44 protein-coding genes and 1 pseudogene (1 of these 45 running past the window's edge) are annotated in these 51136 nt (G+C 64.9%); 12 read left to right on the plus strand and 33 right to left on the minus strand.

Annotation, left to right across the window (positions count from 1 at the left end):
- From RF641_RS15215 to dinB, 7 genes are all read right to left on the minus strand, one after another.
- Positions 1-947, minus strand: partial view of a UDP-N-acetylmuramoyl-L-alanyl-D-glutamate--2,6-diaminopimelate ligase gene (locus RF641_RS15215; RefSeq protein WP_424573533.1) — the 5' portion only. It extends 646 nt beyond the left edge of the window; only the first 947 of its 1593 coding nucleotides appear in the window; its start codon is at positions 945-947; its stop codon lies off the left edge, out of view.
- Entirely contained in the window at positions 941-2755 is a 1815-nt protein-coding gene (locus tag RF641_RS15220) for a peptidoglycan D,D-transpeptidase FtsI family protein (RefSeq protein WP_047119493.1), read from the minus strand. Before RF641_RS15220 ends, RF641_RS15215 begins: the two co-directional genes overlap by 7 nt.
- A gap of 77 nt (positions 2756-2832) precedes the next feature.
- On the minus strand, positions 2833-3453 hold the full coding sequence (locus RF641_RS15225; protein ID WP_146955833.1) for a hypothetical protein: 621 nt from the start codon (positions 3451-3453) through the stop codon (positions 2833-2835).
- 142 nt (positions 3454-3595) lie between these two features.
- Positions 3596-4588, minus strand: coding sequence for a 16S rRNA (cytosine(1402)-N(4))-methyltransferase RsmH (gene rsmH / locus RF641_RS15230; RefSeq protein WP_424573534.1), 993 nt, complete (start codon positions 4586-4588; stop codon positions 3596-3598).
- Positions 4589-4759: 171 nt separating this feature from the next.
- Positions 4760-5173: a division/cell wall cluster transcriptional repressor MraZ gene (gene mraZ, locus RF641_RS15235; RefSeq protein WP_047119495.1), complete on the minus strand. Its 414-nt coding sequence runs from the start codon at positions 5171-5173 to the stop codon at positions 4760-4762.
- A 492-nt stretch (positions 5174-5665) separates the two neighbouring features.
- The gene (locus RF641_RS15240; RefSeq protein WP_047119496.1) at positions 5666-6049 is read right to left on the minus strand and encodes a DUF3040 domain-containing protein; all 384 of its coding nucleotides are present in this window, start codon (positions 6047-6049) and stop codon (positions 5666-5668) included.
- Positions 6050-6230: 181 nt separating this feature from the next.
- Positions 6231-7406 carry a DNA polymerase IV gene (gene dinB / locus RF641_RS15245; protein ID WP_113606463.1) on the minus strand — a complete coding sequence of 392 codons (1176 nt, stop codon included), beginning with the start codon at positions 7404-7406 and terminating at the stop codon, positions 6231-6233.
- A 157-nt stretch (positions 7407-7563) separates the two neighbouring features.
- Between dinB and RF641_RS15250 the strand changes: the two genes are divergently transcribed.
- Entirely contained in the window at positions 7564-8670 is a 1107-nt protein-coding gene (locus RF641_RS15250; RefSeq protein WP_113606464.1) for a polyprenyl synthetase family protein, read from the plus strand.
- Between the two features lie 96 nt (positions 8671-8766).
- On the opposite strand, the gene RF641_RS15255 is transcribed toward RF641_RS15250, so the two are convergent.
- Positions 8767-9120 (minus strand): Rv2175c family DNA-binding protein, encoded by a 354-nt coding sequence (locus RF641_RS15255; RefSeq protein ID WP_047119498.1) that lies wholly within the window; start codon positions 9118-9120, stop codon positions 8767-8769.
- 205 nt (positions 9121-9325) lie between these two features.
- Here RF641_RS15255 and RF641_RS15260 point away from each other — a divergent pair, with 205 nt between their 5' ends.
- On the plus strand, positions 9326-11050 hold the full coding sequence (locus RF641_RS15260) for a LysM peptidoglycan-binding domain-containing protein (protein ID WP_424573535.1): 1725 nt from the start codon (positions 9326-9328) through the stop codon (positions 11048-11050).
- A 105-nt stretch (positions 11051-11155) separates the two neighbouring features.
- Here RF641_RS15260 and RF641_RS15265 read toward each other — a convergent pair whose 3' ends face one another.
- The 5 genes from RF641_RS15265 to RF641_RS15285 all read right to left on the minus strand — a co-directional run bounded on the left by RF641_RS15265 (position 11156) and on the right by RF641_RS15285 (position 20130).
- Entirely contained in the window at positions 11156-12640 is a 1485-nt protein-coding gene (locus RF641_RS15265) for a sensor histidine kinase (RefSeq protein ID WP_047119499.1), read from the minus strand.
- A gap of 9 nt (positions 12641-12649) precedes the next feature.
- Positions 12650-17464, minus strand: coding sequence for an NAD-glutamate dehydrogenase (locus RF641_RS15270; protein ID WP_244910787.1), 4815 nt, complete (start codon positions 17462-17464; stop codon positions 12650-12652).
- Positions 17465-17572: 108 nt separating this feature from the next.
- The gene (locus RF641_RS15275; RefSeq protein ID WP_047119500.1) at positions 17573-18820 is read right to left on the minus strand and encodes an AAA family ATPase; all 1248 of its coding nucleotides are present in this window, start codon (positions 18818-18820) and stop codon (positions 17573-17575) included.
- Positions 18817-19482, minus strand: a complete 666-nt coding sequence (locus RF641_RS15280; protein WP_424573536.1) for a hypothetical protein — start codon at positions 19480-19482, stop codon at positions 18817-18819. The genes RF641_RS15275 and RF641_RS15280 overlap by 4 nt, the downstream gene beginning before the upstream one ends.
- A gap of 87 nt (positions 19483-19569) precedes the next feature.
- Positions 19570-20130 carry a hypothetical protein gene (locus RF641_RS15285; RefSeq protein ID WP_152666857.1) on the minus strand — a complete coding sequence of 187 codons (561 nt, stop codon included), beginning with the start codon at positions 20128-20130 and terminating at the stop codon, positions 19570-19572.
- Between the two features lie 139 nt (positions 20131-20269).
- Here RF641_RS15285 and RF641_RS15290 point away from each other — a divergent pair, with 139 nt between their 5' ends.
- The gene (locus RF641_RS15290; protein ID WP_052772407.1) at positions 20270-20992 is read left to right on the plus strand and encodes a LysM peptidoglycan-binding domain-containing protein; all 723 of its coding nucleotides are present in this window, start codon (positions 20270-20272) and stop codon (positions 20990-20992) included.
- Positions 20993-21048: 56 nt separating this feature from the next.
- Complete coding sequence (locus tag RF641_RS15295) at positions 21049-21582, plus strand: Rv3235 family protein (RefSeq protein ID WP_047119503.1); 534 nt, start codon at positions 21049-21051, stop codon at positions 21580-21582.
- On the opposite strand, the gene secA is transcribed toward RF641_RS15295, so the two are convergent.
- The 13 genes from secA to RF641_RS15360 all read right to left on the minus strand — a co-directional run bounded on the left by secA (position 21579) and on the right by RF641_RS15360 (position 38816).
- Positions 21579-24248, minus strand: a complete 2670-nt coding sequence (secA, locus tag RF641_RS15300) for a preprotein translocase subunit SecA (protein WP_424573537.1) — start codon at positions 24246-24248, stop codon at positions 21579-21581. The two genes, RF641_RS15295 and secA, sit on opposite strands and share 4 nt — an antisense overlap.
- A 138-nt stretch (positions 24249-24386) precedes the next feature.
- Complete coding sequence (locus tag RF641_RS15305; RefSeq protein WP_424573538.1) at positions 24387-25448, minus strand: winged helix-turn-helix domain-containing protein; 1062 nt, start codon at positions 25446-25448, stop codon at positions 24387-24389.
- A 125-nt stretch (positions 25449-25573) separates the two neighbouring features.
- A complete protein-coding gene (gene hpf, locus RF641_RS15310; protein WP_047119506.1) occupies positions 25574-26272 on the minus strand; it encodes a ribosome hibernation-promoting factor, HPF/YfiA family in 699 nt (232 codons plus the stop codon).
- Positions 26273-26432: 160 nt separating this feature from the next.
- Positions 26433-27233 (minus strand): ComF family protein, encoded by an 801-nt coding sequence (locus RF641_RS15315; protein WP_424573539.1) that lies wholly within the window; start codon positions 27231-27233, stop codon positions 26433-26435.
- 74 nt (positions 27234-27307) lie between these two features.
- Positions 27308-29011 carry an LpqB family beta-propeller domain-containing protein gene (locus RF641_RS15320; RefSeq protein WP_047119508.1) on the minus strand — a complete coding sequence of 568 codons (1704 nt, stop codon included), beginning with the start codon at positions 29009-29011 and terminating at the stop codon, positions 27308-27310.
- A complete protein-coding gene (mtrB, locus tag RF641_RS15325; protein WP_424573540.1) occupies positions 29011-30816 on the minus strand; it encodes an MtrAB system histidine kinase MtrB in 1806 nt (601 codons plus the stop codon). Before mtrB ends, RF641_RS15320 begins: the two co-directional genes overlap by 1 nt.
- On the minus strand, positions 30813-31493 hold the full coding sequence (gene mtrA / locus RF641_RS15330) for an MtrAB system response regulator MtrA (protein WP_047119509.1): 681 nt from the start codon (positions 31491-31493) through the stop codon (positions 30813-30815). The genes mtrB and mtrA overlap by 4 nt, the downstream gene beginning before the upstream one ends.
- Before the next feature lie 192 nt (positions 31494-31685).
- Positions 31686-32759, minus strand: a complete 1074-nt coding sequence (locus RF641_RS15335) for a hypothetical protein (protein WP_424573541.1) — start codon at positions 32757-32759, stop codon at positions 31686-31688.
- Positions 32752-33135 carry a chorismate mutase gene (locus RF641_RS15340; RefSeq protein ID WP_047119511.1) on the minus strand — a complete coding sequence of 128 codons (384 nt, stop codon included), beginning with the start codon at positions 33133-33135 and terminating at the stop codon, positions 32752-32754. The genes RF641_RS15335 and RF641_RS15340 overlap by 8 nt, the downstream gene beginning before the upstream one ends.
- 141 nt (positions 33136-33276) lie before the next feature.
- On the minus strand, positions 33277-34965 hold the full coding sequence (locus RF641_RS15345; protein ID WP_424573542.1) for a dipeptide ABC transporter ATP-binding protein: 1689 nt from the start codon (positions 34963-34965) through the stop codon (positions 33277-33279).
- On the minus strand, positions 34962-35939 hold the full coding sequence (locus tag RF641_RS15350) for an ABC transporter permease (RefSeq protein ID WP_047119513.1): 978 nt from the start codon (positions 35937-35939) through the stop codon (positions 34962-34964). The genes RF641_RS15345 and RF641_RS15350 overlap by 4 nt, the downstream gene beginning before the upstream one ends.
- A 2-nt stretch (positions 35940-35941) precedes the next feature.
- Positions 35942-37039 (minus strand): ABC transporter permease, encoded by a 1098-nt coding sequence (locus RF641_RS15355; protein ID WP_053798413.1) that lies wholly within the window; start codon positions 37037-37039, stop codon positions 35942-35944.
- Between the two features lie 136 nt (positions 37040-37175).
- A complete protein-coding gene (locus RF641_RS15360) occupies positions 37176-38816 on the minus strand; it encodes an ABC transporter substrate-binding protein (RefSeq protein WP_053798414.1) in 1641 nt (546 codons plus the stop codon).
- 225 nt (positions 38817-39041) lie between these two features.
- Between RF641_RS15360 and RF641_RS15365 the strand changes: the two genes are divergently transcribed.
- A complete protein-coding gene (locus RF641_RS15365) occupies positions 39042-39401 on the plus strand; it encodes a hypothetical protein (protein WP_047119516.1) in 360 nt (119 codons plus the stop codon).
- Between the two features lie 139 nt (positions 39402-39540).
- Here the strand turns inward: RF641_RS15365 and RF641_RS15370 are convergent, their stop codons facing one another.
- Positions 39541-40188 (minus strand): hypothetical protein, encoded by a 648-nt coding sequence (locus tag RF641_RS15370; protein ID WP_047119517.1) that lies wholly within the window; start codon positions 40186-40188, stop codon positions 39541-39543.
- A gap of 308 nt (positions 40189-40496) precedes the next feature.
- Here RF641_RS15370 and RF641_RS15375 point away from each other — a divergent pair, with 308 nt between their 5' ends.
- The 3 genes and pseudogenes from RF641_RS15375 (at position 40497) to RF641_RS15385 (ending at position 42752) form a co-directional block, all read left to right on the plus strand.
- Positions 40497-40994, plus strand: coding sequence for a hypothetical protein (locus RF641_RS15375; RefSeq protein ID WP_439822638.1), 498 nt, complete (start codon positions 40497-40499; stop codon positions 40992-40994).
- Between the two features lie 95 nt (positions 40995-41089).
- Positions 41090-41452, plus strand: a pseudogene (locus RF641_RS15380) (relaxase/mobilization nuclease domain-containing protein); the annotation flags it as partial.
- 412 nt (positions 41453-41864) lie between these two features.
- Positions 41865-42752, plus strand: a complete 888-nt coding sequence (locus RF641_RS15385) for a hypothetical protein (RefSeq protein ID WP_424573543.1) — start codon at positions 41865-41867, stop codon at positions 42750-42752.
- Between the two features lie 18 nt (positions 42753-42770).
- On the opposite strand, the gene RF641_RS15390 is transcribed toward RF641_RS15385, so the two are convergent.
- Both RF641_RS15390 and merA read right to left on the minus strand, forming a co-directional pair.
- Entirely contained in the window at positions 42771-43073 is a 303-nt protein-coding gene (locus tag RF641_RS15390) for a hypothetical protein (RefSeq protein WP_202605321.1), read from the minus strand.
- Positions 43074-43122: 49 nt separating this feature from the next.
- On the minus strand, positions 43123-44547 hold the full coding sequence (merA, locus tag RF641_RS15395; protein ID WP_424573544.1) for a mercury(II) reductase: 1425 nt from the start codon (positions 44545-44547) through the stop codon (positions 43123-43125).
- Positions 44548-44653: 106 nt separating this feature from the next.
- Here merA and RF641_RS15400 point away from each other — a divergent pair, with 106 nt between their 5' ends.
- Positions 44654-45043 (plus strand): heavy metal-responsive transcriptional regulator, encoded by a 390-nt coding sequence (locus tag RF641_RS15400; RefSeq protein ID WP_042529932.1) that lies wholly within the window; start codon positions 44654-44656, stop codon positions 45041-45043.
- 44 nt (positions 45044-45087) lie between these two features.
- Here the strand turns inward: RF641_RS15400 and RF641_RS15405 are convergent, their stop codons facing one another.
- Positions 45088-45342, minus strand: coding sequence for an LLM class flavin-dependent oxidoreductase (locus RF641_RS15405; RefSeq protein WP_424573545.1), 255 nt, complete (start codon positions 45340-45342; stop codon positions 45088-45090).
- Positions 45343-45539: 197 nt separating this feature from the next.
- On the opposite strand from RF641_RS15405, the gene RF641_RS15410 reads away from it, so the two are divergent.
- Complete coding sequence (locus tag RF641_RS15410) at positions 45540-45785, plus strand: hypothetical protein (protein WP_424573546.1); 246 nt, start codon at positions 45540-45542, stop codon at positions 45783-45785.
- Positions 45767-46048, plus strand: a complete 282-nt coding sequence (locus RF641_RS15415; RefSeq protein WP_424573547.1) for a hypothetical protein — start codon at positions 45767-45769, stop codon at positions 46046-46048. The genes RF641_RS15410 and RF641_RS15415 overlap by 19 nt, the downstream gene beginning before the upstream one ends.
- On the opposite strand, the gene RF641_RS15420 is transcribed toward RF641_RS15415, so the two are convergent.
- From RF641_RS15420 to RF641_RS15430, 3 genes are read right to left on the minus strand one after another with little or no spacing between them, the layout of a single operon-like run.
- Positions 46045-48750 (minus strand): multicopper oxidase domain-containing protein, encoded by a 2706-nt coding sequence (locus tag RF641_RS15420; protein WP_424573548.1) that lies wholly within the window; start codon positions 48748-48750, stop codon positions 46045-46047. The genes RF641_RS15415 and RF641_RS15420 overlap by 4 nt on opposite strands.
- Positions 48747-49880: a hypothetical protein gene (locus RF641_RS15425; protein ID WP_424573549.1), complete on the minus strand. Its 1134-nt coding sequence runs from the start codon at positions 49878-49880 to the stop codon at positions 48747-48749. The genes RF641_RS15420 and RF641_RS15425 overlap by 4 nt, the downstream gene beginning before the upstream one ends.
- On the minus strand, positions 49877-50542 hold the full coding sequence (locus RF641_RS15430; RefSeq protein WP_424573550.1) for a helix-turn-helix transcriptional regulator: 666 nt from the start codon (positions 50540-50542) through the stop codon (positions 49877-49879). The genes RF641_RS15425 and RF641_RS15430 overlap by 4 nt, the downstream gene beginning before the upstream one ends.
- Before the next feature lie 142 nt (positions 50543-50684).
- Here RF641_RS15430 and RF641_RS15435 point away from each other — a divergent pair, with 142 nt between their 5' ends.
- On the plus strand, positions 50685-50999 hold the full coding sequence (locus RF641_RS15435; protein ID WP_120989216.1) for a DUF2249 domain-containing protein: 315 nt from the start codon (positions 50685-50687) through the stop codon (positions 50997-50999).
- Positions 51000-51136 lie beyond the last annotated feature (137 nt).

Below are 51136 nucleotides of genomic sequence, written 5' to 3' on the forward strand. Positions count from 1 at the left end.
CGTCCGTCGCGGTGGGTGATGTTGAAGCTGTGGCCCAGGCCCGAGTGCTGCAGGTTCTCCACACGCCAGTCGGCGCCCGGGTGACCGGCATCCAGGCTCAGCGCTTCCGTGGGGACCAGCGCGCGGTCGGCCAGCTGCTGGCCGTACGCGTCGTCGACCATCACCACGGCGCGTTGGCTTCGCTCGGGGGTGAACAGCTGGGCCTTGGTCTCGAAGTACTCCTGCATGGTCCCGTGCAGGTCCAGGTGGTCCTGGGTGAGGTTGGTGTAGCCGGCGACCGCGAAGGACAGGGCATCCACCCGACCGTAGCTCAGCGAGTGGCTGGAGACCTCCATGGCCACCGCGTCGACCTGCTGCTCGGCCATGCTGGCCAGCACCCCGTGCAGCTGGGTGGATTCCGGGGTGGTGAGCACGCTGGGAATGATCTGCCCGCGCGCGGACATCTCGATGGTGCCGACCAGACCGGTCTCCGTGCCCAGGGCCTCCAGGATGGAGCGGATCATGAAGGTGGTGGTGGTCTTGCCGTTGGTGCCGGTTACGCCGAACAGCTGCGGGCAGCGGGTGGCGGTGCCGTAGATGCACTGGGCCGCGGCGGCGGCGACGGCCCGCACGTTCTCCACGGTCGCCACCGGCAGCTGGAAGTCCGCCGGCAGATGGGCCAGGCCCTGGGCGTCGGTGATCAGTGCAAGTGCCCCGTTGGCCACCGCGGTGGCGGCGAACTCCGCCCCATGGCGGCGCGCTCCGGAGATCGCCAGGAAGACATCCCCGGGCTGCACCACCTGCGGGTTCAGGCTGACCCCGCGAACCAAGGGGTTCGCCGCCGGGTTCAGCGAACCGCGCACGGCGCCGAGCGCCGCGCACAGTCCCTCGAAGCTGGTTTCCGCAACTGACTGCGGACGCAAATGACGTTCCAGCGCGCGCGGCGTGCCGGGTTCCTGGACTACCAAGGTTTCTTTTGTTCCTCACCTACAAAGACGTCGTACGCCTCTGAATCGCTTGTGCTCGGTGGCACGTTGTACGTATTCAACGTATGGCTCATCACTTCGGTGAACGTGTCCGCCACCGTGAAGTTGCGCCAATTGCCCTGCGGCCGGTACATCGTGGCTACGACCACGTACTGCGGGTCGTCCAGCGGGGCGACGCCGGCGAAGGAGTACGTGTAACCGTCATAGCCCTTCGCGCTGGCGGCCTGGCCGGTTCCGGACTTACCGCCAACGCGGTAGCCCGGTATCTTCATTTTAGTACCGGTTCCCGACTCAACGACCGATTCCATGAGTTTGAGCATCTCGGATGATGTTGATTCCTTCACAACCCGGGTTTCCTTGCGCTCGGCCGGTTCGGAGATCGAGCCGTCCTCGTTGCGGTAGCCGTCGATCAGGCTGGGCTGGATGCGCACGCCGCCGTTGGCCAACGTCTGGAAGATGGATGCGGTGTGCAGAGCGGTCTGCGAGTAGCCCTGCCCGAACATCGTGGTGTACTGCTGGCGGCGGTCCCAGGTTTCCGGGGCGGCCAGCTGTCCGGCGCTAGCGCCGTTCAGTCCGACGTCGATCGGGGTTCCCAGGCCGAAGGCACGCATGTAGTCGTAGCGGGTCTGCTTGCTGACCTGATTGCCCACCATCACCGTGCCGGTGTTGTAGGAGCGGGCGAAGATGCCAGCCGCCGTCATGTCGTAGGTGGCGTGCGGCAGCGAGTCGTTGATGGTCTCCTTGGTGAACGTCTTCTTGTTCGGGACCTTGAACTCGTCCAGGGGCTTGACCTTGCCCTGGTCGATGGCCGCGGCGAAGATCGCCGCCTTGCCCGTGGAGCCCGGCTCGAAGGCGCGGGTGATGGAGACCGAGCGGCGGAATTCAGGTTCGGTGGCGCCCGGGTTGTTGGGGTCCAGCTCTGCCGAGTCGCCGATGGCCAGCAGCTTGCCGGTCTTGACCTCCTGCACGATGACGGTGGCCCACTCGGCGTTGAACTGCTTCTGCTTGGCTTCCGCCGCGCGCTGGGCCACGTACTGGATGTCGTTGTCGATGCTCAGCAGCACGTCCTGGCCGTTCACTGCGGGGGTCTCTTCCAGTTCGGTGGTCGGGATGCGCACGCCGTCGGCGCTGACCTCGAACTTGCGTTTGCCGGCGGTGCCGGCGAGATGGTCTTCCTGGCTCAGTTCAAGGCCTTCGGCGCCGACGACGCCCTTCTGGTCCTCGGAGTTCCGTACGAAGCCCAGCAGCGGGCCGGCGATGACGCCCTGCGGGTACTGGCGTTCGCTGCGCAGCACCGAGTTCAGTCGCGGAATGCCGATTTCCATGACCTCGTTGCGAACCTCGGGGGTGACGCTCTTGGCGATCATGACGTAGCCCTTGGGCTTTGCGCCGTCCTGCGGGCGGATGGCCTTGGTCAGCTCGTCGACATCCTGGTCGAGCACCTCGGCCAGTTCCTTGATTGCTTGTTCCCAGGAAATCCGCTCGCGGGAGTTGGAGCCGTCGCGCGCCTTGCGCCGGATGGTGTCCTTCTGGTCCCGCTGGTCGACAACCAGGTCGTAGCGGTCCACCGACACGGCGAGGACGTTGCCGTTCTTGTCCAGGATGGATCCGCGGGTGGGGGCGATGGTCTCCACGCGGTTGCGCGTATCGGCCGCTTCCTTGGCCGCCGCCGCGGGGTTGATGCCCTGCACCCAGAAGAGTCGACCGGCGATGATGACCAGCAGCAGGATGGACAGCAGCAAGACGAAGCGCATGCGTTTCTTCGCGGTATCAGCGACAGTCGAACTCACGGTGAACCCAACTTTCCTTCATCGTGGATTGGTGACAGCCAAGTTGCCGCCCTGTGTTCAAGCTTAGGAAGCGAACCTTAGTCCGTCGGGGATTTCATGGTCGGCGCCGGAATCGTGCCGCCGTTGAGCTCGCCTTCGGTGAATACGGGGCGTCCGTCGTCCCCGACCTTGCGTTCGACCGTCTCCGGCTTGGTCTCTGCTGCCGCGGCCTTCTCAGGCTTTTCGGAAGTCTGCTTGCCAACCGTGGTTTCGGGCGTCGTGGACTTCGCTTTCTCTTCAGCGGCCTTGGCCTTCTTGCTGCCGTTGATGATTTCGCCCGGTAGCGGCAGAGTGTCGTAATTCGTCGCGTTCTTGTCGCCCTTGACCGCTTCTTCAGCTGGCTGGGTGATCTTTCCCTCAGAGAGGTCAATCAGTCCGGGCGCACCCGGGGCGACGAGTCCGAGGTCGGAAGCCTTGCGAGCCAGTGCCTGCGGTGCCGAGAGCGACTGGGCATCCTTGAGCAACGCCTGGTTCTCCTGGGAGAGGGCGCGTTCCTGATTGCGCAGGGAAACGATGTCGTACTGGCGCTGGGCCACCGAGGTGTTCATCAGGACCAGGGCCACGATGACCGCGACGAATAACATGACCATGACCACCGAGGTGACGACCATGGATCGCTTGTTCGTCTCGTTGATCCGTGGGACCAACGAAAGAGTCACGCGCTGAGGCGTGTCAGCAAACTTGAGATCGCTAGCGGAAACGGGCTCGGGGCGCACGGCGCGGGCAGCACTGCCGTCAACAACTGGTTGGGCAGTCATGGCTGCGTTCTTTTGCACTCGGCGCTGGGCTCGTTGGCTCATACTAGCTCCTCTTCAGAACTCGTTCCACGGCCCGCAGGCGGGCTGAGGCGGCACGTGAATTTTCTGCAATTTCAGCTTCGCTGGGCTTTTCGGTTCCCTTGGTGAGAACCTTGAACTCAGCTTTGTGTTCCTCCAGCTCAACCGGGAATCCCGGAGGGGCCGAGGAGGTCGATCCCTGGACGAAGTGTCGTTTGGTGATCTTGTCTTCCAGCGAGTGGTAGCTCATGACCACCACTCGGCCTCCGATGTTCAGTGCGCCCATGGCGGCCGGGATGGCTCGCTCCAGGACGTCCAGTTCTTCGTTCACGGCGATGCGCAGTGCCTGGAAGGTTCGCTTGGCCGGATGCCCGTGGTTGCGGGCCGCCGCGGCGGGAACAACGGATCGAATGACGTCCACCAGCTGGGCGGTGGTGGTGATCCGTGCCTTGGCCCGGGCTTCGACAATCGCAGTGGAGATCCTGCCGGCGAATTTCTCTTCGCCCCATTGGCGGATGATCCGCAGCAGTTCCTCGCGTTCAAGTTCGTTGACCAGATCTTCAGCGGTAGGTCCGGCCGAGGTATCCATACGCATGTCCAGCGGAGCATCATAGGAGTAGGCGAACCCCCGTTCACGCTCATCTAGCTGGAGGGAGGAGACGCCGAGGTCGAACAGCACGCCGTCGACGCCGGGGAAACCGAGATCGGCTACAACGTCGGCGATCTCGTCGTAGACCGCGTGGACGAGGTCGATGCGGTCCTCGAAGGGACGCAGACGGGCCCCGGCAAGCTCGTGGGCTTGCTCGTCGCGGTCCAGGCCGATCAGGTGGAGATTCTCGAACCGCTGGAGGATGGCCTCCGAATGGCCGCCCATGCCCAGGGTGCAGTCGACGACGATTGCCCGACGTTCCTCTGCGTTGGCTCGTTCAATACCCGGAGCCAGCAGATTGACGCAACGATCCAGAAGTACCGGAACATGTCGTTCTGATGCTGGTCGCTGGGAATCCTGATTCGTCACTGCGCCCCCTTTCGCGTTCAAATCGGTGCTGAGATCAGATCCCCCTCCAACCGTTGACGGCGAGACATTCTGGCTCCGGGGAAGTGAAGCCAGAAGATTTCGCCTTCAAGGTGGCTGGAGATCTCATCCCAGCTGCTTGGTTGACCTGAGTGGCCGCCCCTGATCGGACGACTAATCCTCGTCGGTCTCGGAAAACACTTCTTCCTGTTCCTGCAGGTACTGCTGCCACGCTGCGGAATCCCAGATCTCGATGCGGTTACCCGCACCAATCACCGTTACCTCGCGGTCGAGACCGCCATAGGTGCGAAGCACCTGCGGGATTGTGACTCGCCCCTGCTTGTCGGGAACTTCATCAGACGCACCGGAAAGGAACACGCGGGCATAGTCCCTGGCCTTGCGGGACGTCAGCGAAGCCTGAGCAAGTTGCTCATGTTGCTTCTCGAACTCTCGTTGGCTGAAGACGTAGATGCAGCGTTCCTGTCCCCGGGTCAAGACCAGCCCATAAGCTAACTCGTCACGGTATTTGGCAGGCAGAATCAGGCGCCCCTTTTCGTCGAGTCGCGGCGTGTAAGTTCCAAGGAACATGCACACCGCCTTTCTCCGCGAAGTGGTCAGAATCCCCGATTCCCTCTACTGCACTCCACTTTACTCCACAACCCTCCACTGTCAACGCACCTACCTGGGTTTGCCGAAGGTTTAGACATAAAAAATAGCGTATTTCCGCGTGTTTAAAGGAGAAAATGCAGTGGAGGCTCCAGGGGCAGCTGTGGACCGAAAAGTGCGGAAGAATCCCTATAAGGCGCGAAAATGCACGTGTTTTCGGGATTTGGGCCCTCAGTGGTGGAAGGTGGAGGGGCTTGGGGAGGGAAGTGGAGTCGGTGGTTCGACAACCAGAAATGGTTCCCTAGGAAATTGCCGAGAATCGCAATCCCGGCCATGTCGGCGGCGAGGCACCGCGCAGGACCTTCCGGCCGCCCAAAGCGCCATCATGCCGCACGGCCTGTGGAATGGCCCAAAAGACAATTTAAAAAACAAAGAGGTGCAACCCTCGGGTTACACCTCTAAATGCGATCAGCTCTAGCCGTCAGACTGGTCCCGCTTGCGCTGGTTCCACTTTTCTTCGAGTCCACTCATGAACTGAGAATTGTTCTTGGCATTGGATCCTGCGCGGGGCTTGGCGCCCTGGCCGATTTTTCCTGCTGCCGACTTCTTCAACGCCAACATGACTCCACCGAACATCACCGCGAATCCGATGACACCAACAACGATGATCTGCTGGGAGATACCGAAAATCAAACCGGCCAGCCCGAGAATGACCAAGAGGATACCCAGCGCGATGTTGCGGGTTGAAAGCCGCCCCGTGCTTGATGGGGCTTTCATGTTGGAGGCAAAGCGACGGTCTTCGTGCAGCTGCTTTTCCAACTGCTCCAACAGACGCTGCTCGTGTTCCGATAGCGGCATCGCCTTCTCCTTCCAATGACTTTCAGACGATCATGCACCGTCTACAGGTTCAACGCCTCATGCTCGGGAAAAGTTCCCAGTCATAATTCGAACCCACTTCTAGGATAGTCTCTTTTGACGTCGCCCTGCTAGTTGATCTTAACCACTGTTAACTTAGGCATTGGTAGGCAAAACATGCTCTTTACTCCTTGGGTCGCAGAAAACGCGCCGGACCGGTGGAGGACGTCGGGAATTTCTGGCTGATCAGGTCGGCGATCCGCTCGGCCTCCCGTGTTTTTTCGTCTCTGGGATCCAGGCTCAGCTGAATCCCCTGTGCCGAGTCTTCAAGCCGTTCGGCTCTGACCCCAAGCAGCCTGATGGGCTGGGCCAGCGGCCACAGGTTGCGGAACAGGCTAATCGCTTCGGAACTGATCATCGAAGATGAATCTGTTGCGGCGGCGAGGGTCTTGGACCTGTTGATCCCACTGAAATCCTGGTACTTCAACTTGATTCCCACGCCGCGAGCCACTTTGTCTTGGGCGCGCAACCGCTGGCCGACCCGGTGCCCGAGCCTCAGCAGTTCGCGCTCCAGTACGTCCTTGTCCCGGATATCCGTGGAAAATGTATGTTCGGCGGAAAGGCTCTTCTCCTCCCGCACGGGTTGCACCGGGCGGTTATCTATGCCCTGGGACAGCAAATACAGAGCCCGGCCATGCTCCCCGAATTTCTGTACGAGCCGAGATTCAGGTTCGGCCGCGAGCTGGGCCACGGTGTCGATGCCCAGCGAGTGGAGCTGGTCTGCCGTTCGTTTGCCCACTCCCCACATCTTGGTGACCGGAAGCTGATGCAGGAATTCCAGGGTGCGTTCCGGCGCGACGACCGTCATCCCGTTCGGCTTGGCATACGTCGAAGCCAACTTGGCCACGAACTTGTTGCGGGCGATGCCAACGCTGGAAGGCAGGCCGAATTCGCTCTGGATGTGCTCTCGAATCCGCCGGCCGATGGCAACCGGCCCTCCGAGCATCCTCATGCTCCCGGTAACGTCGAGGAATGCCTCATCGACGCTGACCTGTTCCACCACCGGGGTCACGGTGTGCAGGTAAGCCATGATCCGTTCGGAAATGGCGTTGTACTTGCCGTGGACCGGCTCGACAATGTTTGCTTCGGGCATCAGCGCAATCGCCTGGCTCATCGGCATGGCCGAATGAACTCCCCTGGCCCGGCAGTCGTAGGAGGCCGACAGGACCACACTGCGCCCACCCGGGAATCCGACGATCACTGGCTCGCCGAGAAGTTCGGGATGGTCGATAAGTTCCACCGAGACGAAAAAGGCATCCATGTCCACGTGCAGGATCGCGCGATGCTCTTTGTCATTCATGACAGCTATATTAGTGCGCGCTTCCGACAGTGCGCTGGCGGCCGAACACCCCGGAACTGCATTTGCACTTGCCCATGGCATCCGGGAAATATCCTCCCGGATTCCCGGTAGAGTTGATCCTAGCCATCTGCCCCTTCACGCGGAGAATTGATTTTGCATGTCGTTGCCTGAAACCGTCTCGGCCTTTGAGCCTGAAGTCCAGGAGCTGAGCCGGAGCTATACGGACGCCGTTGCCGCAAAGCTTGAGGACTTCCTTTCCGACAAGAATGATGAAGTCTCGTCAATTACCACCAGCGCAACTGAAATCGTCAACGCGATTCGGGATCTGACACGGGGCGGCAAGCGGCTCCGTCCGCTATTCGCCTACTGGGGATTCCTGGGCGCAGGCGGCGCCAGGGATTCTGCAGAGGTCATCCAGCTGGGCGCCGCGCTGGAGCTTTTCCAAGCCGCGGCGTTGATCCACGACGACATCATCGACAATTCGGATACCCGCCGCGGGCGTCCGAGTGTGCACAAGCACTTTGAAGCGCAGCACAAGTCGCTGGGCTTGTCCGGCAGCGCCGCGAACTACGGCATGGCCAGCGCCATCCTGACCGGCGATTTGTGCCTTTCGTTGAGTGAAGAGCTTTTCGCGGCGATTCCAAGCGTTGACGCCGCTACGCGCACCATCTTCAATCGCATGCGGACCCAGGTCATGGCCGGGCAGTATCTCGACGTACTCGAAGAGTCGGCCGGCCCCGCCTACGATCCGGCCGAAGCCGTGAAGCGCGCCCGGACCATCGTCCGCTACAAGTCGGCCAAGTACTCCACCGAGAATCCGATTCTGCTCGGCGGTGCGCTCGCCCGCGCGAACGTTGAGCTGCTCGATAGCTACAGCGCGTTCGCACTGCCCTTGGGCGAGGCGTTCCAGCTTCGAGACGACGTGCTGGGAGTCTTCGGCGATCCCGAGATCACCGGCAAGCCGGCCGGGGACGACCTGCGTGAAGGCAAGCGGACCGAACTCATCGCCCACGCACTGCTGCTGACGTCCCCTGAGGAACAGGACTTCATCCAGAACAGACTCGGCGCCCTGGACTTGTCCGACGCTGAAGTGCAGAAGCTCAGCACTATCCTGCAGGGCAGCGGTGCGTTGCAGGAGACCGAACGCAGCATCAGCGAACTAACTGTCCAGTCCTTGCAGGCTCTGGGAGAAATCCAGACCCACGACCTCGCGCTGGCCGGCATGAAGTTCCTCAGCGATGCAGTCACCAAACGCAGTAGCTAGCCCTGCGGAACATCACCGATAGATAACAATAGGTCTCGACTTTCCTTCCAAATAAAGGAATGTCGAGACCTATTCTTTATACAAAGCTTCGTGTATCTACCAAGCCAATGCTTGCGCGCGACGGCGAATCTCGGTCTTGCGGCCCGAGCGCAGCGCGTTCATCGGGGTGCCCGGAAGCGACTCGTCCTCGGTGAAGAGCCACTTGACGCTCTCTTCATCGGAGTAGCCCGAGTCCTTCAACACCGACAAGGTACCCTTGAGGCTCTCGACAACCGCGCCATCCTGAACGAATTCCGCAGGAACCGAACGAACCTTGCGCTCGCCGATGCGTAGAGCCACGATCGTACGCTCATCAAGCATGCGATGCACGCGGCGAATATCAATGTCTAGTTCTTCGGCCAGATCGGGCAGGGTCAGCCACTGGCCAACAAGTTCTTGAATGTCATTCACCCCTTAAGGTTCCCATAAATTGCGATTCACCGCAGAAACTTTGTTCAAACCAGTCACAGCTGTTTCCATGCGTCACATAAGTAGTGTAAATTTTCATGTATCACTTTGATAACAATTGCAACACAAACAACTCCTGAAGCAGCCGGTTCAGGTGCACTTGTGACTGTTCGCGATTATCGCAACCGTACAAATGAGGAATGACTCTATGCCCCACAAAGCGACCCATGTCTCCACGCATGCGCTAGGTGTTGTCGCAGGTGCAGCGATCCCCGCTGCTGTCATCGGCAGCCTCGCCTTGGCCCCGGCTGCGTACGCAGCGCCAGCAGTATCGGTAAACACCCCAGGCTCGGCCGCGAAGTCGGTAACACCCGAAAACATCAAGATCGCTGAAGATCAGATCAAGGCACACCTGATTGCTTCCCGCGTGCCTTCCCTGGGCCTGCCTGCCAAGGCCAGCACCAAGGAAATCAAGATCCCGGCAGGCGCCAGCTTGTCCAGCTTGGCGGTGGAGTACAAGACCACCGTTTCCAAGCTGAAAGACCTGAACGACCTCAAGAGCGACTTCATCGTCGCTGGCAAGACCTTGAAGGTGCCAGGCCACGGTTCCTCGTCGTCGAAGTCCTCGAAGTCTTCGAACACATCCGCAACCAGCAGCTACACCGTAAAGTCCGGCGACACGCTCAGCGCGATCGCGGCCAAGCACAAGATGAGCCTGTCCGACCTGCTGAAGAAAAACGACATCTCCTCCAGCACGAGGATCTTCCCGGGCGACAAGGTCAAGGTCGATGGCGGATCAGCCGAAAGCTCCAGCAAGCGGTCATCGTCGAGCAAGTCCTCGTCGACCAGTTCCGGCTCGGCCAGCTACACTGTGAAGGCCGGAGACACCCTCGGCGGCATTGCCATCAAGCACAACATGAGCCTCTCGGCTCTGCTGAGCAAGAACGGCATCTCGGCCAGCAAGCCGATCTTCCCGGGCGACAAGCTCACCATCAACGGCTCGGCCAACTCCTCCAGCTCCTCGGGCAAGTCCTCGTCTTCCTCGAAGCCTTCCGGCGAAGCGAGCTACACCGTGAAGTCGGGCGACACCCTCAGCGGCATCGCGTCCAAGAACGGCATGAAGCTGGGCACCCTGTTGAGCCTGAACGGCATTTCGGCTTCCAAGCCGATCTTCCCGGGCGACAAGATCAAGGTCTCGGGCAGCGCTTCGTCGTCCTCTTCGTCCTCCTCGTCGTCCAAGCCTTCGGGCGGATCGTCCAAGGCTTCGAGCTACGCGGTGAAGTCCGGCGACACCCTCGGCGGCATTGCGGCCAAGCACGGAATGAAGCTGTCAGACCTGCTGGACAAGAACCCGCAGCTGAGCACCTCGACCCCGCTGCAGATCGGGACCAAGGTCAAGGTCAGCGGCTCCTCGGTGTCCTCGACCTCCACCGGTGGATCCAAGAAGAAGATTGGCAACACCTTCCTCGGCCGCACCTATGCCGACCACGTGGTCAGCAGCGCGAACGAGAACAAGGACTACCTGGACTCGATCTCGGTGCCGAGCCGCAGCGAGATGCAACGCATTATCGTGTCCACCGCCAACCGCATGGGCGTTGACCCGGCGCTGGCGCTGGCGCACTCCATGCAGGAGTCGGGATTCAACATGCGTGCGGTCTCCCCCGCCAACGCCCTGGGCGCCATGCAGGTGATCCCGAGCACCGGCGAGTGGATGTCCTCCCGCCTGGGCAAGAAGCTGAACCTGCTCAACCCGCAGGACAACGTGACCGCAGGTGTTGCAGTCATCCGCTACAACCTCGACAACACCGACAACCTGGACGATGCCATCGCCGCGTACTACCAGGGCCTTGGCGGCGTGAAGAAGTACGGCATGTACGACGACACCAAGCGCTACGTGGCCAGCGTAAAGTCGTTGATGAAGCAGTACCGCTAAATACTGCGCAAGGGGCGGCCCGGAGAAGTTTCCACTTCTCCGGGCCGCCCCTTGCATTGCGCCCGGCGTGCGCGCACCAGCTGGCCGTTTCGCGGTCTTGCGACGCTAGGCCCGCCGATCCAGGGTCAGCGGCATTTCGATGACTACCCGCGTTCCCCCCTCGTCACCGGGCAGCCAGCGGATTTCCCCAGACAGCTCGCTGGTCACCAGGGTGCGCACGATCTGCAGGCCGAGACCTTCACGGCGCTCCCCTTCCGGCAGCCCGTGGCCGTCGTCCTCGATGGTCACCCTGAGCCAGTCCTTGGAGTCGGTGCCGAGATAGCGTTCGGCGATCAGTGCCACCTGTCCGTCGCGGTTGGCCAAGCCGTGCTCCACGGCATTGGTCACCAGTTCATTAATCACCAACGACAGCGGGGTGGCCAAGTCGGCGTCGAGCATGCCGAACTCCCCTTCGCGGCACGTGGAGATCTTCTGCCCCGGCGAAGCGATTTCAACGATCAGGCGGAACTGGCGGTCCATCAGGTCGTCAAACTTCACGGTTTCGTTCAGTCCCTTGGACAGGAAGTCGTGGACCGAAGCAATCGTGGATACCCGGCGCATGGCCTGTTCCAGACCCTGCTTGCCTTCGTCCGAGCTCATGCGCCGCGACTGCATGCGCAACAGCGCCGCCACGGTCTGCAGGTTGTTCTTCACCCGGTGGTGGATCTCGCGAATGGTCGCGTCCTTGGTCACCAGCTCCTTTTCACGCCGGCGCAGTTCCGAGACGTCCCGGCACAGGACCAGTGCGCCCCAGCGCTTGGATTCATCGCGCAGCGGGATAGCGCGCAGGGAGAGGGTGACGCCGCGGTACTCGACTTCAGTGCGCCACGGCATCTTGCCCTGGAGGACCAATGGGAGGGTTTCATCGACCACACGGCGGTCGCGAACCAGCGCCATGGTCAGGTCGGCCAGCGGCTGGCCCTGCAGCACGTCGGCGGCGCCGAGGCGGCGGAAAGCCGAGACCGCGTTGGGGCTGGCGAATTCCACCGTCCCTTCCACACTCAAGCGGATGAAGCCGTCGCCCACGCGGGGCGCACCGCGGCGCGAGCCGGTGGGGCTGGCGAAGTCGGGCCACAGCCCCTTGGTGCCCATGGCCAGCAAGTCGTCTGCGCTTTGCCGGTAGACGAGCTCCAAGTTCGAGGGGGTGCGCGACTGGTTGCGGTCGAAGTGCGAGGTGATCACCGCGACGGTCCGGTTCTGGCGAACCAGCGGGACAGCCTGAACGGTGGTCAGTCCAGGAATCAAATCGGCGCCGGGATGCTCGGCCGAACGCTGGATGGTTCGGCTGTCCCAGGCGCGGTCCACCATGATGCGCAGATCCTTGCGGATGCGCTCACCGACGAAGTCGGTGTGGAAGGTCGTGTGCGAGGTGGACGGGCGCACATGCGCCAAGGCGACATAGGATCCATCGCCGGTGGGGAACCAGAGCACCAGGTCTGCGAACGCGAGGTCCGCGACCAGCTGCCAATCCCCCACCAGCAGGTGGAGCCAGTCCTCATCACCGGGGCCGAGGTCGGCTTTTCGACGTAGATCTTCGGTGATGAGGGCCATTAGGGGTGATTACCTCCGGACGATGGAACGCAGCAGGCGAAGGGCCACGGACAGCGATGCCATGTCATCGCGTTCCAGGCTGTTCACTTCAGCGAACATTGCCTTCGCACGATCCAGATTAGCCGCGTTTGCCTCTTCCCACGCCGCAACACGCTCTGCCACGTCGGTGATCTGGCCCGAGGATTCCAGAACGTCGTTGGTCAGGTCGATGATCGTGCTGTACAGGTCGTCTCGCATGGCCGCGCGGGCCAGCGCCTGCCAGCGGTCGGATCGCGGCAGGTTGGTGATGCGGTTCAGCAGCGTGTCGACATTGAACAGGTTGTAGAGCATGAAGTAGGTCTGCGAGACCTTCTCCACGTCCTCCTGGGTGCGGTGCACCAGATCCGCCACGTCCAGCAGCGCGAAGGATTCGAACTGCGAGGCCCACATGCTGGCGCGGCGTTCGCCGATGCCGTTGGCCAACGCATCCGCATGCCACTGCTGGAAACGTTCCTGGTCGTCGCCGCGCAGCAGCTGCGGCAGCTCTTCGCGCAGCTGGGTCACGATCGACTCGTAGCGCTCCACCGCCTGGCCGACCAGCAGTTCCTGGTCGACGCGGTTGATGAACCAGCGGGTGGCCCGGTCCAGCAGGCGGCGCATGTCGTGGTGCTGGCGTCCCCAGTAGTCCACGTCGGTGCCGGCAGGCTGGGAGTTGATCGCGTCGAATTGAGCGTCGAAGCGGTAGACCTCGCGCAGGGCGCAGAAGACCTTGGCGATGTGCACTTCGCTGGCGCTGGTTTCCTCCATCGCGCGGAACACATAGGTGATGCCGCCGATGTTCACCATGTCGTTGGCGATCACCGTGGCGATGATCTCCTTGCGCAGCGGATGGGACTGCAGCTGGTCTCCGAATCGCTCCACCAGGTGCTCCGGGAAGTACCGGCGCATGGTCTGCGCGAAGTATGGGTCATCGGCCAGGTCGGATTCGGACAAGGCGTGGGCCAGCTGGATCTTCGCGTAGGCGGCCAGCACCGACAGCTCCGGTGCGGTCATGACGCCGCCGGCGGCACGGCGCGCTTCCAGCTCCTCGGAGCTGGGCAGGAACTCCAGTTCCCGGTTCAGGTCCGCGTGCACCTCGAGCCACTGCATCAGACGCTCGTAGGCCGGAGCCCAGGTCTGCGCGGCATGCTTTTCGTTCAGCAGCAGCACGTTCTGGTTGAAGTTGGTCTGCAACACCAGGTCGCCCACGTTGTCGGTCATCGACAGCAGGAATTCCTTGCGCTCGGCTGGATCGATGTTGCCGGCCTTGATCTGGCGGTCAACGAAGATCTTGATGTTCACCTCGCGGTCGGAGGTGTCCACGCCGGCCGAGTTGTCAATGGCGTCGGTGTTCAGGATGACCCCGTTCAGCGCCGCCTCGATGCGACCCAGCTGGGTCATGCCCAAGTTGCCGCCTTCGCCGACGACCTTCACCCGCAGATCCGCACCGTCCACGCGGATCGAGTCGTTGGCCCGGTCGCCGACCTGGCCGTGGCTCTCCGCGGAGGACTTCACGTAGGTGCCGATGCCGCCGTTGTACAGCAGGTCGACCGGGGCCGAAAGGATGGCCTTAAGCAGCTCGTTCGGCGACATGGCCGTGACCGAGGCGTCCAGACCCAGGACCTCGCGGACCTCCGGGCTGACCGGCACCGACTTCAAGCTGCGCGAGTAGACGCCGCCGCCGGCGGAGATCAGCTCGCGGTTGTAGTCCGCCCAGCTGGAACGCGGCAGGTGGTAGAGGCGCTCGCGCTCCTCGAAGGCTGCTTCCGGGTTCGGGGTCGGGTCCAGAAAGATGTCTCGGTGGTCGAATGCGGCGACCAGCTTGATCGTCTTGGTGCGTCGCAGGCCGTTGCCGAACACGTCACCGGACATGTCGCCCACGCCCACCGCGGTGAACTCCTGGGTCTGGGTGTCGATGCCCAGCTCGAAGAAGTGGCGCTTGACCGATTCCCAGGCGCCGCGGGCGGTGATGCCCATGCCCTTGTGGTCGTAGCCTACCGAGCCGCCGGACGCGAAGGCGTCGCCCAGCCAGTGGCCCTTTTCCTCGGAGATCTCGTTCGCGGTGTCGGAGAAGCTCGCGGTTCCCTTGTCGGCGGCGACCACCAGGTAGGTATCGTCCCCGTCTCGGCGCACCACGTTCGGCGGGGCCACGACGTGCTCGCCGTTCTCGTCGGACACCAGGTTGTCGGTCAGCTCCAGCAGGGTGCGGATGAAAACGCGGTACGCGCCCTTGCCTTCCTCCATCCAGGCGCCGCGGTCAACGGCCGGGTTGGGCAGCTGCTTGGCGTAGAAGCCGCCCTTCGCGCCGGTCGGCACGATCACGGAGTTCTTCACCATCTGCGCCTTGACCAGCCCCAGCACCTCGGTGCGGAAATCCTCTCGGCGATCCGACCAGCGCAGGCCGCCGCGGGCGACGGCGCCGAAGCGGAAGTGGGTTCCTTCAACACGCGGCGAGTAGACCCACAGCTCGTGCTTCGGACGCGGGAACGGAGCGAAGTCGATTTCCTCCGGAGCCAGCTTGAAGGCCAGCGCCTGCTGGTTCTCGGCGTAGTAATTGGTGCGCTTGGTGGCCTCGATGACCTTGACGAAACGGCGCAGCAGGGTGTCGGCGTCCAGCGTCGGCACGGCCTCTAGGGCTTCGGTGATCTTCTCATGGGCGGAGGCGCGCAGCGCCTGCGACTGCTCGGCGCTCAGCTTCGGGTCGAAGGTGGCGTGGAACAGTTCCACGATGCCGTGGGTGACTGCGGCGTTGCTGACCAAGGCGTTGGCGATGAAGCCGGTCGAGTTCGGCACACCCAGCTGCAGCAGGTAGTGGGCGTAGCCGCGCAGCATCGCGACTTCCTGCCAGTCCAGGCCTTCGCGCAGCACCAGGGCGTTGAGGCTGTCGGATTCGGCGTCGTTGCGGACCACCGCGGCGTAGGCGGCGGCCAGCTTGTCCTGGATGGCGGAGAAGTCGACGGACTCGTCGACCTTCAGGCCCATGTCGTAGATGAAGCGCTGGCCGATGCCCTCCGGGTTCAGCTCGTACGGGCGCTCGTCAACGACGTCCAGGCCGAGGTCCTGCAGCACCGGCAGGATGCGCGAAAGCAGCAGCGGGCGGTCGACGTAGATCTTCATGCGCTTGGTGACCAGCGCGTCTTCGTCGTCGGTCTTCGGGTCGTAGAAGGAGACGACCGGGCCGGCGGCGGCCGCAGGCTCCTGCAGCTCGGCGAGCAGCTCGATGTCGTTCAGCGCGTCGTCGATTTCGAACTGGACCTTGTAGGAGGCGGGGAAGGCCTCGGCCCAGGTGTTGGACAGCTGGTTGGCCACGCCGGCTTCCAGGCTGTCGCGGGCGGCGTCGACGATGGCGTCGGACCAGGAGCGCACTGCCATGGCGATGCGGTTCTCCAGGGCCTTGCGGTCGACGACCGGGGCCAGGCCGTGGCGCTGCAGGCGCAGGCGGTAGAACAGGCGCACCAGCGCGCCGGAACCCAGCTGGGCCTCGTATTCCACGGAGTCGGCGTTGAAGGAGGTCTGCAGTTCATGCTCCACGCGGTGGCGGACCATGGTGGAGAAGCGGTCGCGCGGAATGTAGACCATGGCGGTGACGAAGCGGCCGTAGTCGTCGGTGCGGATGAATACCGAGGTGCGGCGGCGCTCCTGCAGGCGCAGGATGCCCAGGGCGGTGGAGGTCAGGTCTTCCACGGAGATTTGGAACATCTCATCGCGCGGGTAGGTCTCCAGGATGGTGGTGATGTCCTTGCCCGAATGCGAGTTGCGGGCGAATCCGGTATTCTTCAGCACGGCCTTGACCTTTTCGCGCACGACCGGGACGGACTTCACGCTGGAGGTGTACATGCTGGAGGAGAACAGGCCGATAAAGCGGCGTTCGCCGTTGACCTCGCCGTTGGCGTCGAAGCTCTTGACGCCCACGTAGTCCAGGTAGACGCCGCGGTGCACGGTCGAGCGGGCATTGGCCTTGGTGACGATCAGCGCGCGCTTGTCGCGGGCGGTGATGCGGCCTCGCTTGGTCAGGTGCTGCGGGCCCTGGTTTTCCAGTTCGCGCATCAGGCCCAGACCGGTGCCGGGGCGGGCCACCAGGACGTCTTCGCCGTTCACGGTGTCCAGGTCGTATTCGCGGTAGCCCAGGAAGGTGAACTTGTCGTCAGCCATCCAGTTCAGCAGCTCCACGGCTTGCTCCAGCTCGGCGATCTGGCCGGCGTTGGTGGTCTGCGGCAGGCTCTCGGCGATGGCCTTGGCCTGGTCCAGCATGGCCGGCCAGTCCTTCACGGCGACGCGCACGTCACCCAGGACGTGGTAGAGGTCGGTGATGATGGCTTCGGCCTGCTCGTCGCTCAGCTCGCGGGCAAGCTCCACCGAGATCCACGATTCGATCTTGGTCAGCGAGTCGGAGGAGACCAATGTGCTCAAATCCGACAGCGCAGCGGTGTCGCCGCTGGCCATGTGCTGGGTGCCGGTGTGGCGTAGGTTCTGGATCTGGCCGTTGGCGCGGTCGCGGGAAACCACGAAGGTCGGGTGGACCACAAGCTGGATGGGTGCTTCTCGTTTGACGAGCGCCGCGGTGACCGAGTCCACCAGGAACGGCATGTCGTCGGTGACAATGTTGACCACCGAGATGCCCGCATTGCGGGTGATGGCGACGTTGGCGTGATCAGCTTCGCGCTGATAGCCGATTTCCAGATGGGCGGCAACACGCGATTCGAGTTCGTTGGGCCTGTAGGCCGCAACATCCTCTTTCGCGATCTGGCCGTAGTACTCGCTCACCAGGGTTGGGGTGAGAGTCTCCTCCATGAATGATTCAGTCATGCTGGAATCCGACGAGTTCAAGTGAACGCCTCCAAGAACGGTTCGATTGGTCCGCGCCTTTGCGGACCCGTAGTTTTACCCACATTACATGTTTCCAGCGCTTCGGGCTCACAGGTTCTTTGCCAATCGACGAGTCTTCCCCTTAGCCGGGGAATCCGAAGATTTAATGCCAGCCAACGACCGGATTTCTGAACGTAATGAACTTTTGGGAGCTATTTCCACTAATGGGCTTCCAGCCAAGATTGCAGCATGGCAAATTGGGTTGTCATTGGGCAGAAATCCAACGACGGGGTGCGTTGGTCCAAAACGCTCCCAGGCCTCCAGAATACGGCGCTTGGGTCCGTGTCCGGAATTACCCGAGGATACTTTGTTGAAGATGATTTTCACCTCGATTCCCGGGACTTTTTCCTCGAGTTCGTCAATGGCCCGCAATGCCCGGGGAATGCCCAGGCTGTCGGCGGCGACCACCATAAAAACTTCATCGGCGCACTGCAGCATTTCCACGGTGACCGCGTTGCGCTGGGGCGCCTGGGTGTCGAAGCTGAGTTGCTCGTCCAGCTCGATGTAGGGCGCCACGTCGAGCACCACCAGATCATGGTGGGCGCGAAGGGTCAGCGCGGCCCTGCGCAGGGCCGCGGCACGGACCTCGGGCCAGCGGCTGGCCCGAGGGATGCCGGTGGCGACCATCAGCGTGGATTCTGCGACCTCGACGGCCAGGCAGGCGGAGCGGAGGCGGGCCGGGTCGCGGGAGCCTGAGTCGACCACACGGCACATCTGGGCGATCGAGGCCGATTCGTCCATCAGGCCGAGCTGGATTGCCAGGGAGGCGGCATAGGTGTCGGCGTCCAGGAGCACCACAGAGAGCCCGGCCACCGCGGCTTCGACCGCGTAGTTCAGCGCGACGGTGCTGCGCCCCGGGGAGCCCGGGGAGCCCCAGAAGCAGACGATGCTGCCCTCGCGTCCCGCTCCGCTGCCCTGAGCTGTCGTGGATCCGGGTTCCCGCTCCGTTGCCTCCTGGCCAAGGCCGACCAGTGCCTGGGTGATGAGCGCTTCAAGCTCGACCATGCCGACGGTGTCCTGGATTTCCACAAGTCCCGGGACGGCGGCGGTGCGCTCGGGTTTCGGATCCAGCAGCGCAACCATGGTGCGCTGTACGGTCAGCTGGTCGACTTGCTCCATCGGCGGCATGAGAGCCCGCTCGGAAACCAGCAAGACATCGACCGCACCGGCGGTGCAGGCAGCGATGGCCTCCGCCGCGTCGTCGCAGACCCTGACCACGATCAGCTCTCCGCGATACCCCTCGATCTGGCGCACCAGATGCTCGTCGCGCCCGAGCACCACTACCGAAATGCTCATTGCTGCCCGCCTGCAGGGTTGTAGATCACGGTGATCCGCGCATCGTTGGCCAGAGCCTGCAGGAAAGCCTCCAGCTTGTCGGATTCAACCAGCAGCTCCAGGTTCGTTCCGTTGTTACCGACCAGCCCGCCGGCGTGGGCGACGCGGGCCGAGACCTCGACCATTACCGCCAGCTGTTCGGGCACGCCGTAGCTGGTGCCGCCTGCTTCGCGCCGGGCGACCCAGACATCCACGAAGCTTCCAGGCGTAATCGCATCGCTCAGCTCTGCCGGCAGCTCCAGGTTCACTGGGCGGCGCGAACCGAGCTCGCTGCTGGTGATCGATGACAGCGGGATGAGCTCGCCGGCGCCGATGAAGGTGTTGGCCCGCGCATTGCCCAGATCCAGGGTGTCTTCTTCCAGGTACTTGGCCAGCGAATCGCCGAGCTGGACTTCCTGCGGCTTGAGGTTGCGGCTGGTGAGCTGCTCGCCCAGGGTGATATTCGCACCGGCCACGTACACGGTGGTCGTTTCGTTCATGCCGCGCACCAGGTAGACCGTGCCGATGACCGATGCGGTCACCAGCACCGCGCCGAGAGCCAACCGGGGATCCTTCCAGCTGGGCCGCTTGATCCTCGCCGCGGCGGCAGGATGGGACTCGTTCGCACGTCGTTCTGCTGGCACGGCACGCACCTCCAACACATGGATATATGTGAGCCGAGCCTACGACAAGTTGGTGGAGCGCGAAAGGCCGAAGTTGAAAACTGTGGATTAGTAACCCCGGGGAATCGAGATCCACCCGATGGCGGCAAGAGGCACGATCGAATGTTCAGTAATGCTGGATTCCCGGGGGAACTCGTCTCGCGGATGGGCGGCGATCACCAAGAAGTCCTGGCCGATTTGGGTGGGTGTGCCTTCGGCCAGCAGCTCGCCATGCCCGTCGTGGATCCGCATCCGACTCCGGTCTCGCAGCAGCCCGCGCAATAGAGCCGGCAGCTTGACGGGCGAGGGCTCGGGTCTTGGCAGGGCTGTGGGCCTTGACGAGCGGGGCACGGTGATCCGCCGGATGGCTCGCAGGGTGACGAGCAGGTTGGAGGCCTCGGCGTCCACGCAGAGGTAGTCCTCCCCCATCGGCCCTACCGTACCCACTGCTTCGACAGAGCCTGGCAGCTGCAGCTGCACGGTGCGACCGGTCAACGCCCTGAGTTTTCCCGCCAGGTTTTCGGTAGCGCGTTCAATGCGGATGTTTTCGGCGACCTCGTCGCGGAATTGCGCCTCAAGCTGCGCTTGAAGCTGTGATTCGAGGTCCTCGAAAAGTGAATCCCAACGCATGTGCCCACTGTACGAGCGAAAACTTGTTGGCGAAACCCTCTTCACAAAATAGATCCAAGCTGTCATCATGTGAGTCAAACTTCATCAAATCGCGTCAAATGAGATGAAAAGAGTTCTAACTATGGATGGCTTGCGACGAATGATTCTCCTGACGCTGCTGGCGTTGGGGAGCGGCATCATCCTGGCAGGACTTGCGTTCTGGATCTGGCAAGAACGCCCGGTCTTCGATTCCGCGAACCCGGGTCCAGGCACCGTCGCCCTCCCCGCGCTCTACGCCGCGGCGCTTTTCCTAGGGCTCTACACCCTGCGCACCGTCACGGCCCGCGCCATCACCTGGGCCGCGGCCCGGCAGCATCAACGCACCCTGCGGCTGTTGCAACGGGTGGCCCCTCGGCTGGCGCGCAGCGTGCTGGGCACGGCCTTGGGCGCGTCGCTGACGTTGTCCTCCACGGCTGTTGCCGCCGCTTGGGCAGCTCCGGATCCCGCCCAACACGCCCTCGCGGCCTCGCAGTCCGCGGCGTCGTCAGGCGCGCGCACCAGCATGACCTCCGAGCCAGGCACCCCCGTTGACCGACTGCCCTCGCCGCGCTGGTCCGCCGAACCCGTCAATGTGCCCATGGCCCGGATCGTCGGCGGGCAGAAGCAATCCTCTGAGCCGCCCCGGGACGCGCGGCAGGAGGTGGTGGTCGCCGAGGGGCAGACGCTGTGGAGCATCGCCGCGCACATGCTCGGTCGGCAGGCGACCATCGCGGAAATCTCCGCCTTGTGGCCCCGCATCTACGAGCTGAACCGCACGGTCATCGGCGCGGACCCGGACCTGCTCCAGGTCGGAGCGGTTCTCGTGCTTCCACCCCTGCAGTGAACCGGGCGGCGCATCCTGCCGCCGCACGTCATCCAGCACACAACGAGGAGTCCCCCATGAGCATCGATACTGGCTTCCAGGACCTGGCGTACACGGTCAGGGAAAGCGAAGCACGCAGAGAAGTCCTGAACCAGCACAAGAGTTCCCGCGGCCGCTGCCAGCTGCCGTTGGCGTCAGCCGAAGGCAGAACCCCTTCAGCCATCGCGGTGCCGATGGACCACATTTTCCACCGCGGTCCCGGCTTTCCTCGCGAACGAATCGACGTGGTCAGGCTCTCGCATGCGGTGTCCCGAGCGGTCTTCGAGATCATTGCCGGCTATCGCACGGTCTCTCAACTGAACTTCGTGATGAACCCGGACTGCATCCGCAAGCTCCGGGACCAGGCGCTCATCGAGACCGACGGCTACAAGACCGCCCCTGAACCGGGCACCAGCCATGGGCAGGTGCAGTCCATGCGGCTGCGCAGCACCCTGGGCGGCGGATGGGAATGTACGGTGATCCTGGGCTTTAAATACCGCGTCCGCGCCGTGGCTCTTCGTGTAGAGCCATGGCACGGACGGTGGCAGGTCACAAGCGTGGAAATGCTTTAGCGCCTGTTCTTGGTCTTCTTCTTGTTGGCCTTCTTCTCCGACTTGCCTTCGGCTTTGGCGGCCTGGGCACGGGTCGTGCTCGCATGGCCTTCCTCATCCGGGCCGGTGAACTGCAGGTTCGTCGGCTGGTTCGCCGGCTCCCCCTGCGCTTGGCTGGATTCCTCGGAACCGCTCGGGATCTCCAGGTTGAACAGGGTGCCGATGCTTTCCTCGCGGATGGATTCCATCATGGTCAGGAACATGGTGTAGCCCTCGCGCTGGTATTCAACCAGCGGATCGCGCTGAGCCATCGCCCGCAGGCCGATGCCTTCCTTGAGGTAGTCCATCTCGTACAGGTGTTCCTGCCACTTGCGGCCGATGGTCGACAGCACCACGCGGCGCTCCAGATCGCGCATGACCCCGGAGCCCACGCGATTCTCGCGCAGCTCGTACTGGTACTGCGCGTCGGAGAGGATCTCGCGTTCAAGGAACTGGGCGGAGAGGCGGCCCAGGCCGCCGGCTTCTTCGATGACCTCGGTCATGGTGATGCCGATCGGGTACAGCTGCTTCAGGTTGGTCCACAGCTGCTTCAGATCCCAGTCGTCCGCGTCGCCGACCTGGGTGGCCTCGGTGACCATGGCCTTCACGACGTCTTCCAGGAAGTGGCCGACCTTCTCTTGGAGGTCGTCTCCTTCCAGGATGGCGCGGCGGTCGGTGTAGATGGCCTCGCGCTGGCGGTTCATGACGTCGTCGTACTTCAGCACGTTCTTGCGCTGCTCGGCGTTGACGCCTTCCACCTGGGCCTGCGCGGATTCGATGGCGCGGGATACGATCTTGGATTCCAGGGCCACATCATCGGGCATCGACGGGTTGTTCATGATGCGCACGGCCATGCCGGAGTTGAAGCGGCGCATCAGGTCGTCGGTCATCGACAGGTAGAAACGGGATTCGCCCGGGTCGCCCTGGCGACCGGCACGGCCGCGCAGCTGGTTGTCGATGCGGCGCGATTCGTGGCGTTCGGTGCCCAGCACGTACAGGCCGCCGAGCTTGGTGACTTCCTCGGCTTCCGCGGCAACGGTCTTCTTGGCCGCTTCGAAGACGTCGTCCCACTGCTTGTTGTATTCGTCGGCGTGGTTTTCCGGATCCAGGCCGCGGCGTTCCATTTCCGCCACCGCGAGGAATTCGGCGTTGCCGCCGAGCATGATGTCGGTACCGCGGCCGGCCATGTTGGTCGAGACGGTCACGGCGTTCTTGCGGCCGGCCATGGCGACCACGGCGGCTTCACGAGCGTGCTGCTTGGCGTTGAGCACTTCGTGGCGGATGCCCTTCTTGGCCAGCAGCCGGGAGAGGTATTCGCTCTTCTCCACGCTGGTGGTGCCCACGAGGATCGGCTGGCCGGTCTTGTGGCGCTCTTCGATGTCTTCGACAACCGCGTTGAACTTGGAAATCTCGTTCTTGTAGATCAGATCCGGCTGGTCCTGGCGGATCGCCGGCTTGTTGGTCGGGATCTCCACGACGCCAAGCTTGTAGGTTCCGTAGAACTCCGCGGCTTCGGTCTGGGCGGTACCGGTCATGCCCGAGATCTTCTCGTACATGCGGAAGTAGTTCTGCAAGGTGACGGTGGCGAGGGTCTGGTTCTCGGCCTTGATTTCCACGCTTTCCTTGGCCTCGATGGCCTGGTGCATGCCTTCGGAGTAGCGGCGACCCTGCAGCGCACGGCCGGTGTGCTCGTCGACGATCATGACTTCGCCGTTGACCACAACGTAGTCCTTGTCCTTCTTGAACAGCTCCTTGGCCTTGATGGCGTTGTTCAGGAAGCCGATCAGCGGGGTGTTGTTGGACTCGTAGAGGTTGTCGATGCCCAGGTAGTCTTCGACCTTCTCGATGCCGCTCTCAAGCACGCCGATGGTGCGCTTCTTTTCGTCGACCTCGTAGTCGTCCTCGCGGGTCAGTCGGGCCACGATCTTGGAGAACTCGACATACCAGCGGTTCACGTCGCCCGAGGCCTGCCCGGAGATGATCAGCGGGGTACGGGCTTCGTCGATGAGAATCGAGTCGACCTCATCGACGATAACGAAGTGGTGGCCGCGCTGGACGAGCTCGTCCTTGCTCCAGGCCATGTTGTCGCGCAGGTAGTCGAAACCGAATTCGTTGTTGGTTCCGTACGTGATGTCGGCGGCGTACTGCTTGCGGCGGGTGGCCGGATCCATGTTCGCCAGGATGCAGCCGCAACTCAGACCAAGGAAGCGGAATACGCGGCCCATCAGGTCGGACTGGTACTGCGCGAGGAAGTCGTTGGTGGTCACCACGTGCACACCCTTGCCGGTCAGGGCATTGAGGTAGGCCGGTGCGGTCGCGACCAAGGTCTTGCCTTCACCGGTGCGCATTTCGGCGATATTGCCCATATGCAGCGCAGCGCCGCCCATGAGCTGGACGTCGAAGTGGCGCATGCCCAGCACGCGGTCCGCGGCTTCGCGCACGACGGCGAATGCTTCGGGAAGCAGGGCGTCCAGCGATTCACCATCTGCCAGTCGGGCCCGGAACTTTTCGGTCTCCCGCTGGAGTTCTTCATCCGAAAGTTCGCGAATCTCGTCTTCCAACGTATTGATCGTGTCGGCGTACTTACGAAGGACCTTGAGGGTCTTCTTGTCGCCGGTACGCAAAATACGTTCTAGCAATGATGCCACGTGGTAGCTCCCAATATCTCAAGCACAGTAAATCTGGCGTAATTAGTCTACGTGAGGAAAACGTCGTCAAACGCTATTTCGATAGTCTCTGCGGTGTTCTTATGGTGAACGGCAACGCACCAAACAGGCAGTTCACAGTCAACGTTCAACCGCGGCCAACCCGAGCCACCGCGCCATTCGCCCCAGTTCGCGATCCAGCTCGCCCGAAACTTCCGGGCAAACTCCGGGTTCGTAATGCACCGACTTGGCTTGCAGCACCCCGTTTTTCCGGTCGGCTTTCAGATCCACCCTGCCAACGAAGTCCTCGCCGTAGAGCATCGGAAAAACGTAGTACCCGTAGCGCCGCTTGGCCTGCGGAACATAGATTTCCACCCGGTATTCGAAGCCGAAGAAGCGCTCCAGCCTGCGCCTGTTGAAGACCATCGAATCGAAGGGCGAGAGCAGGCGCAGATCGGGTTGGACGCTGCGCGGAATGACGGTTCCGGGCAGCTGGTAACAGTTTTCGGCGAGGCCGGCGACCTCAACTTGCTCAATCAGCCGCTCTGCGGCCAGTTCGCGCAGCAGTCCGGCGACCTGGGTGGCGGGCAGCCGGAAGTATTCGGCGATGCAGTGGGCGGTGCCCACGCCCAGTGCGCGCATCGCCCGCAGCACCAGCCGGCGAAGGGCGGACCGCTTGTCGCCCGGGACAGCAGCCCGTTGCAGGTCGATCACGTCCTCGGCCAGCGCGAAGCGGCGTTCGAACTGGCTGCTGCGGCCCAGCGCAAGGATCCGGCCCTGGGCAAACAGCGCTTCGGTGACGAACTTCGTATCGTTCCAGTTCCAGCCCCAGTGCTGCTTCTCCCCGACCGGCTGGATGTCCAGCGCGGCGCTGAGCTCGCGGGCGGTGGTGCCCGGATGCGTGGCGAGATAGGACAGCACGTTGTCGGTCAGTTCGCGGTGCTCACTGGTGAACAGGTCCGAACGGTCGATCCAGCCGCGCCGCTGCCAGGCGATCAGGTCCGCGACGAGCTCGCTGCGCACATAGCTGGCTTCGTGCGCCCAGTATTCGGTCATCGGGCCGCGTTTGCGCGCCACCAGCCTGTCCAGCGCACCGATGTCGTAGGCACCAAGCCGCGCGAAAAGCGGCATGTAGTGGGCTCGTTGGACAACGTTGATCGAATCGATCTGCAGCTGGGCGATGGACTCCAGCGTCGAGTTCATCCGCCGGAGAGTCACGGGCTTGTCCGGGCGGGCCCGGGACAAGCCTTGGGCGGCCAGCGCAACCCGTCGAGCCTGTGACAGGCTCAGGGTGCGCCGACCGCCCTTGTTTGCTGGATCGCTAATGGCTAACCCTCGGTCGCCATTGCCTTGTCGCGGTAGCCGCGAGTCTCGGTGGTCGACTCGGTTTCGTCACTGAGCGAAGCATCCAGGGTGATGACACCGTACTGGTATTGGGTGCGGCCGTAGACCACGGAGTGCTCGCCGGTGGCTTCATCGACGAAGAGGTAGAACGGGTGCCCCACCAGCTCCATGCGGTCCACTGCGTCGTCAACGCTCATGACTTCGGCAGGGAAGGACTTCCGGCGGATCACGACCGGCGAGTACTCGGCGTTCGCTTCAGCTTCTTCCGCTTCGGCGGCGGCCTGGGCTGCGAGAGTTTCCTCAACGAGGGACTTGTCCGTCGGAACAACCGGCAGCGCGCTGGTGGCCTGATGGACTGCCACCGGGGCATGGTTTCCGCGATGCACCTTGCGCTTGTCGCGGGCCTTGCGCAGACGCTCAAGCAGCTTGGCGAATGCGACATCGAAGGCTGCAAACTTGTCAGCCCCACGGGCTTCTGCACGGATTGCCGGTCCTCGACCGACAACCGTCAGTTCCACGGACAGTGCGGTGCTCTGGTCACGGGCGTGAGTTTCCTTGACGACCTTGACGTCAATGCGCTGGATCTTGGTGGCCAGCTGGTCGACCTTGGTGATTTTCTCATCAACATACTCCCGGAAACGGTCCGAGATGGTGATGTTGCGTCCGCTGTAGTTCAGCTCCATGGTGTCCTCCAAAATTGAGTCGGGTGACACAACAGTTCGGAAGTTTGATCTCTTCGAACTGAAGATGGGCTTCGCTGCATCTGTGTGATGCAACCCATACTTCACCTTAGGCCACGGCGGCCCAGATTCAAGTACCGAACGCGGACATTTCCTATCGCGGTCAGCGTAATTGTCCACCCCGGTCATCGCCCGGCGGTCGAGTGAGTGCGAGCACTACCCCTCCGAGCACGTCGTATCCCGCGTTATTACAGGTAATTGCGGCATTTTGCAGGGTGGAACCGGTGGTCATCACGTCATCGACAAGCAGGATCGGCTGTTGGCGAACACGCGGGATCTCGGCAATCAGCTGCGCGTGCTGCCCGCGCCGGTCCGAGCCGGATTTGCTCTTCTGGGCCCCGCTGAACACCTGGCCCATCCGGTAGTGCAGCACCGGTGACAGTTCCAGCCCTGCGTCGAGCAGTCCGAGGCGCTCGGCCGACTGGAGCATGGCTTCCACCGGCCGGTATCCCCTGCGCGCAATCGCCTTCAGCGAGGTGGGCATGGGAACGACCAGTGTGCGCCGGGCGCGGGACTGCGGAACAAGCGAGGCATTCAGGGCGGCGGCGAGGTAGGGCGAAAACAGCTCTTTCAGGAAATACCGCTGGTGGTCCTTGTAGGACAGGATGGCTCGGGCCAGCTCGTTGCCGTAGACGCCGCAAGCCGCCACGGGGATCTGTCCGGCCAGCGCCGGCAGTTCAAGGTAGCGGCTCTGGCTGTCGGGAAGCGGCGGGAGGCAGAGCTGGCGGCGCACCGCGCCGCGGCAGGTGGGGCACAGCCGGTCATCGGCCCTGCCGCAGACCGCACAGCTGGCAGGCAGCAGGAAGTTGGCAGTTTCGCGCAGCGCGAAGCGCACCCATTGCGGAACCCGCTGGCCATACAGCTGGTCCAGGTCCCGCAGGATTTCCCGGTCGTTGGAGCCCATGCTCCAGGATGGGCGCGGACGCGGCATGGCCGCCGGCGCTGGACGCCGATTGTGGATGCCGCGGTGCGCTCCGGTCAGCCCGGGTAGGAGATGTCCTTGGCGTAGTCGTCCAGCACATGCCAGGAGTTGCCCACCAGGCTGAACAGCTGGTCCTGGGATTCGGCGTAGACTTCCCGCTGCTTTCCGGTGCCGGCGGCGATGCCCACCATGCCCAGCAGCACCTGCAGGTGCTTGCTGCCACCTTGGAAAGTGATCTGCTCGGCCAGCACCGGCTCGGTAAGGCTCAGCTCGGCGACGATGATCGAACGATCGGATTCCCAGACCGCGGTGTTCACCGGGACGTCGGGGTAGATCTTCATCGGCGTCTTGCTCAGGCCTCGCGGCACCCCGTCGGAATCGCGGATCACTCCGGAGACGTACACGGTGGTTGCCGAGTCCTTGGTGGCGACGATCAGCGCCCGGGCCCCGTCGCGGGAAATGCGCAGCGAGCTGACGCTGGAGCCTTCCAGCCACGGCACGCTGATCGTGCGGGCTTCGCCCTTGCCCGCGATGCTGTCGGGCACCGCGCGCAGCGGGTTCTTGTCGTGGTTGTCCGCCGTCCAGGTCCAGCCGGCCAAGTCCATGGACGGCTGGATCAGTGATTCGCCTTCAAGGCCCAGGTCCAGCGAGCCGTCCTCGCCGATGGTCCACAGCTGCTTGCGCGATCCGTTCAGGAAGGCGTAGCGGTTGCCGATGGGCGACATGGCGGGTTCGCGCGGATTGTAGCGCGAGATATCCGGCAGCCCGCCGACGGGGATGACCGAGAGCCCCTTGACGTAGACCAGCGACTTGTCCGCGATGCCGATCAGCGTATCCGGGGTGCTGGGGTCCACCTGCGCCGGCTCGATGGTGATGCTCTGGTCGGCCAGCGTGATCTCGGTTTCCTCCTGCAGCATCTGCACTTTCGTCACGCTGCTCAAGGGGATCAAGGTGGCTTCCAGCTGCTGGTCCATGAGCAGCAGCATCTGGTCGGTGGCGTCTTGGAAGGTCGCCTTGCTCAGGTCGACGGTCGCGGTGCCGTCGCGCACCGGGACCGCGGAGCGCACCAGGGATCCGGCGGAGCTGAAAGCGGAGACCACGGCATTTTCCAGGTACGGCGCTGGGCCCTCCAGCAGCGCTTCGACCATCGAGGTTGCGGTGCCGCTGCCGGTGGCGAACCAGCGGATGTCAGGCACCAGATAGCGGTAGGTGGCGTTGTAGAAGTACAGGGTCTGGGCGGAGAAGATCTTGTTGAAGGTGGAGGCTTCCAGCATCACGCCGTTGGGCGCGTCGGAGATGCGCCACTGGTCGTCGACCTTGGACACGGCGACGTCCACCGCGCGGGTTGAATGGTCGGGGTACATGGTGCGCACGCCCTGGGCATCCACCGCCCCGATGATCTCCAGCTGGATCGTGTACTGGTTGGTCTCGGCGCCGTTGACCACGTTGACAGCCTCGTAGATCAGCGTGCTGGTGTCCCCGCGCCACTGCCGGCTCAGCTCCGGGGTGAGGAACTCGCGGGCGACTGCGTAGTCCTCCGCCACCGAACGGCCGGCGGCCACGAAACCGTCGACGATCGCCCTGGCATCCGCGCCGTCGGCGGGCCCGTCCGCGGCGTAGCTGTAGGACTCCGACTCGGAGTCCTCCGAATGCGCCTCGATCTGCTTGACCGGGGAGGAGCGCGGGATGGAGGCGCAGCCGGTGGCGGTGAGCGCCACTCCCAGCAGCATGGCCAGCAGCGAAATCAGCGTGCGTCGCATTATTTCTCCTCCGACGAGGCGGGCGGAATCGGCGCGCCCGGATCGGCGATGTCGTCGTCCAGATCGTCGTCCTCGGGCAGCACCAGCGGGGTGTAGCCGATCTTGGGGACTTCGCCGGTCAGCGGGAAGCTGTCACCCTGCGGCTCGTCCAGGGTCTGCACGGCGGCCGGTTCCAGCGGCAGCGGCGAGGAGTCGATGGTGTCCGCGGCGGTGCGCGGCAGGGTGACACGGAAGACCGAGCCGATGCCCAGTTCGCCCCAGGCCTCCAGCCGGCCCTCGTGCAGCCTGATGTCCTCCATCGCGATGGACAGGCCCAGGCCCGAGCCTCCGGTGGTGCGGGCGCGAGCCGGGTCGGCGCGCCAGAAGCGGTCGAAGACGTGCTTGCAGGATTCCTCGGACATGCCGATGCCGTAGTCGCGCACGGTGACCGCCACGGCTGATTCGTTGGCGCCGATGGTCACGTCGATCGGCTGCGCCTCGCCGTGCTCCACGGCGTTGAGCACCAGGTTGCGGATGACGCGTTCCAGGCGGCGCGGGTCGACTTCCGCCACGCATCCCTCGGGCGGGGAGTTCAGCCGGATGACGGTGCCGTATTCGTCGGCCACCGGGGTGGCGGTGACGATGACCTTCCCGACAATCACGTTCAGGTCGGTGGATTCGCGGTCCAGCACTGCCACGCCGGCGTCGAAGCGCGAGACCTCCAGCAGGTCGTTGAGCAGGTTCTGGAAGCGCTCGATCTGGTTGTACATCAGCTCGGCGGAGCGCGCGGTCAGCGGGTCGAAGTTCTCGCGGGCGTCGTGGATCAGCTCGGCGGCCATGCGCACGGTGGTCAGCGGGGTGCGCAGCTCGTGGGAGACGTCGGAGACGAAACGCTGCTGCATGGCCGAGAGGTTGTTCAGGGCGGTGATCTGCTCCTGCAGGGAGGCGGCCATGTGGTTGAAGGCGGTGCCCAGGCGCGCCACCTCGTCGCGGCCGGAGACCTTCATGCGGCGGTCCAGATCGCCGGCGGCGATGCGCTCGGACACGTAGGCGGCGTCGGCCACCGGGCGCACCACGGTGCGGGCCACAGACCAGGCGACGAAGCCGACCACTGCCAGCAGCACCAGCCCGGTGAAGGTCATGGCGCGGTTGATGAAGGCCAGGGTGTCCTGCACGCTGGACAGGTCGTAGACCAGGTAGAGGCCGTATTCTCGGCCCGGCGGGATCAGCACCTTGGTTCCGATGATCAGCCCGGGATACTGGTCGCCCTCGACGCCCAGCTCGATGGAACGCCAGTAGATGCCCTGTTCCCCCGCCACGGATTCGGCGAGGTCCTCGGGCACCACGCGGGTAGTCAGCGAACCGGAGGCCATGGGGCCGACGTAGAGGTTCTCGTCCCCGGCGATGGGCATCAGCACGAAGTCTCGGATGACGGTGGCGCCGTCGCCCTCCAGGGTGGCCAAGGTGGAGTTCACCAGGGCCTGGGTGGAGGCGCGGTCGGTGGTGGCGGCGGATTCGAGGATGGAGCGCGCCTGCGTCAGGCCGCGCTCGAATTCCTTCTCGATCTGGTTGAAGCGTTCCTGGAACAGCGTGGAGGCGATCTGGTTGGAGAGGAACGCGCCGGCGGCCAGCAGCGCCAGCGAGGTGAACAGCAGCGTGGAGATCACTGTGCGGAACAGCAGATGGCGCTGCCAGCGGTTGCGCACCGCTTCCACGGGACGGCGGATCCAGTGCTTCAGCCGGTAGAACCGCGGGGCCTGGGGAATGCCATGGACACGCACATCGACCGGGACAAGTTCTTTTCCGGTCGGCGCGTGCGTGTTCAACTTGCCGATCCAGCCTTGTATCCGACACCGCGCACGGTCTGGATGATCTGCGGCTTCTCGGGGTCGACCTCGATCTTGGAGCGCAGGCGCTGCACGTGCACGTTCACCAGCCGGGTATCGGCCGCGTGTCGGTAGCCCCAGACCGCTTCGAGCAGCTGCTCGCGGCTGAAGACCTGCCACGGCTTGCGCGCCATGGTCACCAGCAGGTCGAATTCCAGCGGGGTCAGCGACACCACGGTGCCGCCGCGGGTCACCCGGTGGCCGGCCACGTCGATGGCGACCTCGCCGACCTGCAGGGTCTCGGCCGCATGGGTTTCGTTCGGGCGCAGGCGGGCGCGCACGCGGGCCACCAGCTCGGCTGGCTTGAAGGGCTTGGGGACGTAGTCGTCCGCGCCGGACTCCAGGCCGCGGACCACGTCGGCGGTGTCCGACTTGGCGGTGAGCATGACCACCGGGACGTCGGATTCGGCGCGGATCTGCTTGCAGACCTCGATTCCGTCGATGCCCGGAAGCATCAGGTCCAGCAGCACCAGGTCGGGGTTTGACTCGCGGAAGGCTTCCAGCGCCCCGGAACCGTCATAGCAGAAGGAGGCCTCGAAGCCGTCGTTCTGCAGGACGATGCCGATCATTTCCGACAACGCCTCGTCATCGTCGACAACAAGAATTCGTGCCTTCATCCAATTTCCCCCTGAAATGCTAGGACAGCCGCGGGCGGCCTGCCGGCAGGGGCAGGACTGCACGGCCCCGCCCAACCGGCTGGTCACCAGTGCGCAGCTAAGCTACCGCCATTGTTTCTAAGATACATGACCAGCCCCCGATTCAGCCGGTTGACTGGCGCAAAGCCCCGCCATTGGAGGCAGATCCCCCAGCTAGGCGTCGACCCGGGTCTGTTCCAGGGCTTGGGCGTAGCCGGTCAGTTGCCCCAGGCAGTCCACGACCTCGGCCGCGCTGCTGGAGGCGAAGGAACCGGCGGGCATCAGCGTCAGGGCCGAAAGGCTGGACAGCGGCAGGCCCAACTGCCGCCAGGGGCGCAGGATGGTTTTCACGCCCTGCACCACACCCGGGGCGCGGCCGCCGGGCTGCAGCAGCTGCAAGAACAGCTGGGCGCCGGTTTCGACCAGGCCCGCAGCGCGTTCCCAATGCCGGTGGCCCATCGCGGCCGGGTCCAGCAGCCATCCGTCGATGCCCGCCTGGTGCAGCAGGTCGACCCGCTCGATCCACGAGACGTCGGCCGCGGGAAGGTTCACCGCCACGCGCAGCGGCGAGGGGTCCTGCCCGCCGGACAGCACGGCCAGGAAGCCGGAATAGCTGGTGCGCACCTCGCTGCGCGGGATGGAGCGCAAGGTGCGGTAGCCGCTGGCGGTGGGCACGGTGCCGTCCAGTGCGGCGGGAAGCTGCGGCTCGTCGAGCTGCAGGGTGAACCCGGTAATGCCGGTGGCGCGGGTGATCCGATCCAGGTGCTCGCGCACCCCGTGGGCGTAGGCCTCGATGACGTCGCGCCGCGCCCCGTGGTCGGACAGCACCTTTTCGCCGCTGGCCAGGTGCAGGCCGGCGGCAAGGCTCCAGGGCCCGAGCACATCGACCAGCAGCCGGGTCGGGCGCTTCTTCTCGGCACCTGCCACGTCGGCCAGCAGGTTCTCATCGCTGCGCAGCAGGCTGCGGGCGCGCCGGGCATCCATGCCATCGGGCACCCCGATGCGCCAGCCGTGCGGCTGCAGATCGAAACCCAGCTCGGCGGCCATGGTGGCGCTGCGGCCCAGGGCGTCGGCTCCGACGCCGCGGTCAGGCAGCTGCGGCAGCACGGCGAGGTTCGGTTCGCCCAGCTCCCCGCGGATGACCCGGTGGATCTCCAGCGGATCGGTGCCCGGGAACTGGCAGAAGGAGGTGACGTGCACATCCTGGCGGCGTGCCGGAACGGCCGAGAGGTCCTGCGTTTCAGGCATCGGCGGCGGGGCCCCGGTGGTTGTCGGAGATGTGCTGGTGGTGGCGGATGACCTCGGAAATGATGAAATTCATGAATTTCTCGGCGAATTCCGGATCCAGGTGCGCCTCGTGGGCCAGCCGGCGCAAGCGCTCGATCTGGGCCTTTTCCCGGTTGGGGTCGCTGGCGGGCAGCTGATGCGTGGCCTTCAGGTGGCCCACGCGCTGGGTCGCCTTGAAGCGTTCGGCCAGCAGGTAAACCAGCTGGGCGTCGAAGTTGTCGATGCTCCCGCGGATCGCATACAGCTCGTCCAGCACCTCCTGCTGGACTTCGCCCTGCAGGGAACTCGCGTGCGGGTCGAAGGCGTTCTTCTCTTCGGTCAGGTTCGGCTCGCTCATGATTTTCAGTTTACGTGGTCACCGAGCGCTTCACCCAGAAGGTGACGCCGGACACCGGCGAACGCCGAACGCCCGCGCAGCGCACGCTCCCGGGACGGGGAGGCGCGCTGCGCGGGCGTTCAGGCGGGGCCGGAAGCCGGCTCAGCCCTTGGCGTTCAGCTCCTCGATGCGGGCGCGGCGCTGGGCCTGCTCGCGCGGGTCGGGAACCGGCAGCGAGGCGATCAGTCGCTGGGTGTAGTCGTTGCGCGGGTTGGCCAGCACCTGCGAGCCCAGACCTTCCTCCAGCAGCGTGCCGCGGAACAGCACGCCCACCCAGGTCGCCAACTGGTCCACCACCGCGAGGTCGTGGGAGACGAACAGGGCGGCGAAGCCCAGCTCGGCCTGCAGCTCGCGGAACAGCTGAAGCACCTTGGCCTGCACCGAGACGTCCAGCGCGCTGGTCGGTTCGTCGGCGATCAGCAGCTTGGGCTCCAGCGCCAGGGCGCGGGCCAGCGAGGCGCGCTGGCGCTGGCCGCCGGAGAGCTCATGCGGGTAGCGGTTGGCGAAGCCTGAGGGCAGCTGCACCGCTTCAAGCAGCTGGGCCACCTTGGCGCGGGTGGCCGAGGCGCCGAGTTCGCGGTGCACCATCAGCGGTTCGGCGACGCATTCGCCGATGGTCAGGTGCGGGTTGAAGCTGGCGGCCGGGTCCTGGAACACGAAGCCGATCTGCTCGCGCAGCGGCTTGAAGCTGCATTCCTTGAACTGCGCCATTTCATAGCCCAGCACCTTCAGCGAGCCGGAGGTCATCCGGTTCAGGCCGGCGATGGTTCGCCCGATGGTGGTCTTGCCGGAGCCGGACTCGCCGACCAGGCCGTAGACTTCCCCGGCGTGGATCTTCAAATCGACCTTGTCCACGGCGGTGAAGCCGGGGGTGCCGAGGCGTCCCGGGAAGTGGACGACCAGGTCCTTGGCCTCGACCAGTACCTCGGCGCCGACGACCGGGCGTTCGGCCATGCCTTCGGAGGCGCTTTCGCGGCCCAGGTGCGGCACGGCGGCAAGCAGCGAGCGGGTGTACTCCTCCTGCGGGGCCTCGAAGAGGGTCAGCGCTTCGGCTTCCTCCACGATCTTGCCCTGGTTCATCACGATGACCCGATCCGCAATGTCGGCGACCACCCCCATGTTGTGGGTGATGATCACGATGGCGGTGCCCAGCTCGCTGCGCAGCTCGCGCAGCAGCGACAGGATTTCCGCCTGCACGGTGACGTCCAGTGCCGTGGTCGGCTCGTCGGCCACGATCAGCCCGGGCTTCAGCGCCAGCGCGGCGGCGATCACCACACGCTGCTTCTGGCCTCCGGAGAACTGGTGCGGGTAGTAGTCCACCCGCTGTTCGGGGTCCGGGATGCCGACCTGGCGCATGGCCTCGATGGCGCGCGACTTCGCTTCCTTCTTGGAGATTTTGTTGTGGGCGCGAATGCCCTCCATGATCTGCCAGCCCACGGTGTAGACCGGATTCAACGCGGTCGAGGGCTCTTGGAAGACCATGGCCACGTCCCGGCCGCGGGCGGCGCGCAGGTCCGCCCCGTGCAGGGTCAGCATGTCCTTGCCGTTGAGGTATACAGCTCCGCTGGCGGCTCCGTTCTCCGCCATGATGCCCAGCGCGGTGCGCGCGGTCACTGACTTGCCGGACCCGGATTCGCCCACGATGGCCAGGATCTCCCCGGCTTTGACCGTGAAGTCCACGCCGCGCACGGCGGGAACCGCACCTGCGTCGGTGACGAAGTCGATGTTCAAGCCCTCGACGCGCAGCACGGCGCCGCGGTCCTCGGTGATGGTTGGCGCTGCGTGGCTCATGCTCCGGCTCCTGCTTGGGTGATGCGCTTGGCCTTCTTGCGGCTGAAGCGGCGCAGGCGCGGGTCATTCAAATCGTTCATGGACTCGCCGACCAGGGTCATGCCCAGCACGGTGATCACGATGGCCAGGCCCGGGAACAGGCCGGTCCACCAGATGCCGCTGGTGGCGTCCGACATCGCGCGGTTCAGGTCGTAGCCCCATTCCGATGCGCTGGTCGGCTCGATGCCGAAGCCCAGGAAGCCCAGGCCCGCCAGGGTCAGCAGCGCCTCGGTGGCGTTCAGCGTGAAGATCAGCGGCAGGGTGCGGGTGGCGTTGCGCAGCAGGTGGGTGAACATGACCCGCCACGGGCTGGCGCCGATGACCTGTGCGGATTCCACGAACGGTTCGGCCTTCAGGCGCATCACCTCGGCGCGCACCACGCGGAAGTACTGCGGGATGAACACCACGGTGATGGAAATGGCCGCGGCCATGACGCCGCCGAACACTGTTGACTGGCCTTGGGAGATCACGATGGACATCACGATGGCCAGCAGCAGCGACGGGAAGGCGTAGATGGCGTCGGCGAGGACCACCATGATGCGGTCGAACCAGCCGCCCAGGTAGCCGGAGACCAGGCCCAGCAGCACGCCGAGGAACAGCGACATCACCACGGCGGCGATGATCACGAAGATCGCGGTCTGCGCGCCGAAGACGGTGCGGGAGAACACGTCGTAGCCGCCGGAGGTGGTGCCCCAGATGAATTCCCCGCCCGGCGCGGCCTGGCGCGGGAAGTCGCCGTTGGCGTCGCCCGACTGGGCGAAGCCAAACGGTGCGATCAGCGGCGCGAAGATCGCGGTGATCAGGAACAGGCTCGTGAGAATCAGGCCGCTGACCAGCATGCCGCGCTGGAGCCCGGAGGACATCTTCAGGTGGGAGATGATCGGGAGCTTCTGGACCCACGACTTGTTCGAGGCGGGAAGAGTAGCGGTGCTCATGATTAGTACCTGACTCTCGGGTCGATCAGTGCGGCCAGGACGTCGACGATGAAGTTGGTGAAGGCGACGATGATCGCCAGCAGCACCACGATGCCCTGCACTGCCACGAAGTCGCGCGCGGTGAGGTATTCGGCGAGCTTGAAGCCCAGGCCCTTCCATTCGAAGGTCGTTTCGGTTAGCACCGCGCCGCCGAGCAGCAGCGCAATCTGCATGCCCATTACGGTGATGATCGGGATCAGCGCCGGACGGTAGGCGTGCTTGGTGGTGAGGCGGAATTCGCTGACGCCGCGCGAGCGCCCGGCCTCCACGTATTCACGGCCCAGGGTGCCGATGGCATTGGTGCGCACCAGGCGCAGGAACACCCCGCCGGTGAGCAGGCCCAGCGCGATGGCAGGCAGGATGGCATGCTGGGTGACGTTCACGAACGCCTCCATGTTGCCGCTGCGCAGCGCGTCGAGCCAGTAGATGCCGGTGGGCGCCTGCAGCGTGGTCAGCTGCAGTTCGGTTTGCCAGTCGGCGCGGCCGGCGATCGGCAGCCAGTGCAGCCAGACGCCGAAGATCAGCTTGAGCAGCAGGCCGGCGAAGAAGACCGGGGTGGCGTAGGCCAGGATGGCCAGCACACGCAGGATGGCGTCCGGGTAGCGGTCGCGGAACTTCGCGGCGACCAGACCCAGCGGGATGCCCACGATCAGCGCCACGAGCACGGCATTGATGGCCAGTTCCAGGGTGGCGGCGCCGTAGGTGGTGAGGATGTCGGTAACCGCGGTGTTGTCGGTCAGGGTGCGGCCCAGGTTGCCGGTGAAGATCTGCCCCAGGTACTCGAAGTACTGGATGAACAGCGGCCGGTCGTACCCGGCCTCGTGGATACGGGCGGCGAGCTGGTCCGGGGTCAGTCGCCCGCCCAGCGCGGCGGTGATCGGGTCGCCGGTCACGCGCATCAGGAAGAAGACCACCGTGATGAGGATGAAGACGGTGGGGATGATCAGCAGGAAGCGCGTGATCACGTAACGGAGGAATCCCCCGCCCTTCTGCTTGGCTGGCTTGGGTGCCGCCAGCGGGCTGGGAACTTGTCCCGGTGGAGACGTGATGGTCATCGTCAATCCTTTGGAAATCGCAAAATACGTGCGTTGCGCCGGGAGATCCCCGGGCGCAGATTTAGGGGATCCGCCGCGCGGGATCCCATGGATTCCGCGCGGCGAACCCCCTGGGGTTCAAATCAAGCCGGTGCGCTGATGATTACTTGCTCAGAACGCCCATGCGGAACTTGAACGATGGGTCCAGGGTCTTCTCGACGCCCTGCACGTCCTTGCCCGCCACGGCGACCTGCGCGCCCTGCAGCAGCGGCAGGGTGGAGAGGTCCTCGGCGACCATGGTCTGCAGGTCCTCGATGGCCTTCGTGCGTGCGGCTGCGTCGGCCATGCCGCGCTGCTCGGAGATCAGCTTGTCGACCTCAGGGTTGTCGTAGTTGTTCGACAGGAAGTTGTCTTTGGCGAAGAACGGCGACAGGAAGTTGTCGGCATCCGAGTAATCGGGGAACCAGCCCAGCTGGTAGGCCGGGTAGTCGGTGACGCGCTGTTTCTGGTAGGTGACCCACTCTGTGGACTTCAGGTCCACCTTGAACAGGCCGTCGGCTTCCAGCTGCTTCTTCACCAGGGCGTACTCGTCGCCCGAGCTCGGGCCGTAGTGATCCGGGTTGTACTGCAGCGGCAGGCTGACCGGGATGTCCACTCCGGCGTCCTCCAGCACCTTCTTGGCCTTGGCCGCATCCGGCTTGCCGTCGGTGCCGTACAGGTCCTTCAGCGGCTCGATGGCGCCGGTGAAGCCCTGCGGAACGTAGGAGTAGGCAGGGGTGTAGGTGTCCTTGTAGACCTCGGTGGCGATGGCCTGGCGATCGATCAGGTTCGCGGCGGCCTGGCGCACGGCCAGCGACTTGGCGGCATCGGCGTTCGCGGTCTTGGCGCCGTACGGCATGGTGTCGAAGTTGAACACGATGTAGCGCAGCTCGCCGCCCGGTCCCTTGTGGACGGTCAGGCTTTCTTCCTTGCCCAGGTCCTCGACGTCGGTCGGGGTCAGCGAGCGCCAGGCGACATCGATGTTGCCCTGCTGGATATCCAGCTTCAGGTTGTTCGAGTCGGCGTAGTACTTGATGGCCGCCGACTTGTTGGCCGGTGCGCCGAGCACGCCGGCGTAGGCGTCGTTGGCGGACATCGAGATCAGGGAGTTCTTGTTGTACGAGTCGATCACGTACTGGCCGCCGAAGGCCTTGCCTGCGATGATCTCCTCGTCGGCGAGGACCTTGTCGGCTGGGAAGACTTCGTCATCCACGATCGGGCCGACCGGCGAGGTGAGCACCTGCGGGAATGTCTGGTCGTTGGCGACCTTCAGCTTGAAGACCACGGTGGTGGCATCCGGTGCGGTGATGGACTCGACGTTGCCCAGCAGCGAAGACGGGCCGTTCGGATCGGCGATCTTCAGCTGGCGGTCGAAGGTGAACTTCACGTCCTTGGAGTCCAGATCGTTGCCGTTGGCCCACTTCAGGCCCGGCTTCAGCTTGACGGTGAACTCGTTGTCCGAGGTGAACTCGGCGGACTCGGCCAGATCGTTGGACGGCTCTGGGCTGCCGGGCTCGGAGTTGAGCAGGAAGGGGAAGATCTGGTTCATGACCATGAATGAACCGTTGTCGTAGGAACCGGCCGGGTCGAGCGAGGTGACCTTGTCCGTGGTTCCCAGGGTGATCGGCGCGCCTGATGCGTCGCCGCCTGGCGCACCCGATACGTCGCCTTCGTTGGTGGCGGAAGAGGTGCAGCCGGTCAGGGCGAGGGCGGAGAGTCCCAAAGCAGCTGCGGCAAGTCGCAGCCCGTTCTTCTTGCGAGTCATGAAGAGATCCTTAATCTGTGCGCATGCTTGCGGTGATTGAAAACACATGCTTCACATAGACTAAGTGATACAGCCCACCTATGACCAATAGCACACTGGGTCAAGTCGCAAAAATTTCACTTCCGGGCCTGATTTCGATGCTTTGGCTCACAGCTTCCGTGCCTGACCTCCAGTTTCCCACCCGGCTTGAATGCGCGGCGCGCCGGTAGATTAGGCTGGTAGGCGATGATGACACGTAGAGACGCCGCCATTGCGTTGGATATCCCCCTAGAAATGGCCAAGAAGCACGGCATCCCCTCGAAGATGAGCGAAGCCGAGTTCCGCGAGCTGAATTCAAATCCGCCGGCATGGCTGGCCCAGTCCCGCGCCAACCGGACCGGCAAGCGCCCGGTCTGGGTGCATCTGGTCTGCGAAGTATGCGGCACCGAGGACTACGAACGACCAAAGAAATGGTGGCCGACCTTTGACTTCGTGCACTGCTCTCATCACTCCCCCGCCCAGCTGCCGAAACTGGAAGCCGGCCGGACACGGGTCGAGTACCCGGATATCTCCGCGCGCATGTACGGCATCGTCGACGAGGACTAGCAACCGCTTGCAGGGCCCGTGACCCTTGGCGGTTAATCCAACGTCGAGAAAACCCTGCGGCGCCTGACGTCCCGAGGGACGGCAGCCACCGCAGGGTTTTTTCGCTTCGCTCCTGGCTCCATCCGGTCAGCGCGTGCGATCAGGCCTGACGGCTTTCCATGTACTTGAGGATTTCCACCTGGACGTCCAACATGTCCTGGTTCGTGAAGTCCAGGACCACGGCGTCTCCGGCCATGGCCCCAATACCGGTTGCTCCGATGCTCAGGTTCCCCTTGACCAACTGCGGGCCGCTCAGGCTTGGCGGACCGTCAAGGTCCAGGGATTCCTTCTTGTTGAGCAGGAAAGCTCCGACCTCCTCGGTCTGAGGCGTGCTGAACGCCATTCCCATTGACTCGAGGGACTCATATTCGAACGCGTCATCTTCCCATTGGAAGGTAAACCCCACCGTCGCATGCTTCGCCAGGTCTGTCGACTGCTTCGCGGCAGCCTCCGTAATCCAGATGCAGCTCACGTCCGTTTCCCCAGGGTTATCCGAATAGGTGGTCACGGTTTCGTCGGCAAACACCAAACCGTCAAACAGGCCGCCGCTGAGCTCTGCAACTTCTGCACAACTGGGAAAGGGTAACTTGCCGCCGGAGGTGGCGATGGGCGGATCGGCCGGCGGGGCCGCTTCGGCGCCAGCCGCCGCTTCGCCCGACGACGGCGTAGGGTCGGCGCTCTTGCACGCGCTCAGGGATACTCCCAGCAACAGGGCGGCGGAGACGGACAGCAATTTTCGTGCTCGCATAAAACCTTCCAATACATAGTCGGTACATCATGTGGCATCTGCCTGCATCGCCCTGGAAAAATAGATCCCCACCTGAGGCGACATGGGCAACAAGCTATCATCAAGCGCTTGACGCTGCGAGCATATGCGGCAGATTTCCTCGCCAAGGCATTGGATTTCCATTTCGGCGCCGCCGATGCTATATGCGGCGGAGAAGCAACGCCCGAATCACACAAGCGCCCCTCGACCTTCCTGCAGTCCATGCGCCGTACGTCAAGGGGCCGGGTCGCTTCAAACCCCAGCGCGGCGGCTACTTCCAGCCGATGTCCTTGACGACCTTCGTAATGTTGGTCATCACATGCTCGGTGGAGCAGCGGACCGACTCCCAGGTGAACACGGGTCGGGCTGATGCGGAGGCTGTGCGGCAGAGTCACGGCGGCGCGAAGCGTCGTCGTGGGGGCCGCGCGAAGCTCGATACCGACTTCGGAGAGGCCACGCTCGCGGCGCTTCGCACTCGTGCGAAGCGGCTCGGGCTGGCTCCGAGCACGTGGGTGCGGGCCGTCGTCCGAGATGCCCTCCACGCCTCTCGGAGCGAGGAGCTGGGCGCCGCCGTGGCCGCGCACCTGCTCGGCGTCGAGGCGCGCGCGCAGGTGTCGGCGGACGCGCGCGAGCTGGCCGCGCAGATCCGCCCGCTGGCGATCAACGTCAACGACCTGGACCACCGAGCACGTGCCGGTGAGGCGGTGGCGCTGTCGTCGGAGGTGCCCGAGCTGATCGAGCTGCTGCGCGAGGTCCGCGCCCTGCTCGGTGATCGGACGGCCTCGTGAGCACGACGCACTACAGCCCGAGCGCCAGCGCCGCCGACACGGAGCGCTATATCCGGGGCAAGGAGGACGAGCGGGGCGTCGCGATCACGTGCGATGTGCCGGGAGGCCCCGGCGCGTTCTCGGCGCGCGCTCGGGCGCTCACGCAGAACACGACGCGCGAGGTCGAGGCGCTGCACTACCGCCAGTCGTTCAGCGACGAGGAGTTCGACCCGAAGAACCCCGAACACGTGCAGCGGGTGAACGACCTGGGCTACCAGCTCGCCAAGAAGATGCACCCGGATTCCGACTGCCTCGTCGTCAGTCATGTGGATGGGCGGGGAAAGAAGCCGCACAACCATATTTTGGTTCTCAATCACAACAACCGCACGGGAAAGGCGCTCTCGGACTATCGCACGTTCCACGACCGCAAGGCCGGGAATCAGAAGGGCGTGCAGTCGGCGAACGACGAGCTGATGCGCGAGCACGGGCTCTCGGTCGTGAAGCGGCTGGAGCACGCGCCGAAGGACTGGGAGCTGCGCCGCGAAGACTTCGCCGAGGGGTCGCGCGACCGCGAGATGGGCGACCGGATGAGTGCGGCGCTGGCCGATCCCCGCGCGGTGGACAAGGCCGGTCTGGTCTCGGTGATCGAGGAGCAGAACCAGCAGCTCGGTGATGACGGGGATCGGGTGCCACGGATTCGGCTGCACAGCCCCGTCAGCAAGAAGGGCAAACGCGCCGGGCAGGAGACCTGGACGCTCTACATCGAGGACCGCCGCGGCGAGTCCGGGCGTGCCGAGCGCCGCAAGCGCACGAGCGCACTCTCGGCGGACTTCACCCCGGAGGGCGCGCAGGCGTTCTTCGACTACCACCAGCAGCAGAAGGAGCAGGAACATGAGCGCAGCACTCGACAGGCTGAAGCAGCAGAACGGGCCCGTGCAGTCGCCGCAACCGCTCGGCAGTCCGGAGACGATGGAGCTGTTGACCTCGATCCTCGCCGCCGTCGAGGCGCAGAATACGAGGATCGCCACGCTGACCGAGCAGCAGAAGAAGCTCGCGGGGTTCGTGAAGGTGGACAGCGAGGAGCAGGAGAAGCAGCTCTCCGCGATCTCGCATCAGCTGACCTCAACGTCGCCGCCGCCGGAGTCGAACGAGAACAGCGAACTGCTCGCCGGAATCGCGTCCACTCTCGCGGGTATGAGCGTGAACCTCGACGGGGAGAGTCTGAAGGGCTCAGCCTCTAAGTCCGAGGCTGCCGCCAAGCATCTCGATGAGAGCCGGGCTAAGTTCGAGCGGGCCGCGAACGGTGCGCAGAAGGCCTGGCGGGAGTCGATCACCCAAGCCAGCACCGAGGCGACGAGCGCGATCAGCACGGCCCGGGATCAGGCTGTGCAGTCGATCGAGAGGGCCGCTGCCGACGCCGGGGCCGTGGCAACAGCCAAGATTGACGCCGCGAACGAGCGGGCCGAAAAGATCATCGTCACAACGGCGAAGCTGGAGGCCCGTCAGCTTTGGTTGGTCGCCGCGTCGATGTGCCTCGCGCTGCTGCCGGTCGCAGTGATCGTCGCGGGTGTTTGGATGGCCGTCGCCGGGCTTATCACGGGCGCTCAGTGGGCCCTCGATGTGGACGGGAGCGTGTGGCTCGGGATCGGTCGCTGGCTCGTGGTCTCCATGGGCCTCGCCGGGGCCGGCTACGGACTCTTCGCGTCCGTCCGCTGGGTCGCCGGTCTCGTGGAGACCAGGAAGGGCCGCGGGATGCCGAGGTGGCCCCGTTGGCGGTGATGGCTGGATCCGATCGAGCTACCGGTTCCGATCAGCAGTCGAAGGATTTTCGCAGCAGCCAGTCCTGCGGCCTCGGTGCCGCCGCCGTAGCCTGACGAGCATCCCGGCCGTGACGGCCATCGCGACGGCGATCCCGGCACCGATGATCCAGGGATTGCCGAGGAGCCCTCCGACGCCTGCGAGTGCTCCGCCCGCCGCGATGAGCGGCAGGCCGTAGCAGAGCAGCAACGGAAGCGCGCAGCATGCCAGTAGGAGCAGCCCGGTCCCTGCGGCGACGATGGGACCGGCGCGCCGTTCGTCGCGGTCGTGATCGGCGCTCATCGTCTGCACCTCTTCCGGATGAGATCTCCCCGATTGCATGCGTTGCCGTTCATGCGCAGCACGAGAGCAGTGACGGGTCGGTGGTGAAGGACTTCGCGGCGATCCGGATGCCTTCGGTCATGGTCAGGTAGGGGGCCCAGGCGTCGGCGACTTCGGCGCTGGTCTTGCCGAGCACGTGGACGCCTGCGGCGGCGAGTTCCCCGGCGTCCTTGGCGACGGCGGTGAGGCCGAGGATCTCGCTCGTATCGGCGTTCACGACGATCTTGATGAACCCGCGGGTGTCGCGGTTGATCACCGCCCGGGGCACATACTCCAGGGGCAGCACGCGGCAGTCGCAGCGGATCCCCGCGGCGACGACCTCCTTCTCGGTCATCCCGACCGCGCCGATCGCCGGTCCGGTGAACGTCACCCGCGGCAGATGGGAGTAGTCGACGGACCGGTCGGCGTCGGCGAACGCGTTCTCGGCGACGAGGGTGCCGTGGTGGGCCGCGACGTAGACGAACTCCGGGTGCCCGGTCACGTCGCCCGCGGCCCAGATCCGCGGGTTCGACGACTGCAGATGGTCGGAGACGACCACCTCGCCGGAGTCCCCGGTCTTCACCCCGACCGCATCGAGGTTCAAGCCGTCGGTGACGGGACGGCGTCCGAGGGCGACGAGCACCTGGTCGGCGCGGAACTCCTGCGAGCCGCCGGACACGTCCGCGGTAACCACGACCTGCCCGGTCGCCGCGTCCCGGGACACCCGGGTCGGCACCGCGCGGCGGACCACCCGGATGCCCTCGTCGGCGAACACCTCCTGCAGTGTCCGGGACACCTCCGGCTCCTCCTTCGACGCGAGCCGGGACCGCACCAGCACGGTGACCTGGGAGCCGAGGCGGGCGAACAGCTGCGCCTGCTCCAGGGCGACGTAGCCGCCGCCGAGCACCAGCATCGACTCGGGGACCTCGGTCAGGTCCATCGCCGTGGTCGAGGTCAGGTACCCGGCCTCGTCCAGGCCGTCGATCGGCGGAGCCCACGGCCGCGCACCGGTGGCGACCAGGTAGTGCTCGGCCTCGATCGTCTCGACCGCTCCGTCTGCGGCGGTGACCTCCAACACCGGCGCGTCCGGGGTGCCCGCGAACCCGGCGTCTCCCCGCCGGACGTGCCACCCGTATGAATCGGCGACGTCGGCGTACTTCTCGCCCCGCATCGTCTCGACCAACGCCTGCTTCCCGGCGATCAGCGCGGGCATGTCCACTGGGCCTGCCGTCGTCGCGATCCCCGGGAACCGGTCGGCGGCGTCGGCGGCGACGTGCCGTGCATCGGCGGCGGAGATGAGGGCCTTCGACGGCACGCAGCCCGTGTTCACGCAGGTGCCGCCGAGCGTGCCACGCTCGATCATCACCACCGACTTCCCGAGCATGGTCGCGCGAATCGCGGCGGCGAACGCTCCGCCGCCCGATCCGATGATGGCGAGATCGTACTTCGTAGGCATCGCTGCTCCCGTCAAGGCTTGGACTTCTGTTCCGTTTCAGCCATACTGGACCTTCCAGTGCAGGGGAAGGTCAAGCGTGGCCCCTGCCGAATGATCGGAGGCCGCAATGCGCATCGGAGAACTCGCCGAACGCGCGGGCACCACCTCGAAGACGCTCCGGTTCTACGAAGAGCAGGGACTGCTGCCCCCGGCCGACCGGACGCCATCCGGGTACCGCGACTACGCGCCCGACGCCGTAGCCCGGATCGACTTCGTTCACCGTGGCCAGGCCGCAGGCCTCACCCTCGCCCAGATCCGCCAAATCCTCGACATCCGCGACAGCGGCCACGCGCCCTGCGAGCACGTGCGAGACCTCCTCGACGCGCGCCTGGCCGAGATCGAGCAGCAGATCGCCCAGCTCACCGCCCTGCACGGCACCATCGCCGACCTCCGGCACGACGCCGCGCACCCGGACCCCGACACATGCAGCCCAGACCAGGTCTGCCGGTACCTGTAGAGGGACGCGGACCGAGAAAACGAGAGCCATAACACGAACATGCGCTAGCGCATGTCGATCACACCGGTGCCGACTTCAAGTGTGGTTGTCGAGGCGGCCATGGCCGCCAGCAGAGGGAACGGTGCGGACAGCGAACGGTCGAAGTGGTGCACCCGCAGCCAGGCTCCGTCGAAGCCGCTGCGTTCGGCGGCCTGCGCTAGATCCACCATCTGCCTCACCGCGGCGGCGCCCGTGGGAACCGCGGAGTTTGCAGTGCCCGACCAGTGGCCGAAGGTCAGGAAACCAATTTTCGTTGGCATGTCATCTCCGTTTGAACAAAGTCGGTGGTCTTTTCACCTACCAGACACAATAGTAATTGACGCGTCAATATTCCTGTTATGAGTACGCTCACAACATGCCCCTGTCCGCAGGCCGATCCCCCTAGGAGGCCCTTGCATTCGCCCGTTGCAGTGCCAATAATTGCGAGCAACTAGCCGAACCGAGGAAAAGCGGCGCAATGAATGCACTTGTCCATGAGACCATCACGCTGAGCAGGCGCATCCCCTTTCCCTGCGCCGAGGTCTGGGATGCCTATGCCGACCCCGCGCGCCGCTGCGTGTGGGGCGTACCGGCAGGGGAAGGCATCGAGTACGCCGCCGAGCACTTCCGCGAAGGCGGACGTGAGAGCTACCGCGGCGGCCCGCTGGGTTCCCTAGATTTCCTCATCGAGGCGCAGTCCTCCGCGTGGTCGAGCAGCAGCTGATCGTCTATGCGGAAACCGTATGGACCAACGAGACACCGCTGTCCTCCGCACTGGTCTCCTGGACCTTGGAGCCGTTGGGCGGCGCGACGCAGGTGGCTGTCACCAGCCAGGTGACCTCTTTCGTCAGAGCGGGCATGATCGAGGGCAGCCGTTCCGGTCACCGCATCGTGCTGGCGCAGCTCGGCAGGTTCCTTGCCGACGCTGCCGCTGACGCTCCGGACCCGGGCGGCATGGAAGGACCCGGGGGCTACGGCGAGCGCTAGTTAGGATCAGAAACCCTGATCATGCCGTGCGCGCCCTTCTCGCCGTCCGACATGTAGTGCGTGACGAACGGGTAGTTCCCGGCCTCGGGCAGCGCCAGCTCCACGAATCCTCCCTGCGCGGGGGCCAAGGCCAGGGATTGGGAACCCCCGCCGGTTCGATCGCGGGCGTCCAGCTGGTAGGCACCTTCGAAGTACACGGTGTCGAACTGGCCGCCGATCACGTGGAAGCTGCTGGGCCTGTTGGGGCCCGCGACGAGTACCCAGATGCGGATGCGTTCACCGGTGGCAACCTGCAGCGGGTCGAAGGAGTATTGATTTGCATAGCCGTTGAACACCACCAGGTCGGGGTTCCCTCCTGCAGTCTTGTCCACGTCCACCGGTTGCCCTTCCGCGCCGAGGTAGTACTCGGACTGCACCATCACATACGACTTGTCCACCGCGGGCAGGTCCTCGGGTTCGATGATGACCGCTCCGTACATGCCGTTGGCGATGTGTGAGCTCATGGGTGCGGTGGCGCAGTGGTACATCCAGATCCCCGACTTGGTGGCGGTGAACGTGTAGGTCAGTTCCTCGCCAGGGGCGATGGTTCGCATCGGTTTGTCCGGGGCCAGGGACCCAGCGTGGAAGTCGATGGAGTGGCCCATGGTGCCGTCGTTGTAGAGCGTGATTTCGAATTTGTCGCCGATCCGTCCGTGCAGGACCGGACCCGGGGCGGTGCCGTTGAAGGTCCACAGGTTCTGTGTGAACCCCGGCGACACTTCGGCCTGCAGCTCGCTGACCGTGAAGCGTTGCTTGTGCAGCGCCGGCTTGCCGGTGTCCGCAGGCAGTGGATCCAGTACCGGGTTGCGTGCGGTGAATCCGTCCGCGGGCTGGGCCTGCAGGTCGGGTCCCGCGGCCGCGGGCGGCTGGCCAGCATCCTGCAGGTGTCCGTGGGACGTCTCTGGTGCCGTGTCGCCGGGTGCGGCGGCGGCGCCGGTCACCACGATCCGCATCACCATGCCCATCTGCTTGTGCCCGACGATGGAGCACCAGCCCTCCATGTCTGCGGTGATGACCCCGGCGTCCACGGTGGCGCTCTGGCCCGGTGCCAGGCGCCCGGAGTCGCTCCCGTTGGCCAGCACCAGGTCGTGGACCTGCGTGGCATCGGTGTTGGCCAATTCGATGACCAGCCGTGTTCCTGCTTCCACCTCGATGGTGGAGGGTGTGAACCGCATGTCCTTGGCGGTCATCTGCACGGTCTTGACCGGTGCGTTGGCAGGGTCGACCGGCTGCTGCGCGGTGGAAGCGGCCGGCGGGCGGATCCCGGCGGCCGCGGGATCCAGTGCTACGCCGACGGCGATCACCAGCACAACCGACATAAGACCTGCGGCCGCCTGGCCCAGGCGTTGGCCGGGCGGGCGGGCGCCTTCGGGTTCCACCGGGCCGCGCTCGCGGGCCCTCGGCTGGCCTGCGGATTCCGCGGCTTCTTTCTTGGCCAAGCGATGGGCCTTCAAGGCGGTGAAGAGCAAGGGGATGAAGCTGCCCATGGCGCCGAGGTAAAGCACCGAGCACAGCACACGCACCAGCGAGGAGATCGGCAGGGCGCAGGCCAGCAACGCTGCGTTGGCCATGCTCACCCGCCAGGCGGCTCCACGGTCGAAGGCCGTGGCCGCCGCGCGGACCGGGCGCGGCCCGCCGCCCAGCGCCACGGGCACCAGATAGGACAGCGCGCCCAGCAGGATCTGCGCGGCGAAGCCTGCGGCCAGGTACGGCACGATGGTGTCGAAGTGCCGGCCCATCTGCGTCCAGTCGCCGCTGGCAGCCAGGGCGTAGAGCGTCCACACCAGGGTGCCCGTCCACCAGCAGACCGCGGACAGGACCGACAAGGTGGCGAAGCTGCGCGGCGGCTTGGCCCTGGCGGCATGGATGAAAGGCGAGGCCGTCATTCCCAGCCCTGCCAGATAGCCGAGCACACCCAGGGCTGCCACCAGCAGCAGCCCCGCGGCCGCCCCGCCCGCGGCCACCAGCACCGAGGCTGCGAGTACCGGCAGCGCCCGGCGCAGGCGCACCGCGGCATGGGGGGCGATGCGGGTGCGCAGCATCGTGGGCCACAGCGTGATCAGGGTTCCGGCGACGGTCAGCCCGACCCAGCCCAGCAGGTTCACCAGTGCATGGGCCAAGGTCAGCCGCTCATGCAGCGGAGAAGCGAGCCCGGCGGAAATCCAGGTTCCCAGCCCGGCGCCGATCGGTAGGAAGCAGGCGGCGGCGATGTAGTAGCGCACGCTCGCGGCATAGGGCGAGGGCAGCGCGCCGCGCAGGCTGCGGTACAGCCAGGCTCCGTGCCATGCCGCGGCCACGGCGACCAGCAGCGCACCGGCCAGCGTCAACGGCCACAGTTCGGCAAGCACCCCGGCAACCACCACGGCGGCGCCGCCGTTCATCAGCCCCAGGCGCAGCGACTGCCGGCGGCGTTCCTGGACGGTCACCACGCGTTTGAGCAGCGCGGTGGCGAAGTACTGCGACCAGACCAGAATGGCGTGGGACAGCGCGCCGAGCAGCAGCAGGTGGATCAGCAGCCAGCGGGGCGCCGGCAGCTGGCGGTGGACCAGCGCGACGACAACCACCAGAATCAGCCACAGCGCCGTGGGCAGGTCGCGCAGAGGCCAGAAACCCCGGCCGGGGACCTTCGCTGCGGCGGGCCCGGTGCTCAACGGCAGGTTCATTTAACGGATTCCTTCCCGGAGGCAGGTGCGGACGTGAGCGCCAGCAACGCGCTGGCGAGGGCCACGAACACGAAAAGCAGCAGCGCGACGACGTTGAGAACACCACCGACCTGCCATGCCAGCTGCCCACCCAACCCGTTGCCGAGCCACAGGCGGATCACCAAGCCGGCATGCATGAGGATCACCGGCAGCCACATGGCCTGGCGGTAGGGAAGGTCGATGGCCAGTACGGCCGGCAGGATCGTGGGCGCATGGGCCATGATCATGGACATCACGAAGCCCAGGAAAACCGCGTGCACCGCAGTATCGTAGGCGCCGGAGCCGGCCGAGTACCCCAGCATCCAGACGACGCCGGCAACCAGCAGCCAGAAGTAGCCGGCCAGCAGGCAGGCCGCCATGTAGCGCGGCGCGCCCTTCAACTTGACGGTGCGCCGCGCGACGTCGTTGACCGCCAGCCAGAGCACCAGTGCGCACAGCACCAGGCCGAAGAGCACGGTCCCGGCTTGGACGAACAGCGTGGACGCCGCGGCGGACATGAGCAGCGCAACGTTGAGGACCACCGCCAGGGCTTGCGAGCGCGAGGTCAACTGGATGCGGGCCAGCTCAACCCGTTCCCCGGCGATGGTCATCACCAGGAACGCGGCCAGCCACGGCAGCAGCAAGGAGATCTCCACTCCGCCGGCGTACAGCACGGTGGCGCCCAGCCCGGCGCAGGCGCCGAGCATCTGGATCAGCACCGCGTCGGCACGCTGCCTGCGCCACAACGGGTAGTAGGTGGCCAGCAGGGCGGCCATGCCCAGGATCAGCAGCGTTCCGGTCAGCGCCCGGGGCGCGGCGAACAGCTGGCTGCCACCGCCTAGCGCCAGCAGGACGGGCGCCGCGTAGCCCGCGGCCCGCCCCCAGGCCACCGCTCGCTCCAAGGCAATCAGCGCTCCGACAAACCCGAAGACCATGGCCAGCGAATGCGCCGGCCCCCACGCGGCAATTTGCACCGGGGCGGGTACATCCAGCAGGATCAGCGCCGCATCCAGCCCGGCCAGCAGGCACAGGCCGGCCGGGAACATCAGGGCCAGGCGCCACCGTCCCCGGCGTTTGGGCCTGGACGGCGCAGCATAGGAGGCCGGGCTCATCGTTGCCCCTCGCGCTGTGGCGATAGTTCAAGGCGGCAGCCGTGCTCCAGCGCGAACGGCAGGATCCGGCTTCCTGCAGGATCCCGTCCGTGGGACTGCAAGATCCCCCGCACGATCCCCAGATGCACGTTGCAGATGACCTGCGGGTTCTCCCGGGCCGCGCTGAGCAGCGGGCAGGAGAGCAGCGACACGCTGTGGTCGGCTTCGAGGCGGGGCGCAAAACCGAGCGCAGCCAGCGAGTCGATAACGGCGCCACGGGCATCGCCTTCCAGGGCGGCTTCTGGCAGCGTTGCGCCCCAGCGCTGGCCAGCCTCGATGCCGGCCCGGGCCGGGTTGTCGCTGAGCAGCGCCACCTGGTCGGCCAGTACGTTGGCCAGCGCGGCGAACGGCGAGGGGGTTGGCGCCGCGGCCCGCCAGATCCAAGCTGGCCGCCCGCGGCCGGTGGCGGGCGCGGACTCCCGCTGCACGTACCCGTCGGCGAGCAGCGCGTCCAGATGGCTCCGGACAGTGTTCTCATGCAGGCCCATGAACTCGGCCACCTGAGGCAGGCTCAGGCCCTCGCTCCGCATTTCGACCAGCGACAGTATCCGCTCGCGGGTCGACGAGTGAACGCGCCCGCCTCCGCTGCGCCGGGGCGCTCCGCCATCCGGTCCTTTGCCCATGATTCCGCGCCTCCTTGGAGCCAGCTCTTTCCCGCCCCGCTATTTTCCACTAAGTTAAGTGTAATAAAATAAATCGAACCGCACCACGCGGACCGGCATACGCCCCACGCGACGACGCCGGACCAGGGCAAGGGAGCAGATCATGACAGAACGCATCGAGATTTCCGGCAACAGGGAAGAAGCCCTGAAGCAGCAGGCACCGGGCGGCTGCGCCTGCGGCGGGCATGACGAGGACCTCCCCCAGCTCGATGTCCAGGCGATCCCCCATGCGGTCCGCCACGCGGCCATCTTCGGCGCGCTGGATTCATTGCGGCCCGGCGCAGGCCTGGTGCTGTCGGCCACGCATAATCCGCTGCCGCTGCTGGCTCAGCTGCGGCAGCGCGATGCGACGGCCTTCGAGGTCAGCTACCTCGAAGAAGGCCCGCAGCGGTGGAAGCTCAAGTTCGTGCGCAGCTAGCCGGTCGAAACAGCGATGGCCCCGGCCTGCGCGAAACCCGTTGAGGTTTCGCGGCGCGCGCTGTTTTCAAAAATATACCTTACCCCCCTCTGATACTTGAGTAATTCATTGGCGGCGAGTTAATTATAAAACAGGTT

The organism is Arthrobacter sp. 'calajunan' (genome assembly GCF_046940185.1).
GTDB classification, from domain to species: Bacteria; Actinomycetota; Actinomycetes; order Actinomycetales; family Micrococcaceae; genus Glutamicibacter; species Glutamicibacter soli.

Coding starts and splice junctions, on each gene's coding strand:
- mraZ (WP_047119495.1), bottom strand. CDS start 5,173: ATGTTCCTTGGAACTTACACGCCGCGACTCGACGAAAAGGGGCGCCTG.
- RF641_RS15240 (WP_047119496.1), bottom strand. CDS start 6,049: ATGCCGCTATCGGAACACGAGCAGCGTCTGTTGGAGCAGTTGGAAAAG.
- dinB (WP_113606463.1), bottom strand. CDS start 7,406: ATGAATGACAAAGAGCATCGCGCGATCCTGCACGTGGACATGGATGCC.
- RF641_RS15250 (WP_113606464.1), top strand. CDS start 7,564: ATGTCGTTGCCTGAAACCGTCTCGGCCTTTGAGCCTGAAGTCCAGGAG.
- RF641_RS15260 (WP_424573535.1), top strand. CDS start 9,326: ATGCCCCACAAAGCGACCCATGTCTCCACGCATGCGCTAGGTGTTGTC.
- RF641_RS15265 (WP_047119499.1), bottom strand. CDS start 12,640: ATGGCCCTCATCACCGAAGATCTACGTCGAAAAGCCGACCTCGGCCCC.
- RF641_RS15270 (WP_244910787.1), bottom strand. CDS start 17,464: ATGACTGAATCATTCATGGAGGAGACTCTCACCCCAACCCTGGTGAGC.
- RF641_RS15275 (WP_047119500.1), bottom strand. CDS start 18,820: ATGAGCATTTCGGTAGTGGTGCTCGGGCGCGACGAGCATCTGGTGCGC.
- RF641_RS15285 (WP_152666857.1), bottom strand. CDS start 20,130: ATGCGTTGGGATTCACTTTTCGAGGACCTCGAATCACAGCTTCAAGCG.
- RF641_RS15290 (WP_052772407.1), top strand. CDS start 20,270: ATGATTCTCCTGACGCTGCTGGCGTTGGGGAGCGGCATCATCCTGGCA.
- RF641_RS15295 (WP_047119503.1), top strand. CDS start 21,049: ATGAGCATCGATACTGGCTTCCAGGACCTGGCGTACACGGTCAGGGAA.
- RF641_RS15305 (WP_424573538.1), bottom strand. CDS start 25,448: ATGAACTCGACGCTGGAGTCCATCGCCCAGCTGCAGATCGATTCGATC.
- hpf (WP_047119506.1), bottom strand. CDS start 26,272: ATGGAGCTGAACTACAGCGGACGCAACATCACCATCTCGGACCGTTTC.
- RF641_RS15315 (WP_424573539.1), bottom strand. CDS start 27,233: ATGGGCTCCAACGACCGGGAAATCCTGCGGGACCTGGACCAGCTGTAT.
- RF641_RS15320 (WP_047119508.1), bottom strand. CDS start 29,011: ATGCGACGCACGCTGATTTCGCTGCTGGCCATGCTGCTGGGAGTGGCG.
- mtrA (WP_047119509.1), bottom strand. CDS start 31,493: ATGAAGGCACGAATTCTTGTTGTCGACGATGACGAGGCGTTGTCGGAA.
- RF641_RS15335 (WP_424573541.1), bottom strand. CDS start 32,759: ATGCCTGAAACGCAGGACCTCTCGGCCGTTCCGGCACGCCGCCAGGAT.
- RF641_RS15340 (WP_047119511.1), bottom strand. CDS start 33,135: ATGAGCGAGCCGAACCTGACCGAAGAGAAGAACGCCTTCGACCCGCAC.
- RF641_RS15345 (WP_424573542.1), bottom strand. CDS start 34,965: ATGAGCCACGCAGCGCCAACCATCACCGAGGACCGCGGCGCCGTGCTG.
- RF641_RS15350 (WP_047119513.1), bottom strand. CDS start 35,939: ATGAGCACCGCTACTCTTCCCGCCTCGAACAAGTCGTGGGTCCAGAAG.
- RF641_RS15360 (WP_053798414.1), bottom strand. CDS start 38,816: ATGACTCGCAAGAAGAACGGGCTGCGACTTGCCGCAGCTGCTTTGGGA.
- RF641_RS15365 (WP_047119516.1), top strand. CDS start 39,042: ATGATGACACGTAGAGACGCCGCCATTGCGTTGGATATCCCCCTAGAA.
- RF641_RS15370 (WP_047119517.1), bottom strand. CDS start 40,188: ATGCGAGCACGAAAATTGCTGTCCGTCTCCGCCGCCCTGTTGCTGGGA.
- RF641_RS15385 (WP_424573543.1), top strand. CDS start 41,865: ATGAGCGCAGCACTCGACAGGCTGAAGCAGCAGAACGGGCCCGTGCAG.
- RF641_RS15390 (WP_202605321.1), bottom strand. CDS start 43,073: ATGAGCGCCGATCACGACCGCGACGAACGGCGCGCCGGTCCCATCGTC.
- merA (WP_424573544.1), bottom strand. CDS start 44,547: ATGCCTACGAAGTACGATCTCGCCATCATCGGATCGGGCGGCGGAGCG.
- RF641_RS15400 (WP_042529932.1), top strand. CDS start 44,654: ATGCGCATCGGAGAACTCGCCGAACGCGCGGGCACCACCTCGAAGACG.
- RF641_RS15405 (WP_424573545.1), bottom strand. CDS start 45,342: ATGCCAACGAAAATTGGTTTCCTGACCTTCGGCCACTGGTCGGGCACT.
- RF641_RS15410 (WP_424573546.1), top strand. CDS start 45,540: ATGAATGCACTTGTCCATGAGACCATCACGCTGAGCAGGCGCATCCCC.
- RF641_RS15420 (WP_424573548.1), bottom strand. CDS start 48,750: ATGAACCTGCCGTTGAGCACCGGGCCCGCCGCAGCGAAGGTCCCCGGC.
- RF641_RS15425 (WP_424573549.1), bottom strand. CDS start 49,880: ATGAGCCCGGCCTCCTATGCTGCGCCGTCCAGGCCCAAACGCCGGGGA.
- RF641_RS15430 (WP_424573550.1), bottom strand. CDS start 50,542: ATGGGCAAAGGACCGGATGGCGGAGCGCCCCGGCGCAGCGGAGGCGGG.
- RF641_RS15435 (WP_120989216.1), top strand. CDS start 50,685: ATGACAGAACGCATCGAGATTTCCGGCAACAGGGAAGAAGCCCTGAAG.